Genomic DNA, 57,671 nt, shown 5'->3' with positions numbered 1-57,671 from the left:
ATCGTCACGTCGGTTCCGGCCTCGGCCATCACCTTGGCCAACGCTGTTCCCCACGAACCTGCGCCCAATACAGCTGCCTTACTCACACGCTCACCCCGTCTACCCGGCGAAGCGGGTCGCCGCCAGAAAAATCGTCTGCACAGAGTATCGCCTGTGGTGCACTGCGGTGGGCAGCCGCGGACACCGAGCGTGATGACTGGCAAGATCGAGGGATGGACAGCGCGGAACCCCCGTACCCACACGTCGTGGAGACACCGCATGCGCGCACGGAGATCGAACGCCCCATGCATGCGATAGTGGCCGTCAAGTCCTTGAGATCGGCCAAGTCCCGGCTCGCGGGCGAACTCGACGCGGACGCGCGTGCAGACCTCGTGTTGGCCATGCTTCACGACACCCTCGCGACCGTTGCCGCCGTCTCTGCCATCGACACCGTCACGGTGGTCACCCCAGACCCGACCGTTGCCGCTCTTGCGTATTCCGTCGGCGTGACGGTCTACGCCGATCCAGCTCCCGACATCTCGCTGACCAACGGCGCCTCACCGCGCGCGGAGGAAACCCTCAACGCAGCGTTGAGTGCAGCGGCCGCCGATATCCGAGCCAAACGCGGAGTGGTCGACCTCGTTGTGCTGCAAGCCGACTTGCCCGCGATGCAACCGAGCGAACTGACGGAGGCCGTGGCCGCCGCCCGAAGCGGTGGACGTTCAGTCGTCGTCGATCACCACGGCACCGGCACTTCCGCATTGTTTGCGTGTGGCGAGAGTGTGCTCGACCCCCGATTCGGTCCGGAATCCGCATGGGGACATGCTAATTCAGGTGCTCGTCCACTCAACGGCCAATGGCCGGGACTGCGCACCGACGTCGATACCCACGCCGATCTCGACACCGTGCGCGCACTGGGAGTAGGCCCCGCGACATTGGCTTCGTTGACCAGACTCAAGGCCACGCCGTCGAACAGTCGATGAATTTTCTTTCATCGATTGTCGGACCGCGCGATTGTGGGGGATGATCGACGAGTGAGCAATGGCGAAGCACTCGAAAACCGTATTTCCGAAGACCAGTCGGACGGAGACCACAGCTCCGGCCGACACGAGAACGGCGCGGCCACCTCGCCGCGATCTCAGGCCGTCGCGGTCGCCACCAACATCCCGGGCGCTCCCCCTGCAGCTACCAAGGCAGAGCTACCCGAATTGCTCGTCGGACTTCCCGAGGATCGTTACCTAAACCGCGAACTCAGCTGGCTCGATTTCAATGCCCGTGTTCTCGCATTGGCTGCCGACGAGTCACTGCCGTTGCTCGAACGCGCAAAGTTCCTCGCCATCTTCGCTTCCAATCTCGACGAATTTTTCATGGTCCGGGTCGCCGGACTCAAGCGCCGCGACGAGACGGGACTGTCGGTCAGGTCCGCCGACGGCCTCTCCCCACGCGAACAATTGGCGCTCATTGCGCGTCGCACCCAGGAACTCGCCGACAAGCACGCACACGTGTTTCTCGACTCGGTCCGCCCTGCCCTGGCGGCAGAAGGCATTTCAATTGTTAGATGGGCCGACCTCAGCGCCGACGATCACGGCCGGCTATCGGCGCATTTCCACGAGCAGGTCTTCCCGGTACTGACGCCGTTGGCAGTCGATCACGCCCACCCGTTCCCCTACATCAGCGGACTGAGCCTCAACCTCGCCGTGACAGTGAAGGACTCCGTCACCCGCGGCGAACACTTCGCTCGCGTCAAGGTCCCCGACAACGTCGGCCGGTTCGTGCGAGTCAAGAGCACGACGTCTTCGTCCACCATCGATTCGTTCCTCCCGATGGAAGAACTGATTTCGGCTCATCTGGACGTGCTGTTTCCCGGAATGGAAATCGTCGAACATCACGCCTTCCGAATCACACGCAACGCCGATTTCGAGGTCGAAGAGGATCGGGACGAGGATCTGCTGCAGGCACTCGAACGTGAATTGGCGCGTCGTCGTTTCGGTTCGCCCGTTCGCCTCGAAGTTGCCGACGACATGACCGAGCACATGCTCGAACTGCTTCTGCGTGAACTCGACGTCGATCCGGCTGACGTGATCGAGGTTTCCGGGCTCCTCGACTTGTCCTGCCTCTGGCAGGTTTACGCCGTCGATCGCCCGGCGCTCAAGGACGCTCCGTTCGTCCCGGCGACGCATCCGGCGTTCGGCGAGCGTGAGACACCGAAGAGCGTGTTCTCGACCCTGCGCGAGGGCGACGTGCTCGTCCACCACCCTTACGACTCGTTTTCCACCAGCGTTCAACGCTTCATCGAACAGGCTGCTGCCGACCCGCAGGTACTCGCGATCAAGCAGACCCTGTACCGAACTTCGGGCGACTCCCCCATCGTCAACGCACTGATCGACGCCGCCGAGGCCGGCAAGCAAGTTGTTGCCCTCGTGGAGATCAAGGCGCGCTTCGACGAGCAAGCCAACATCAAGTGGGCACGCAAACTCGAGCAGGCCGGCGTTCACGTCGTCTACGGTCTCGTCGGTCTCAAGACTCACTGCAAGACGTGCCTCGTCGTCAGGCGCGAAGGTTCCACAATTCGTCGCTACTGCCACATCGGCACCGGCAACTACAACCCGAAGACCGCGCGCATGTACGAGGACGTCGGATTGCTCACCGCAGCACCGGAGATCGGTGCCGACCTCACCGACCTCTTCAACTCGCTGACCGGATACTCCCGAAAGACGAGCTACCGCAACCTTCTCGTTGCGCCGTACGGGGTTCGCCGCGGGATCATCGAGCGGATCGACAACGAGATCGCTCACAAGCTTGCAGGCCGCGATGCCGGTATCCGCTTGAAAGCCAACGCATTGGTCGACGAGCAGGTCATCGACGCGTTGTACCGCGCGTCCAAGGCCGGTATCCCCGTCGAGATCGTGGTCCGCGGAATCTGCGCGCTCAAGCCGGGTGTTCCGGGCCTCAGCGAAAACATCGAAGTACGTTCCATTCTCGGGCGGTTCCTCGAACACTCGCGAATGTTCCATTTCCGCTCGGCCGACGAATTCTGGATCGGCAGCGCAGACATGATGCACCGCAACCTCGATCGCCGCGTCGAGGTCATGGTGCAGGTCAAGGATCCGAAACTGTCGAAGCAACTCGGTGACATCTTCGATTCCGCTCTCGATCCGCGAACTCGCTGCTGGGTACTGCATCCGGACGGCAGTTGGGTCGCTGCTCCCGAACGCGGTGAGGACGTACGTGAGCATCAACAGTCGTTGATGCGCAGCCGCACCGCCAGCGGGTCTTGACGGGCTCGGATCACACCATGAGCGACAAGCCGGTCAAAGCCAACATCTTTGCCGCAGGCGCGGTTCTGTGGCGGAAGGCTCCCCAGGATCCTTCCGCCATCGAGATCGCCGTCGTACATCGACCGAAGTACGACGACTGGTCATTCCCCAAAGGAAAGCTCGATCCAGGCGAGACCTTCTTGACCGCAGCAGTTCGCGAGGTCCGCGAAGAGACCTCGATCACCGGACGTTTCGGAAGGCACCTCGGTGGCGTGACGTACCCGATCCCGGGACATCGCAAACTCAAACGAGTCGAATACTGGTCGGCCGAAGCAGTCGACGGAGATTTCGGGCCGAATAACGAAGTAGATGTTCTCTATTGGCTTCCGGTCGCCGAGGTCGCCGATCATCTTTCCTACCCGATGGATCGAATGATTCTTCGCCGCTTCGTTTCCATTCGGCCTGATACGAAAACGGTATTACTCGTCCGCCACGCAAAGGCTGGAAGCCGTAAGCGGTACAAGGGCGACGACAATTTGCGTCCACTCGACGCCAAGGGCAAAGAGCAATCCGCCGCCTTGGTCGAACAGCTGAAAATCTTCGGAGCCGATTCGGTTTTCGCGGCTGACCGTACGCGCTGCATCGACACCGTAATGCCGTTGGCGGAGGCATTGGGTGTCGAGATTTCGACGGAACCTCTTCTGACCGAAGAAGGTTACGAGGCCGATCCCGACGCCGCTCGGGCACGTGCGCTGCAGATCGCCGCACTGGAGGGCACTCCAGTGATCTGCAGCCAAGGAGGCGTCATCCCCGATTTGATGCGCTGGTGGGCTGATACGGCCGGTGTAACACTGCCCTCTGCACGCAACCGTAAGGCGAGCACTTGGGTGCTCTCGTTCCTCGACGGCCGCCTCGTCGCCGCCGATCACCTCGACAGCCCGCTCCCCAAAGTCGCCAACTCCTGAGGGATTTGGACCAACCGGCCCCAGTTCGATTCGGTAGTTTTGCAAAGCACTGAAACACAGGAGAATTCACACTTCTCCCAGACAGCAAAAAGAGGTGCAGCCGCGGATCAGATCCGCGGCTGCACCTCTTTGTCTTACGGCATCGGGTTTTTCACCCGAACGCGACTACTTTCCGCGCTTGGCCGGAGCCTTCTTGGCCGGAGCCTTCTTGGCTGCGGTCTTGGCCGGAGCCTTCTTGGCCGGAGCCTTCTTGGCCGGAGCCTTGGCTGCGGTCTTGGCCGGAGCCTTCTTGGCGGGAGCCTTGGTGGCAACCGTCTTCTTGGCTGCGGTCTTGGCCGGAGCCTTCTTGGCGGGAGCCTTGGTGGCAACCGTCTTCTTGGCTGCGGTCTTGGCCGGAGCCTTCTTGGCGGGAGCCTTCGCGGCAACCGTCTTCTTGGCTGCGGTCTTGGCCGGAGCCTTCTTTGCCGGAGCCTTCTTGGCTGCGGTCTTCTTGGCAGCAGCCTTCTTGGCTGCAGCCTTGGTGGCCGGTGCTGCTACGCCACGCTTGACTGCCGGGCCGGTGGCCGGAAGCTTCTGTCCACCAGCGATAACAGCCTTGAACTGCGCACCCGGACGGAAAGCCGGAACCGACGTCGGCTTGACCTTGACGGTCTCGCCCGTACGCGGGTTGCGTGCAACACGTGCTGCACGACGACGCTGCTCGAAGACTCCGAAGCCGGTGATGGTCACGCTCTCGCCACGGTGGACGGCGCGGACGATGGTGTCCACGACGTGCTCCACTGCGTCGGTCGCTGTGCGCCTGTCCGAACCCAGCTTTTCAGTCAGAACATCGATGAGCTCTGCCTTGTTCATTGAAATTCCTCCGCTAATTGTGGTCCACCGTCGGACCGACTGAGAACCACGGTAAACCTGATAACGGCAAGAGTCTATGTGCCACGCCAATTCTCATTCAACGTGACTGCGAAATGGTGACCTATTTCTCTTCCCGCGCGGAGTTGCGGATTTCGGTTCAGCCCTGCGAAATTCGGGCTGGAAGGGTAGTCGGTTTCCATGAAGGCCTTGACTTTTCGAACTCGGAAATCGCTTCTACCTGCCGCAATGTCAGTCCGATGTCGTCGAGACCCTCCAGCAGACGCCACCGTGTGTAGTCGTCAATATTGAACGGCACCACCGTAGTTCCGGCGCTCACGGTCCGATTCTCGAGATCTACTGTCAATTCCAGTCCGGGCTGCTCTTCGAGCAACTTCCAGAGCAATTCGACGTCGCTCTGCTCGACCTGTGCCGCTACGAGACCGGCTTTTCCGGCGTTTCCGCGGAAAATGTCGGCGAACCGGGAAGCGATGACGACCCGAAATCCGAAGTCGGAGAGAGCCCACACGGCATGCTCACGCGAAGAGCCCGTGCCGAAATCGGGACCGGCTACGAGGACACTTCCCTTGTCGTACGGAGCCAGATTGAGAATGAAGTTGGGGTCGGTGCGCCAGCCTGCAAACAGCCCGTCCTCGAATCCCGTGCGCGTCACCCGTTTCAGGTACACGGCAGGGATGATCTGATCGGTATCGACATTCGAGCGTCGCAGCGGGACGCCGATACCCTTGTGCGTGGTAAAGGATTCCATCGAAATTCTCCTCGAGATGGTAAGTGGGTCAGACCAGATCGGCCGGTGCCGAGAGCGTTCCGCGGACCGCAGTGGCAGCCGCGACGAGCGGGGAAACCAGATGGGTCCGACCGCCTTTACCCTGTCGGCCTTCGAAATTCCGGTTGGACGTCGATGCCGAACGCTCGCCGGGAGCAAGCTGGTCAGGGTTCATTCCCAAGCACATCGAGCAACCGGCCTGGCGCCATTCGGCCCCTGCCGCCGTGAAGATTTCACCGAGACCTTCACTTTCGGCTTGAGCACGCACCCGCATCGAGCCGGGAACGATGAGCATCCGAACGCCCTCTGCCACATGGCGACCCTCGAGCACCTCGGCCACCGCGCGCAGATCTTCGATGCGTCCGTTGGTGCACGAACCGACGAAGACGGTGTCGACAGCAACATCCCGAAGCGCCATGCCGGCGTCGAGACCCATGTAGGTGAGCGCCTTCTCGGCAGCCTGACGCTCGCTCTCGTCGACGATCAGTTCCGGATCGGGCACTCGGTCACCGAGCGGTGCACCCTGTCCCGGATTGGTTCCCCACGTGACAAAAGGCGTCAATGCGCTTGCGTCGATGTGGACCTCGTTGTCGAATTCGGCGCCCTCGTCGGTCTTGAGCAACTCCCACGCGGCGACGGCTTCGTCCCACTCTGCGCCCGACGGTGCATGCGGACGGCCCTTTATGAACTCGTAAGTGGTCTCGTCCGGTGCGATCATGCCCGCACGGGCTCCGGCCTCGATCGACATGTTGCAGATGGTCATACGAGCTTCCATCGACAGTTTGCGAATGGCCTCGCCGCGGTACTCCAGGACGTAGCCCTGGCCGCCGCCGGTGCCGATCTTGGCGATGACTGCCAGGATCAAGTCCTTGCTCGTGACGCCAGGAGGCAGCTCGCCGTCGACCGTGATCGCCATGGTCTTGAAGGGGCGCAACGACAATGTCTGCGTCGCCATCACGTGCTCGACCTCGCTGGTGCCGATTCCCATTGCGAGCGCACCGAATGCGCCGTGCGTCGACGTATGACTGTCGCCGCACACCACGGTGGTTCCCGGCTGAGTCAGGCCGAGCTGCGGTCCGACCACATGCACGATGCCCTGATCGAGATCGCCCATGCGGTGCAAGCGAACTCCGAATTCTTCGCAATTTCGGCGCAAGGTGTCGACCTGAGTCTTGGACACGGGATCGGCGATCGGCTTGTCGATGTCGATCGTCGGAACATTGTGGTCCTCGGTGGCGATCGTCAGGTCGGGACGGCGCAACGGGCGTCCTGCCAAGCGAAGTCCGTCGAAGGCCTGCGGGCTCGTCACTTCGTGAACGAGGTGGAGATCGATGTAGATGAGGTCGGGATCCTGCCCCTCCCCTTTCACGACAACGTGGTCGTCCCACACCTTCTCGGCGAGAGTGCGTGCTTTCTGTGCCATGTCTTCCACCTCTGTACGTAGCCTCGCGTCGGCGGACTACGGGCTGGCCCGCCGCGCGTGAAGTAGGTCCCCAGCCCTCGCAGCAGATGCAGGCTGCCCCTAGGAAATGCACTAGCCCCTCAGTAAATGCGCTAGTCCACCAGGAAATGCGCTATCATCCCACTATGCGAGAAACTGGTATCGACCTATGAGACAGCATAGCGGCATCGGCGTCCTGGACAAAGCAATGGGCGTTCTTCATGCAGTAGCTGAGGAACCGTGCAGCCTCACCGAACTCTGTGCACGAACCGGTTTGCCGCGCGCGACCGCCCATAGACTCGCCGTCGGTCTCGAAGTCCATCGACTCCTCACACGCGACTCGGATGGTCAGTGGTGCCCAGGGCCCGGACTCGCCGAACTCGCTGCCACCGCTAATGATCCACTCATTGCTGCGGCCGGACTCATCCTCCCCCGCCTTCGCGAAATCACCGGCGAAAGCGTCCAGCTGTACCGCCGGGAAGGCACCCAACGCATCTGCGTCGCGTCGATGGAACCGCCCACGGGCCTTCGCGACACAGTTCTCGTCGGGGCCAGGCTGCCGATGAATGCCGGTTCCGGCGCCAAGGTCCTTCTCGCATGGGCAGATCCACAAACCCAACGGACCGTTCTCGCCGATGCGTCGTTCGGCGAACGAGTGCTCCTCGAGGTTCGCCGGCGCGGCTGGGCACAGAGTGCAGCCGAACGTGAGCCGGGTGTCGCCAGCGTCGCGGCTCCCGTCCGAGACTCGGCAGGCGCTGTCATTGCCGCGATTTCGGTCTCCGGCCCCATCGATCGGATGGGTAGACGACCGGGAGCCCGCTGGGCGGCGGACCTTCTCGCAGCTGCCGAAGCGCTCCACAAGCGTCTGTAATTCGTGACACAGTAAGGCCTTCAGATCCTCGAGCACGTAGGAGTACGACGCGACCATGGCAGGAAAGCAGCGTAGTCAGATCACGATGACCGAGGCCGAAATTTCGAGCTTCGTCGAAAAGAGCCGTACGGCAACGATGGCGACGTTGAGCGCCGACGGAATGCCTCACCTGATCGCGATGTGGTTTGCGATAGTCGACGGCGAAATCTGGTTCGAAACCAAAGCCAAGTCGCAGAAGGCGGTCAATCTTCGCCGGGACACCCGTATGTCCGTCCTGATCGAAGACGGTCTGACGTACGACACGCTGCGAGGAGTCTCGATGGAGGGCACCGGAGTGATCGTCGAGGATCCGGAAGCTCTCTTTGCCGTGGGAATCAGTGTCTGGGAGCGATACACGGGCCCGTACACAGAGGATCTCCGCCCGGCCGTCGACGCGATGCTCCACAAGCGCGTCGCGGTACGGTTCGTTCCCGATCGAACTCGTTCGTGGGATCACCGCAAGCTCGCGATGCCTGCGATGCCTCTTTCCGGTTCTACTGCACCATCGCCGTAGACCCCGAGATTCGTGAAGCGAAATTCACGAGCTTTCGAATTCGGGCCGGCGTAGTTTCACCAACAGGCCCAACAACAAGGAGTGAGCATATGAGCGATCTCGACAGCAACACCCCGTCAGAACCCGAATCCCAATCGGAGGAAACCAAACGAAAGTTCCGTGAAGCCCTCGAACGGAAGAATCATCAGAACGCCAAATCGACCGACCATCGCGACGGACAGTCCAAGGTCCACAACACGCATGGCCCGGCCGATCACAAGCGAGAGTTCCGCCGTAAGAGCGGATAGCCGATCGCGGACAACAGAGTGAGATGACGATCACCCCCAGTCGAATTCGACTGGGGGTGATCGTTTTTCGCATCGCCGGAAACATTTCCCATACATACGAAAAGACCCTCCGATCAATGATCGGAGGGTCTTTCCTTTGTAGCCCCGACGGGATTCGAACCCGCGCTACCGCCTTGAGAGGGCGGCGTCCTAGGCCGCTAGACGACGGGGCCAGGACACGCTTTTAAACGTGGTATTCAGTCTTGCTCTTGGATGCTCAGCAAGCTTAGCTTGTCTGAGTCCGGCCACAAAATCGACCGGATTTCCGCTGGGGTACCAGGACTCGAACCTAGAATGGCGGTACCAGAAACCGCTGTGTTGCCAATTACACCATACCCCAAGGTCTTGCTCACCAGCCTTGCCCGATCCGCTTCGCTGTTGTGCTCGGCGGCTCGTCTCCGGCCGAAAAGAAGATTACCAGTACCCCTGCCCCAAATACCAAATCGTATGGTCACGGGAGGTTTTTGCTTCATTTTCGGCCGGAAGACAGTCCGATCTAGGCAGTTACCGCTGCCCTACCGGCGCGCAACCGAGCAATCGAGACCTCACGACCGAGCAATTCCATCGACTCGTACAGCGGAGGGCTGATGTGAGAGCCGGTGATCGCGACCCGAACCGGAGCGAAGGCCTTACGCGGTTTGAGCTCCAGATCCTCGATGAGGGCCTTCTTGAGTGCTTCCTCGATACTGGCCGCAGTCCACTCCGAGGTGGCCTCGAGTGCCGCAAGAGACGCGTCCAGAACCGGACCAGCGTCTTCCTTCAGGTTCTTTGCCGCCGCGGCCGGATCGAGAGCAAACGACGCCTCGTCGACGAACAGGAACTTCAGCAGATCCCACGCGTCGGACAGGACGACGATGCGCGTCTGCACGAGGTCCGCCGCAACAGTGAACGTGGCTTCATCGACGTCGGCGCTGATGTGGCCGTGCTCCACCAGGAACGACTTCAGGCGGGCCGCGAAGTCGGCCGGCTGGAGCAAGCGAATGTGCTCGGCATTGATCGCGTCGGCCTTTTTCTGGTCGAAGCGGGCAGGGTTGGAGTTGACCTTCGAAACGTCGAAGGCCGCAACCATCTCGTCGAGTGAGAAGACATCGTGATCGTCGGCAATGCTCCACCCGAGCAGAGCCAAGTAGTTCAGCAGTCCCTCGGGAATGAAGCCCCGATCGCGGTGAATGAAGAGGTTGGACTCGGGATCGCGCTTGGAAAGCTTCTTGTTGCCCTGACCCATCACGAACGGCAGGTGCCCGAACGACGGTGTGAAATCGGCGACACCGATGCGGATCAAAGCCTCGTACAACGCGAGCTGACGCGGGGTCGAGGACAGCAGGTCCTCTCCGCGCAGTACGTGGGTGATCTTCATCAACGCGTCGTCGACGGGGTTGACCAGCGTGTACAGCGGAATACCGTTCCCGCGAGTCAACGCGAAGTCCGGAACGGTGCCTGCCTTGAACGTGGTCTCGCCGCGAACCAGGTCGTTCCACGTCAGGTCGTGATCGGGCATCCGGAGGCGGACGACCGGCTTACGACCCTCGGCGACGTAGGCAGCGCGCTGCTCGTCGCTGAGGTCGCGATCGAAGTTGTCGTATCCGAGCTTCGGGTCGCGTCCGGCCGCCTTGTGTCGCGCTTCCACTTCTTCGTTGGTCGAGTAGGACTCGTAGGCCTCGCCCGCGGCCAGCAACTTGGCAACGACGTCGAGATGCAGGTCGCGACGCTCGGACTGGCGATACGGTGCGTGCGGCCCACCGACCTCCGGGCCCTCGTCCCAATTGAGCCCCAACCAGCGGAGGGCGTCGAGGATGGCCTGGTAGGACTCTTCACTGTCGCGCTGCGCATCGGTGTCTTCGATACGGAACACGAACGTGCCGCCGTGGTGTCGTGCGAATGCCCAGTTGAACAAGGCGGTGCGCACCAAACCTACGTGCGGGGTTCCGGTGGGTGACGGACAGAAACGGACGCGTACTTCGCTGTTGGTCATGGCTCACTTGGCTCGGCGATGATGGATGGTCGTACTACAGGTTAGTCCCGCAGCGCTTCCTCCATCCCGCCGATCACTTACCCGGCAAGACGTTGATACGTGTCATGTCACCGTCGTAGTAGGCGAGTAGTCGCTTGTCCATGACCTTTCGCCACAGCGGCGGCACCCACGCGCACACGATCATGACCGCGTAACCCGCTGGAAGTTGCGGCGCTTCGGCCGCACTGCGCAGGCTCTGGTACCGCAGACGCGGATTCGCGTGATGGTCACTGTGACGCTGAAGTTGATAGAGGAACAGATTGCTGACGACGTGGTCGCTGTTCCAGCTGTCCTCGGGCGAGCAGCGAACGTACGAGCCGTCAGGCCGCTTCGCACGTAGCAAGCCGTAGTGCTCGAGATAGTTGGCGGTCTCGAGGAACGTGAATCCGGCAATCGCCTGAACGGCCAGCCACGGTGCGATTTCCCACCCGAACACCGCGATCAGGCTGCCGAACAGGACAACACTCATCGCCCACGCGTTCAGGATGTTGTTCCGATAGCTCCACGTCCGTCTGCCTTGACGCTGCAGGCGAGCGCTTTCGATCCGCCATCCCGAGCGCAGGCCGCCGATGACACTGCGCGGCAAGAAGAACCAGAAGTTTTCCTTGTATCGCGAACTGGCCGGATCCTCCGGCGTCGCGACACGGACGTGGTGACCATGGTTGTGCTCGACGTAGAAATGGCCGTAAAAGGACTGTGCCAGCGCTACTTTCGCGAGCCACTTCTCGAGCTTTTCGCTCTTGTGCCCCAATTCATGCGCCGCGTTGATCCCCACACCGGCAACCACGCCGGCAGTCATCGCGAGCGCGAACTTCTCCCCCGCCGCCATCGGCGCGTTCACCCAGCACCAGGCGACGAATACGAGACCGACGTACTGGAGGGGCAGGAACAGATACGTGCACCAGCGGTAGAAACGATCCTCTTGCAATTCAGGGATCGCTTCGTCCGGTGGGCTGTTACCGTCCTCGCCCGCCAGTAGATCGATCAGGGGAATGACGATCACGATGAGCCAGGCCCCGATGGCCCAGAAGAGCCCGAGACTGAATTTGTCGACCAGGAACCACGCAGCGAACGGACTGAGAGGAACCAGCAAACCCAGTGGCCACAGGTAGCGCTTCTTGTCTCGCCACACCGGCCGCTGCCCGTTCCGCGCATGCTCTGCCGCTGTCCGGGATGCTTCCGCGAAGGTCGTCATGTATCACCACGTTTCTGCGCAATCCACTCGATTGCCCCATCGGCTTCTATCCAGTTATCGGCCACCCTACTGCTCAGCGTTACATTTCAGGGAATTTGGTCTGTTACGAGCCGCGGCAGCAAACCGCGGGGCGAACCCTCCCAACCTCACCAAATCAGACATAACGCCAGGAGGATCATGGGTGAAGCTTCGCCTGGCTCATGAAACCCGCAGGTCAGTCCCAGGGCCTGATTACCTCGAACCGGAAGGCAATCCCAATCGGCCATCCGGCGTTAGTTACCATCTTGCAACTTTTCTTTGACAGACACCTCTCGACTCACACCACGACGGAGGCCCCATCCGGTGGGGATGGGGCCTCCGTAGTCACATGACGGAACGAACCGGGTCAGATCAATTCTTGGCGGTCACCGGGTTCGTGAGCGTGCCGATCCCCGAGACCGTGACAGACACGGAATCGCCGTCGACGATCGGGCCGACTCCGGCGGGGGTGCCGGTGAGGATGACGTCGCCGGGCAGGAGGGTCATCACCGCCGAGATCCACTCGATGATCTTCGGAATGTCGTGAAGTAGGAAGGCGGTGCTGCTGTCCTGCTTGACCTGACCGTTCACCTCGGTCTTGATGTCGACGTCGGACGCATCGAGGCTGGTTTCGATCCACGGACCGAGCGGGCAGAAGGTGTCGTGGCCCTTCGCGCGCGTCCATTGCCCGTCGTGACGCTGATGATCTCGCGCCGATACGTCGTTGGCGATCGTGTAGCCAAGGACCACGCTCAACGCCTTCGCCGCGGGTACGTCTTTGCAAGGCTGACCGATGACCACCGCCAGTTCACCCTCGAAATGCACCTCGTTGGACGTCGGAGGCAAGACGATCGGGGCGCCCGGGCCGACGATGGACGTATTGGGCTTGAGGAAGATCACCGGATCAGCCGGCGCCTCGCCGCCCATCTCCGCGATGTGATCTGCATAATTCTTGCCGATACAGATCACCTTGCTGGCGAGAATCGGAGCCAGCAGACGAACATCGGCGAGCGGCCAACTACGGCCGGTAAAGGTGGGGTTCCCGAACGGGTGCTCCGCAATTTCCTTGGCGACGAGGGCATCCTCTTCACCTTCGATACTGACGAACGCAACACCATCGGGACTGGCAATTCGACCAAGACGCATACTGGCCAGTCTATCGGGGTGTCGGAAACGACTGACGCGCGCAAGCCGAAAGGCTTACGCGCGTCAGTCTCGTGAAAGAAATCCTTACAGCGCTGCGGTGATCCGGTCGCCGATCTCGGTCGTGGAGATGGGGCCTTCGCCGCGCGTTGCCAGGTCGGCAGCGACCACAGCCTCGACGCGAGCGGCGTCGTCCTCGCGTCCGAGATGGCGAAGAAGCAGTGCGGCCGAGAGGATCGCGGCGGTGGGATCTGCGATTCCCTTGCCGGCGATGTCCGGAGCACTGCCGTGCACGGGCTCGAACATCGACGGGTTGGTACCGGACGCGTCGATGTTTCCGCTTGCGGCCAAACCGATTCCACCGGTCACGGCACCGGCCAGGTCGGTGATGATGTCACCGAAGAGGTTGTCCGTCACGATGACGTCGAACCGCGACGGGTCGGTCACCATGTAGATGGTGGCAGCGTCGATGTGGCAGTACGCGGTCTCGACGTCCGGGTACTCGGCCCCGACGGTCTCGATCGCACGCGTCCAGATTGCGCCCGCATTGGAGAGCACGTTGGTCTTGTGGATCAGTGTGAGGTGCTTGGAACGTGTCTGCGCCAACGCGAATGCATAACGAACAACACGCTCGGCGCCGAACCAGGTGTTGATCGACACCTCGGTCGCGATCTCGTGATCGGTGCCGACGCGGATTGCTCCACCGTTACCGGTGTACGGGCCTTCGGTGCCTTCACGAACCACGACGAAGTCGATCTCCGGCTGGGCCGCCAACGGCGACAGCGCACCCGGGTACAGCTGTGCGGGGCGAAGATTCACGTGATGATCGAGCTGGAAACGCATGTTCAGCAGCAGGCCACGCTCGAGGATGCCGGGTGCGACGATCCGCGGATCACCGATGGCGCCCAACAGGATTGCGTCGTGCTGACGGATCTGGTCCAGCTCTTCCGCCGGGAGCAACTCGCCGGTGGCGTTGTAGCGACGGGCACCGAGATCGTATTCGGTGGTTTCCAGATCCGGAACCAACTTGCCGAGCACCTTGAGTGCTTCGGCTGTGACCTCGACACCGATTCCGTCGCCCGGAATGACCGCAAGCTTCATGGAGTCCTCATCTCAGTAGAACTGTGCGCCTTTATTAACCGCGGGCGGTTAATAAAGGCGCACAGCAAAAACAATCAGGAAAGGTCGACCTGGGCGACGCGAGCGTCGAGCTGCGAGACGATTGCCTCGACCTCGGCGTCTCCGACGACGCGATCGACGCGCAAGATGACCGTTGCGCCTTCGCCTTCGGCATCCTGGCTCAGTGCTGCGGCGAGGATGTCCACGCCCGCGTTACCGAGAACGGTGCCGAGGACACCGAGAACGCCCGGGCGATCGCTGTAGTGAACGACGATGTTGTGACCCTCGGCGCGCAGGTCGAAGCTGCGTCCGTTGATGTTGACGATCTTCTCGACCTGCTGCAGACCGGTGAGTGCACCCGTGACCGACGTGACCGTGCCGTCCGCGGCAACTGCGCGAACCTCGACCGCGCTGCGGTGAGCAAGAGCCTCGGAGTGCTTCTCGACCGATACGGTCACGCCGCGCTGCTCGGCCAGTGCCGGAGCGTTGACGAACGTGACGGCCTCGTCGCTGCTGGCGGAGAACACGCCGCGCAGTGCGGCCAGGCCGAGGATGTCGACGGTTTCGGCAGACAGCTCGCCGGTGGCGACAACCTGCACGGTCTGCACAGCTTCGGGCGACAACGTCGCAGCGAGGAGACCGAGCTTGCGGACCAGCTCGAGCCACGGAGCAACTTCTTCTCCGACGGGGCCGCCGGAGACGTTGACAGCCTCGGGAACGAATTCGCCCGCCAGAGCGAGGAGAACACTCTTCGCCACGTCGATGCCTGCGCGGTCCTGAGCCTCGGACGTCGATGCTCCGAGGTGCGGGGTGACGACGACGTTGTCGAGCTCGAAGAGCTTGGAATCGGTGCACGGCTCGGTGCTGAACACGTCGAGACCTGCGCCGCGGACCTTGCCGGAGACCAGTGCGTCGTAGAGCGCGTCTTCGTCGATCAGACCACCGCGGGCGGCGTTGACGATGATGACGCCGTCCTTGGCCTTGGCGAGACGCTCGGCGTTGATCAGGCCGGCCGTTTCCTTGGTCTTGGGCAGGTGCACGGAGATGAAGTCGGCGCGCTCGACGAGCTCGTCGATGGTGACCAGTTCGATGCCGAGCTGCGCGGCGCGAGCTGCGGGCAAGTAGGGGTCGTACGCGATGATGGTGGTTTCGAACGCGGCGAGACGCTGCGCGAACAGCTGGCCGATGCGGCCGAGTCCGACAACGCCGACGGTCTTGCCGAGGATCTCGACGCCGTTGAACTTGCTTCGCTTCCAGGTGTTCTCACGCAGGGTCTTGTCTGCTGCGGGAATCTGGCGAGCGGTCGACATGAGCAGAGCAACTGCGTGCTCGGCTGCCGAGTGGATGTTGGAGGTCGGTGCATTGACGACCATCACGCCGCGCTCGGTGGCTGCGGGGATCTCGACGTTGTCCAGGCCGACGCCGGCGCGGCCGATGATCTTCAGCTTGGTGCCTGCGGCCAGAACCTCGGCGTCGACGGTGGTGGCGGAACGGACGAGAATCGCGTCGGCCTCGGGTACCGCGGCGAGCAGCGCCGGGCGGTCGGGTCCGTCGACCCAACGCACCTCCACACCGTCACCGAGCGCCTCGACTGTGGACGGCGCGAGCTTGTCGGCGATCAGAACAACGGGACGGCCAGGCTGGCTCACGTGCAAACTCCCTGATTAGGTGGGTGTGAAGGTGGTTTAACCACCGATAGTTTAGTGCGCGCTCACTTCGAATCCACAACGCGGTAGGCGATACCACATAGTGGACACTTTCGCGGGCGAATTCTCGATGGAATATGAATCCGGACTCAGCCGGCCCGGAAAACGACTCCGGCCCAATGCCGCGCTGGTTCAACGTAATTGAACCGGCGCGACATCAGGCCAGTGGAGACGTGGAGCGTGAAACTACGAATTACGCGGTTTCGGTGATCGGACGATCGACCCAGCTCATCAGGTCGCGCAGCTTCTTGCCGGTGACCTCGATGGGGTGCTCGGCGTTGGCCTTGCGCAGGCCTTCGAGCTCGGTGTTGCCGTTCTCGACGTTGGCAACCAGACGACGGGTGAACTCGCCGGACTGGATGTCGGCCAGGATCGCCTTCATGCGCTCCTTGGTGTCGGCGTCGATGACGCGCGGGCCGGAGAGGTATCCACCGAACTCAGCGGTGTCGGACACCGAGTAGTTCATGCGGGCGATGCCACCCTCGTACATGAGGTCGACGATGAGCTTGAGCTCGTGCAGAACCTCGAAGTACGCCATCTCGGGTGCGTAGCCGGCCTCGACCATGACCTCGAAACCGGTCTTGACCAGTTCCTCGGTGCCGCCGCAGAGCACAGCCTGCTCGCCGAAGAGGTCCGTCTCGGTCTCTTCCTTGAACGTGGTCTTGATGACGCCTGCGCGGGTTCCGCCGATGCCCTTGGCGTAGGACAGAGCGAGAGCCTGGCCTTCACCCTTGGGATCCTGGTCGATGGCGATGAGCGCGGGAACGCCCTTGCCGTCGACGAACTGACGACGCACCAGGTGGCCCGGCCCCTTGGGGGCAACCATGCCGACGGTGACGAACTCCGGAGCCTTGATCAGGTCGAAGTGAATGTTCAGGCCGTGACCGAAGAACAGCGCGTCGCCGTCCTTGAGGTTCGGCTCGATGTCGCCCTTGAAAATGCTGGCCTGAGCGGTGTCAGGTGCGAGCACCATGATGACGTCGGCCCACTCGGAAACCTCGGCCGGCGTACCGACTGTCAGGCCCTGCTCCTGCGCCTTTTCGCGGGACTTGGAGCCCTCCTTGAGGCCGATGCGCACATCGACGCCCGAGTCACGCAGGCTCAGCGAATGGGCGTGGCCCTGGCTTCCGTAGCCGATCACAGCAACCTTGCGGCCCTGAATGATCGACAGATCGGCATCGTCGTCGTAGAACATCTCGACTGCCACAGTTCTCAACCTCTCCTTGGATTTTTACGTGTCTAAAAGTACTAGCGGGTGGCCGTGATCGACTTCGGCCCTCGACCGACTGCCACGACCCCGGACTGAACGATCTCCCGGATACCGTACGGATCAAGCATCCGCAGCAGTGCATCCAGCTTGGACCGAGTACCGGTCGCCTCGATGGTGACGGACTCCGGGGAGACGTCGATCACCTTGGCGCGGAACAGGTTCACCGTTTCGATGACCTGCGTGCGCACGCTTGCATCTGCGCGCACCTTGATGAGCACGAGCTCGCGAGCGACGGATGCTTCACCGTCCTGCTCGACGATCTTGATGACGTTGATCAGCTTGTTGAGCTGCTTCGTCACCTGCTCGAGAGGGAACTCGTCGACCGTGACGACGATGGTCATACGTGAGATCTCGGGGATCTCGGTTCCGCCCACCGCAAGGGATTCGATGTTGAATCCGCGGCGGGAGAAAAGTGCGGAGACGCGGGCCAGCACGCCTGGCTTGTCCTCGACGAGAACACTGAGGGTGTGACTGGTGCTCACTTCTGATCCTCCCCTGTGCCCGCGGCGGGTCCGGCTTGCTCGCGTGACATGGCTTCGTGGATGACGGCGGGCTCGGCAACTGCCTCGTCGTCGTCGAAAAGCGGCCGGATGCCCCGGGCCGCCATGATTTCGTCGTTGCTCGTTCCGGCAGCGACCATCGGCCACACCTGTGCGTCGGCGGTGACGATGAAGTCGATCACGACAGGCTTGTCGTTGATGGACTGCGCCTCACGGATCGCAGCTTCGACATCTTCTTCGCGCTCGACACGAATTCCGTGGCAGCCCAATGCTTCTGCGAGCTTGACGAAGTCCGGGATGCGGATGGCGCCGTGCGTTCCGAGGTTGGTGTTGGAGTAGCGCTCTTCGTAGAAGAGTGTCTGCCACTGACGCACCATGCCGAGGTTGCCGTTGTTGATGAGGGCAACCTTGATCGGGATACCTTCGAGTGCGCAGGTTGCGAGTTCCTGATTGGTCATCTGGAAGCAGCCGTCGCCGTCGATCGCCCACACCTCGGTGTCGGGCATGCCCATCTTGGCACCCATGGCTGCGGGAACCGCGTACCCCATGGTGCCGAGCCCGCCCGAGTTGAGCCACGTGCGCGGCTTCTCGTAACCGACGAACTGCGCGGCCCACATCTGGTGCTGGCCGACGCCGGCGCAGTAGATGGCATCCGGTCCGGCGAGCTTGCCGACGGTCTGGATGACGTACTCCGGGCTCAGCTGACCGTCGGTGGGACGGTCGTAGCTCAGCGGGTAGGTACGACGGATGTCGTTCAGGTACGCCCACCATTCCGAGAGTTCGAACGTGGTGCCCGTGGCCATGTCGGCACGGATAGCCTCGATGAGTTCGGTGATGACCTCTTTGCAGTCGCCCACGATCGGGACGTCGGCGTAGCGGTTCTTGCCGATCTCGGCCGGATCGATGTCGGCGTGGATGACCTTGGCGTCGGGCGCGAAGGAATTCAGCTGACCGGTGACGCGGTCGTCGAAACGCGCGCCGAGGGTGATCAGGAGATCGCTGCGCTGCAGAGCGGCGACTGCGGCAACGGTGCCGTGCATTCCCGGCATACCGCAGTTGAGGTCGTGGCTGTCCGGGAACGCGCCGCGGGCCATCAGCGTGGTGACGACGGGGATACCGGTCAGCTCTGCCAATTCGAGCAGCTCCGGCGAGGAGTCCGACTTGATGACGCCGCCACCGACGTACAGAACCGGCGACTTGGCGTCGGCGATCAGACGTGCAGCTTCACGAACCTGCTTGCCGTGCGGCTTGGTGACCGGGCGGTAGCCCGGCAGACGCATCTCCGGCGGCCACGAGAACGTGGTCTGCGACTGCAGGATGTCCTTGGGGATATCGACCAGGACGGCGCCGGGGCGACCGCTGGCCGCGAGGTAGAAGGCCTCGGCCATGATGCGCGGGATGTCGATCGCATCGGTGATCAGGAAGTTGTGCTTGGTGACCGGCATCGTGATGCCTGAGATGTCGGCTTCCTGGAAGCCGTCGGTACCGATCAGCGAGCGCGCCACCTGTCCGGTGATCGCGACGATCGGAACGGAGTCCATCTGCGCGTCGGCCAGTGGCGTGACCAGGTTGGTCGCACCGGGACCCGAGGTAGCCATGCAGACGCCGACCTTGCCGGTCGCCTGGGCGTAACCGGTGGCAGCGTGGCCTGCACCCTGCTCGTGGCGCACGAGCACGTGGCGGACCTTGACCGAATCGAAGAGTGGATCGTAAACCGGGAGCACGGCACCGCCGGGAATGCCGAATACCGTGTCGACCTCGAGCTCCTCGAGGGCTCGAACCACAGACTGCGCGCCGGTTACCCGCTCAGGCGGGAGCTGGCGACGGTTGGCCGTCTGGGTTGCGGCAGCCGCGGTTGTCGGGCTCGGTGTCCCTGACTTGCGCGGCGTGGGTTGAGGCCGTGCTGTTGGTGCGCTCACTGGGAAATCCTCTGATTCTGGCTCCGGGCAACAAAAAACCCCCGTCAGCATCTGCTGAGCGAGGGTGGCGCGTCGTTATCTGGTGAGTTGAAAAATCGACTCAGGCGACGACGCGCCGGCCGATTACGAGCAACTCATTCTGTTTCACGCACTCGACAGTAGAGGCGCTAGTCGCGAACGGCAAACTTGGTGAGTCGACCGTCCCAGAATCTGAGATACATCGGCTGCAATGCGAAGATGTAGAGGTGTCAACTTCGCAGCAGCCCGTGCCACCGGCTCAATCATCCCACACGCCGAAACCACTTCGGCACGTCATCCGCATTTCGCAGCTCGCTTACATGGCGTGCGCGTTCCTCCTGTTCGCGGTCAGCTTCCCGATCTTCGGGTGGCCCGTCGCCTTCAGCTGGTTGCTGATCCTTCCGATCATCGCCGTCTATCTCGTCGCGCGACTGCGCACCACCGTCAGCCCTGACGGCCTCGAGGTCCGCTCGACGTTCTCCAAGCGCACCCTCGCCTGGGACGACGTCAAGGGTTTCCGCTTCCCGAAGCGCAGCTGGGCGCGCGCGGAACTCACCGACGGAACCGAGGTGACCCTGCCTGCGGTCAGCTTCGTCAGGCTTCCCGAGATCGCGATCGCCAGCGGCGGCCGCATCACTGATCCCTATGCATCGGCGGCAGAAGCCTTCGCCGCCAAGGAAGCCGAAGAGGAAGAAGCAGCTGCAGAAGCAGAAGCAGAATCCGAGGTCGCCGAGAACTCACAGGACCAGCCCGAAGAGAAGCGCCCGTAACACGCGAGTAGCGTTGGAAGGCCCTCGCTTCTATTTGAGTGGACCAGCAACGATCACATAAGGAACACGCCCATGCCCCCGTTGAGGTCACGCACCACCACCATCGGACGTAATGCTGCCGGAGCCCGATCCCTGTGGCGCGCCACAGGAATGACGGATTCCGACTTCGGAAAGCCGATCGTCGCCGTAGCGAACTCGTACACCCAGTTCGTACCCGGACACGTGCATCTCAAGAACGTAGGCGAGATCGTTGCCGAGGCCATCAGTGCGGCCGGCGGCGTCGCTCGTGAGTTCCACACCATCGCAGTCGACGACGGCATCGCAATGGGCCACGGCGGCATGCTCTACTCGCTCCCGAGCCGCGAGATCATCGCCGATTCGGTCGAGTACATGGCAAACGCCCACACGGCCGACGCACTGGTGTGTATCTCCAACTGCGACAAGATCACTCCCGGCATGCTCAACGCCGCGATGCGTCTGAACATCCCGACCGTGTTCGTCTCCGGCGGTCCGATGGAGGCCGGTAAGGCAGTGGTCGTCGGCGGCGTGGCCCAAGCCCCCACCGACCTCATCACCGCGATCTCCGCCTCTGCCAACGATGCCGTGTCCGACGAAGGCCTCGACGAGGTCGAGCGCAGCGCGTGCCCGACGTGCGGGTCGTGCTCGGGCATGTTCACCGCCAACTCCATGAACTGCCTGACCGAAGCCCTCGGCCTCGCGTTGCCGGGCAACGGCTCCACGCTGGCAACTCACAAGGCTCGTCACGCACTCTTCTCTCGTGCGGGCACCACCGTGGTCGAGGCTGCCCTCAAGTACTACCGCGACGGCGACGAGTCGGTGCTGCCGCGCAACATCGCGACCCCGGCAGCGTTCCGCAACGCAATGGCTCTCGACGTCGCCATGGGCGGTTCCACCAACACCGTCCTGCACACTCTGGCTGCGGCGCAGGAAGGCGAGGTCGACTTCGACCTCGACACCATCGACGCGATCAGCCGCAAGGTGCCGTGCCTGTCCAAGGTCTCCCCCAACTCGGACTACCACATGGAGGACGTCCACCGCGCCGGCGGAATCCCCGCGCTGCTCGGTGAGCTTCGCCGCGGCGGACTCCTCGAAACCGACGTGTCCACCGTGCACACCAAGAGCTTCGACCAGTGGCTCGACGACTGGGACATCCGCTCCGGCAAGGCAACCGACGAGGCAATCGAGCTTTTCCACGCGGCTCCCGGCGGCGTGCGCACCATCGAACCGTTCTCCACGGACAACCGTTGGTCTGCTCTCGACACTGATGCGGCCGGCGGCTGCATCCGCGACGTCGAGAACGCCTACACCGTCGAAGGCGGCTTGGTTGTCCTGCGCGGCAACATCGCACTCGACGGCGCAATCCTCAAGACTGCCGGCATCGACGAGGAACTGTTCTCCTTCCAGGGCCCGGCGCTGGTCGTCGAATCTCAGGAAGAAGCCGTCTCGGTCATCTTGCAGAAGAAGATCAAGGCCGGCGACGTTCTCGTCGTGCGTTACGAAGGCCCCAAGGGTGGCCCCGGCATGCAGGAAATGCTGCACCCCACCGCCTTCCTCAAGGGCGCAGGCCTCGGCAAGGAATGCGCACTGATCACTGACGGTCGTTTCTCGGGCGGAACCTCCGGACTGTCCATCGGTCACATCTCCCCCGAGGCTGCCGCAGGCGGAGTCATCGGACTCGTCCAGAACGGCGATCAGGTCCGCATCGACGTCGCCTCGCGCACGCTCGAGATCCTGGTCGACGAGGACGTCCTCGCCGAGCGACGCGCGAAGATGGAGGCCTCCGAGCGCCCGTGGCAGCCGGTCGATCGTCAGCGCACCGTGACGACAGCCCTACGCGCCTACGCCGCTCTGGCAACGTCCGCCGACAAGGGCGCGGTTCGCTACGTTCCGTAAGTTCTGCCACGAACGGACAAAAGATCCCCGGCCGCTTTTCGGCCGGGGATCTTTTCTGTCAGCGTGCGAGATGAATCGGGATCAGATTCGCGCCAGTTCCTCCGGAAAATCTTCCTCCGGTGTTGTACGAGCATGCACCACAAACCAATCCGATCATCCCGTCGGTTTGGTACGCATCGTCGGCAGCACCTTCGACAACCACGCCGACACGTAGGAACTTGCGCATGGCGACCTGAGCCGGCGCAGCGTCCAGGGACTTCTTTCACACGAGAACGGATGAAAGGTCAGCGCCCATACGGAATTCCGCGACATCGCACATCCGGTCGAGTCCGGAGGCGTCGAGAGACGTCGGAGTACCACCACCGAACGCCACTGCGCCGTAGTGGGTTCAGTGGCCCGTAAGCCGTCTTGCGCGGATACACATATACATAATTCTGGTACGGACGTACCGCAACTATGAGACTCATTGACCGCAAGACCGACCGACAGGTACCGAATAGTCGGCCGACACGCGGAACACGAACGGAACGATATGAGCTATCAGACATTTCAGACTGAATCGCGCGTCCGGCTCGTGAGCGAATTCACTTGGACGTAGGGTTCCAGACACCAGCTGATCAATTCAGATACATGAGGGGGGATGACTTTCAGTCAGGTGATCATTTCGGTCAGTTCGAGCGAGCTGACTTGCACACGGCGCTCACCAGTGGTTCCCTCATCAGGTCGCTGAGACGCACATCACAACGACGACAGTCAGCCACCGCCCGCCACCCACAAGGTCGACGGGAAACAACCAAGGAGCAATACATGCCCGGAGTCGGCATATGGCGCACCAAATCCGTCGAGCAATCGATCGCGGACACCGACGAGCCTGAGACAAAGCTCAAGAAGGAACTGACCGCGAAGGACCTCACGGTATTCGGAGTCGCCGTCGTCATCGGCGCAGGCATCTTCACGCTGACTGCTCGAACCGCAGGCAATGTCGCAGGACCCTCGATTTCACTGGCATTCGTTCTCGCTGCGATCGCCTGTGGCCTTGCCGCGCTGTGTTACGCGGAGTTCGCCTCCACCGTTCCAGTCGCAGGCAGCGCATACACGTTCTCCTACGCGACGTTCGGTGAGTTCGCAGCCTGGATCATCGGCTGGGACCTCATCCTCGAGTTTGCTCTCGCCTCCGCCGTCGTCGGCAAGGGTTGGTCGCTGTACCTCGGCAACGTCATCGGGGCGAGCGGCAGCACCACCGCCCACATCGGGTCGATCAGCTTCGACTGGGGCGCACTGCTCATCATCGGCGCGATCACCCTGATTCTCGCGATCGGCACCAAGGTTTCCTCGCGAGTCTCCGCGATCATTACCGCGATCAAGATCGCAGTAGTCCTGCTCGTCATCGTCGTGGGCGCGTTCTACATCAAGAAGGAGAACTACTCTCCCTTCATCCCGCCGTCCGAAGGATCCGAGAGCTCTGCCAGCGGAATCCATCAGACCTTGTTCTCCTGGCTGACCGGTGCAGGCGGAAGTAGCTACGGCGCCTACGGATTGCTCGCCGCGGCCAGCCTCGTGTTCTTTGCCTTCATCGGCTTCGATGTCGTCGCCACCACGGCCGAGGAAACCAAGAACCCGCAGAAGTCGTTGCCACGCGGAATCTTCGGCTCGCTCGCCATCGTCACCGTTCTCTACGTTGCCGTCACACTCGTCCTGACCGGCATGGTCAAGTACACCGAACTCAAGGACGGCAGTCCTCTGGTCGGCGATTCCAGCGCCACCCTCGCAACCGCATTCGAGGCCAACGGAATCGGTTGGGCACAAACCGCCATCAACTTCGGTGGCCTGGCCGGCCTCACGACAGTTGTCATGGTCATGATGCTCGGCCAGACCCGCGTCCTCTTCGCAATGTCCCGTGACGGCCTCATGCCGCGCAGCCTGGCCAAGACCAACGCCAAGGGCATCCCGATGCGCATCACGTTGATCGTCGGTGGCATCGTCGCCGTCCTGGCAGCCTTCTTCCCGATGGGCACGCTCGAAGAGATGGTCAACATCGGAACGCTGTTCGCATTCGTCCTGGTTTGTGTCGGTGTCATCGTCCTACGCCGCACCCGCCCCGACCTGCCGCGCGGATTCCGCGTCCCACTGGTGCCCTTCGTGCCGATCGTCGCCGTGCTCGCCTGCGGTTGGCTGATGCTCAACCTCTCGGTCGAGACCTGGATCCGGTTCCTCGTCTGGATGGCCATCGGTGTGCTCGTGTACTTCGCCTACGGTCACCGCAAGTCGGTCCTCGGTCGCAAGCTCAAGGACGGAACAGCCATCCCGTCCGCGAACGCCGACCCGGTACTCGTCAAGGACTGATCCTTCACAGACGAACCGCCGCTCTCCGATTCGGAGAGCGGCGGTTCGTCTGTTCGACGGCGCGAGTTTCAGATGAGCGGATTGGCACCGTTCAGGAAGATCCAAGTGCAGACGCCCGCAGCGATGCCGAGGATCAAGACCACGAGCGATCCGACGAACGGGCGGGTTGCCCAGCCACGACGACCGTCGAGCGAAATACGGCCGGGACCCGTCAAAATGATGACGCCCGCACAGATTCCGAGCAGCATCTCGTACTCGGTACCGGCCGGGGCGAAGTACTCCAGTCCAGGTGCGCTCGCCTGACGCAGCGCCCACGCATTGATCATCACGGCCAGAACCGATGCTGCCGCAACGGGAGTCAGCAACCCCAGGATCAGGAGGGCGCCACCTGCGACCTCACCGACGGCGCCGAGGATCGCCATCCACTTCGCCTGCTGGAACCCGGCGTCCGCCAGCATCGTCTCGAACCCGCCCAGACCCGGCCCGTTCCAGATACCGGTCAACTTCTGCAGACCGTGCACCAGTGCCGTTCCGCCGACGGCCAATCGCAGTGCAAGCAAACCGAGGTCGAGAGTGCCTCGGCCCCGCGGAGTCTCGGTGGTCCCTGCCACGGCTTCGGCGGTGGGGACGGCGGCGATCGGAGCGTCGTACGCCGTCTCTCGCTCGAGAGCCACTGTCGGCTGATCCGCGCCCGGCGCTCGGTATGTCGGTATCTGTTCGGTCAGCGAGTTGGCGTTCGTGGAACCGAAATCGAGATCGTCGTCGGTCCGCGGCAACGGATTCTTGGCGCTCACCGTCGGAAATTGTTCGGTGGGCGAGTCATACGGACTGGACACGTTGCCCGTCGGCTTGTCCGCATCCGACAACTCGCTGGGATCTTTTCGCTCGTCAGTCACGTAGGTGAGCCTATGACCGATTCACGAACTCGACGGGGAACCTTGGTCCGGCGTGGCGGCATCTGCCGTGGGTTACGTAACGTCTTGGGCATGACTACGGGTAGGCATGCAGCGCTGGGCGCACTGGCTCTGGTGCTCGGGACATCGTTGCTCGCAGGTTGCGCGGACTTCGACGAATCGACTGCCTCGCCGTTCACACCCGAACCGACCAACCAGGCAAGCGCCGAAGTGCAGCCGGAGAACCCGCCGCCGTCGACCACGCCGCCGGCGCCGCGGACCGGCCCCCTCGGGCCGTGTCAGGACGCCGACACCGCCGTGATCGCAACCTGTCTCGACACCACCGGCGGCCTCGTCACACTCCCGGACGGGAACTCCGGGCTGGTGGCCGAACGGCGAACCGGCCGAATCATGCAGGTAGCCCCCAACACGACACCGGTCGAGGTTGCCAAGATCGACGTCGACGGCAGCGGCGACGGCGGACTGCTCGACATCGCCCTCTCCCCCACATTTGTCGAAGACAACCTGATCTATGCCTACGTCACCACCGGAACCGACAACCGGGTGGTCCGCATTGCTCCCGGTGACACCGCCAAGGAGGTCCTCGGCGGAATCCCGCGCGGTACAAGCGGCAACGGCGGATCACTCGAGTTCGCGGCCCCGGACCAGCTCATGGTCCTGACAGGCGATACCGGCAACCCTGCGGTTGCTCAGGATCCCGGCTCGTTGGCAGGGAAACTGTTGCGAGTCCGATCGTTGACGCCAAACGCTTCGCCGCCTCGCCCGGAAGTTGTTCTGTCCGGAATCGGGAACGGCGGCGGCGTATGTGTCGATCCCGGCATCGCGACATGGGTCACCGACCGAACCACTCTCGAAGATCGGCTCCAACGCGTCGGCTCCGACGGCACAGTGACGTCGCCCGCTTGGACCTGGCCCGACCGGCCCGGCGTCGGGGGGTGCATTGCGGCGCAGGGAGTGGTAGCTGTCGCGTTGGGGGCCGGCAAAGCGATCTCCGCATTGGCCGCTGACCCCGGAACGGGAGCGATCACCACCGCGCCGTCGGCAGTGGCGAAAGACACGTACGGCCAACTGGGCGGTTTGGCGCTCGGATCCGACGGTTTGATGTGGGCGAGCACGATCAACAAGACCGCGGGCGAGCCGGGGCCGAACGACGACAAGGTGGTCAAGATCCCGATGCCGAGTGGCAGCGGCGGGATCGACTGAACCGCGATCGCCGAAGCGCCATGTCTGTTCGGTCACGGATCCCGTGACCGAACATGCACAGATGCGTACTCTTTTGTTAGCGGGGCTAAACACCCCGCATGTGCCAGGAGCGGTTGGCCAACCACGACAAAGGAGTCGGAATGAAGGCAATCCAGTACACGAGAATCGGCGCGGAACCCGAACTCACGGAAATTCCCAAACCCGAGCCCGGTCCAGGTGAAGTGCTCCTGGAAGTCACCGCTGCCGGCGTCTGCCACTCGGACGACTTCATCATGAGCCTGCCCGAAGAGCAGTACACCTACGGCCTTCCGCTCACGCTCGGCCACGAAGGCGCAGGCAAGGTCGCCGCCGTCGGCGAAGGTGTCGAAGGTCTCGACATCGGAACCAATGTCGTCGTCTACGGACCTTGGGGTTGCGGCAACTGTTGGCACTGCTCACAAGGACTCGAGAACTATTGCTCTCGCGCCCAAGAACTCGGAATCAATCCTCCCGGTCTCGGTGCACCCGGCGCGTTGGCCGAGTACATGATCGTCGATTCTCCTCGCCACCTTGTCCCGATCGGCGACCTCGACCCGGTCAAGACGGTGCCGCTGACCGACGCCGGTCTGACGCCGTATCACGCGATCAAGCGTTCTCTGCCGAAACTTCGCGGAGGCTCGTACGCGGTTGTCATTGGTACCGGTGGTCTCGGCCACGTCGCCATTCAGCTCCTCCGCCACCTCTCGGCGGCAACGGTCATCGCTTTGGACGTGAGCGCGGACAAGCTCGAACTGGCAACCAAGGTAGGCGCTCACGAAGTGGTTCTGTCCGACAAGGACGCGGCCGAGAACGTCCGCAAGATCACTGGAAGTCAAGGCGCCGCACTGGTTCTCGACTTCGTCGGCTACCAGCCCACCATCGACACCGCGATGGCTGTCGCCGGCGTCGGATCAGACGTCACGATCGTCGGGATCGGGGACGGCCAGGCCCACGCCAAAGTCGGGTTCTTCCAAAGTCCTTACGAGGCTTCGGTGACAGTTCCGTATTGGGGTGCCCGCAACGAGTTGATCGAATTGATCGACCTCGCCCACGCCGGCATCTTCGACATCGCGGTGGAGACATTCAGTCTCGACAACGGTGCCGAAGCGTATCGACGACTGGCTGCCGGAACGCTCAGCGGCCGTGCGGTTGTGGTCCCTGGTCTGTAGACCGACAGCGGTAGAACGACAGCGGAAAAACACTGATGCCCGGCCGAATTCGATTCGGCCGGGCATCAGTGTCAGAAATTCGGTGTGCGCTAGCTGCACGCCTCGATGACAAGTTCCTTCACACGAGCCGCGTCTGCCTGTCCTCGGGTGGCCTTCATGACGTCGCCGACGATCTTTCCGGCGGCCTGGACCTTGCCACTGCGGATCTTGTCCGCGATGTCAGGGTTGGCCGCGAGTGCTTCGTCGACGGCTGCCTTGAGCTTGGTTTCGTCACGTTCGACGACCAGCTCCGGGTGGGCCGCGACAACCTGCTCCGGGTCACCCTCGCCGTCGAGGACGTGATCGACGACCTGGCGAGCGACCTTGTTGTTGAGCTTGCCGCTGTCGATGAGAGCTACGACCTGCGCAACCTGCGCCGGGGTGATCGGCAGAGCGCCGAGTTCGACGCCGCGGGTGTTGGCCTGCTGCGACAGGTAGGACAGCCACCAGGAGCGCGCTGCCTCGGGCGAAGCACCGGCCTCGGTGGTCGCGATCACCAGATCGATGGCGCCGGCGTTGACGAGGTCACGCATGACCTCGTCGGAGATTCCCCAGTCCTTCTGGATCCGCGCGCGGCGAATCCAGGGAAGCTCCGGCAAGGTGCCGCGCAGTTCTTCGACCCACTCGGCGCTCGGAGCAACAGGCTCGAGATCCGGTTCCGGGAAGTAGCGGTAGTCCTCGGCCGTTTCCTTGCGGCGTCCGGCGGCCGTGGTGCCGTCGGCTTCCTGGAAGTGGCGGGTCTCCTGGATGACCTCGCCGCCGGCGTCGAGAACTGCTGCCTGACGGCGCATTTCGTAGCGAACTGCGACCTCGACGCTCTTGAGGGAGTTGACGTTCTTGGTCTCGGTACGCGTTCCGAGTTCCTTGGCGCCGATCGGCATCAGCGAGATGTTGGCGTCGCAGCGCATCGATCCCTGATCCATCCGCACGTCCGAGACGTCGAGAGACTTGAGCAGATCACGAAGCGCCGTCACGTAGGCGCGGGCAACCTCGGGAGCGCGCTCACCGGCACCGTGGATGGTCTTGGTGACGATCTCCACCAGCGGCACACCCGCACGGTTGTAGTCGAGCAGTGAGTGGCTCGCACCGTGGATACGGCCCGTAGCGCCACCGACGTGGAGGGACTTACCGGTGTCCTCCTCCATGTGTGCGCGCTCGATGTCGACACGCCACGTCGTCCCGTCGTCGAGGATCACGTCGAGGTATCCCTCGGTTGCGATCGGCTCGTCGTACTGGGAAATCTGGTAGTTCTTCGGCTGATCCGGGTAGAAGTAGTTCTTGCGTGCGAATCGGCCCCAAGGCGTGATGGAGCAGTTGAGCGCAAGGCCGATCCGGATCGCGGACTCGACAGCGGCTGCGTTCACCACTGGCAACGAACCGGGCATGCCCAGACAGACCGGGCACACCTGGGTATTGGGTTCGGCACCGAACTCGGTGGGGCACGGGCAGAACATCTTGGTCGCGGTGCCGAGTTCTACGTGCACCTCCATACCCATCACAGGCTCGTACTTGGTCAGTACTTCGTCGTAATCGAGGATGTCGGGCGCATCGACAGCAGTCATGGTGATCAGTTTATGCGTCTGCGGCTCAGCCGAAGAATGCGGCTGCCTCCTCGTAGCGCTCCTTGGGCACCGTCTTGAGTTTGCGGGTCGCCTCGGCGAGCGGAACAAGGTCGATGGACGTTCCGTGCAATGCGACCATCTGACCGAAATCTCCGCGGTGAGCTGCGTCGGTGGCATGAACGCCGAAGCGAGTGGCGAGGATGCGGTCGTGCGGCGTCGGGGTGCCGCCGCGCTGAATGTGTCCGAGGACGGTGGTGCGAACTTCCTTGCCGATGCGGCGCTCGATCTCGTTTCCGAGCTGCTGCGCGACGCCGGTGAAGATCTTGTGGCCGAACTCGTCTATGCCACCTTCGCGCAAGGTCATCGACGCGGGGTCGGGCATCGCGCCTTCAGCGACGACGCAGATGAAGTGGGAGTCGCCGCGCTGGAAGCGCTTCTTGACCATCGCGCACACCTCGTCGACGTCGAACGGCTGTTCCGGAACCAGAGTCAGGTGTGCCCCCGACGCCAGTCCGGCTTGCAGCGCGATCCAGCCCGCGTGCCGGCCCATCACCTCGACGAGCATGACGCGCTGATGCGATTCAGCCGTGGTGTGGAGTCTGTCGATGGCGTCGGTGGCGACAGCCAAGGCGGTGTCGAAACCGAAAGTCACGTCGGTGCAATCGATGTCGTTGTCGATCGTCTTGGGCACACCGATCACGGGTACGCCGCTCTCGGAAAGCCAACTGGCCGCGGTGAGTGTGCCTTCGCCGCCGATCGGGATCAGGACGTCGATCCCGTTGTCGTCGAGGGTCTGCTTGATCTGATCGAGGCCCGCACGGAGTTTGTCGGGGTTCACGCGAGCGGTGCCGAGGATCGTGCCGCCGCGGGTGAGGATGCGGTTGATGCGGTCATCGGAGTCGAGCGGGACCTTGCGGTCCTCGAGCAATCCTCGCCAGCCGTCCCGGAATCCGACCACGGTACTGCCGTAACGACCGGCCGACGTACGTACGACGGCGCGGATGACCGCGTTCAAGCCCGGGCAGTCGCCGCCGCCCGTGAGGATTCCGATTCGCATAGTGCAGCACCTCTCGTGACCGGATTGTGGATCTTGGTGTCCATCTTCCCCCAGTCACCGTATTGCCGCAGGATAGCGGCGTTGCCGAGCCGCAACGCCGCGCCGCACGGGACCCCTAACCCGGCGTGACGAGCCCGCTTTCGTACGCCAACACGACTGCCTGGGCGCGATCGCGCAGATCGAGCTTGGACAGCACCTTCCCGACATGGGTCTTGACGGTCTGCTCGGCGACGAACAGCCGCTCGGCGATCTCGACGTTGGACAATCCGCGGGCGATCAGTTCGAGGACCTCGCGCTCACGCGGGGTCAGCGCATCGAGCGCTGCGGGCCGTGCGCGCGGTGCGGCCCGCCGGCTGGTCACATCGGCAATCAGGCGACGCGTCACCGTCGGCGCCAGCAAGGCCTGCCCTTCGGCGACGACGCGCACCGCCCGAATCAGTTCCTCAGCCGGTGCGTCCTTGAGCATGAACCCGCTCGCTCCGACGCTCAGGGCCTCGTAGACGTAATCGTCGATGTCGAAAGTGGTGAGCATGAGGACTCGCACCGGCGGTTCCCATCCGGCGGACAGAATCTGGCGGGCAGCGTCGAGTCCGTTCATCTCGGGCATACGAACATCCATCAACACCACATCCGGACGCAATCGCGCGACCTCGGCGACGGCGATCTTGCCGTCCGGCGCATCGCCGATCACGCTGATGTCTGGCTGGGCGGAGAGTAGGGCTCCGAACCCTTGTCGAACCATCGCCTGGTCGTCTGCGATGAATACTGTGATGGGCACTCGGACAGCCTAGGCGGGCATCGACGGCAACTCGGCCCGGACCTCGAACCCTCCGTCCTCGCGCCGGTTTGCCAACAGCATGCCGCCCACGGCCGAAGCCCGCTCACGCATTCCGCGTATTCCGTTGCCACCAGTGGTTTCCGACGCCGAGTGCTGATTGCCACCCAATGGCGAAGGCCCGTTGTTCACGAGCGCGCTCACCGATTGCGGGCCGAACGCCACGGCGACGTCGATGGGTCCGCCTGGTGAATGCCTGGCCGCATTGGTAATCGACTCCTGAATGATCCGGTAGAGCGCAAGGCCCGTGGATTCCGAGACCGACGCTCGATCTCCGTCGACTCGCCACGACACCGGAAGTCCGGCACGGGTACTGCCGAGCAGCAGGTCGTCTAACTGATCGACGCCCGGTTGCGGGGCCGTCACCACGGAGTCACCGTCGCTGCGCAGCACTCCGAGGAGACCACGAATCTCGTTGAGCGCTGCTCGCCCTGTCTCACTTATCGATTCGAATTCGGTCCGGATCTCGGGAGTGACCGCATCGAGTCGGTACGGCGCACTCTGCGCTTGCACGACCACCATCGACATGTGGTGGGCCACGATGTCGTGCAAGTCGCGGGCGATCCGCGCCTTCTCCTCGAGGATCGTTCGCCGAGTGCGCTCGAGTTCACTGACTTCCTCCTGCTTGGCCAATTGACGACGAGAGAGAACCAACCAGCGGATCAGCAGGCAGAAGACCACCAGCGCGCTCAATCCGACAGCCCAACCGGCTCCGTCGCTTCCCGGAGCGTTGCCGAGGAAAAGCAGCACCGTGGCGATCCAGGCGACGCCGACAACCTGAATGGGCGCCCGCAGACTCACCGCGGCGAGCAACGACATCAGCACGATGATGTGGACGACCTGCCACGGGTAGTCGTAACCAGTTGTGTTGTCGAACACCAACGGGATGATCAGTGCCGACACCGCCGACACCGCCCACCCCAATGGAGCGTTGATCCGGATCAGGACAAACGGAAAGGCGGCCAACGCGGCGACGAACGGCATGATCGGTGGCGAAACATGATGCGTCAGTTGCAGTGTCGGCCAGGCAATCGAATAGAGGATCAGAGTGATCACTACGATGACGATGTTCCAGAACTGACCGCGGGCCACGAAACTGGTTGCCCGGCGCACCTTCTCCGAATGTACGACCGCCCCGTCGAGGCCGGACAGCATCGACCCGGCAGTGGTGTATGTCGGCGCGGGCACACCCGGTGCGCCTCTGTTCTTCCTTCGGACCTTGATCACCCGTCAAGCCTATGAAGGCGAACCCCGAAAGTCCTCATACTGCAGAGTGAGATCCCCCTACCTCCGAGGTATCACAGGGGAGGGAATTCTCACCCGATCGCACGTCGGAGAACCCCTCTCCAGAGCGATGACCGCCAGGATTGTCCGTTCATAGCGTGAACGGCATGCGGATCACACGAGTGAAAGACCTCTCTCGAAGCGCCGGCACCTGGGCTGCCCTGGCGCTGGCGGCAACGGCAGCGATCACCGTCACTGCCGGAGCGAGCGGAGCCGAGCCGCCGCGCACCGAGAATTCGAACGCATCCAGGGCGATCGCCACTGTGACTACCGCGGATGCCTCTGATGCTGCGACCACCATCCCGTCGGATTTCGCCGCATTTGCCGGCTACACGCCTACCGTCGTCGACGGATACCTCGCCAATCCCCACGGCGACTGCTCGTCACCGATTCCGCTTCCCGACGAATTCGACTCGGCCTGCAAAGCACACGATCTCGGGTACGACCTGCTCCGCTACGCGCATTCGCACGGAACGGAACTGGGGCCGTGGGCCCGTCAGGTCCTCGACGGTCAGCTCGACGAGCGAATGCATGCGGCCTGTGAAGACCGTACGTCCTTTCTCTCACGTGGGTATTGCTTCGCGATGGCCGATGTAGCAGTCACTGCTGTGAACGGAAACTCTTGGCGCCAAAGCTATCTGACACCAGTCGCAGAATCGGGGTTCGGTTACGGCACGGCCGGAGTTCTGGCAGTTTCCGCCCTCGGCTTCACCCTGATGCGATCGCGGCACCTCGATCCGTCGAACGAGTTCTCCTTCTCCCCGAAAGCGATTGCAGCATGAGCGTTCTGAATGCGTCACGGACCCCCGTCCTCGCCCGAGTCGGGGCGCTCGCACTCCCCCGGGTGTCCACGAGCGTCGCCGTGGCAGCGATGTCCGCCATCTCGCTAGCTCCCGGACTCCTGCCTAGATCAGCCGTACTCCAAGGGGTATTCAGCGGTCTGCTCGTCGCGGTCGGGCTACTGGCGATGTGGGCGTTCTCCGCGGTAGCCCGTCGGCTCGCCCCCGACCGGGTCAAGGCCCGATTCGACGAACGTCATTGGCGCATCACCGCGTTCGGGTTGTCGACTGCCGGCACCGCAGTTGCGATGTTCGCCGCCGCCGGTTGGCAGAACTCGCTGCGAGCAGCGATGGGCGTACCGCCTGCCGGGCTGATCCACTGGGTGGAGGCGGGGTGCATTGCCTCGCTGACCGCCCTTGCACTCTGGGGCCTCGGGGTCGGACTTTCGAAGGCGCTGCGGTGGATGGGTTTCGCGCGGAGCGTGGGCGCACTGGTCATGGGAGTCCTCGGCGTGCAGTTGGTCGTCGGTCCCGCCGTCTGGAACGGCCTCGCCGATTCGTTCGACAAGTCCAACGCGTACATCGACACCGCTCTGACACAGCCACTTTCGGCCTCTGCGACAGGCAGCTCCGAATCGCTCATCTCGTGGACCTCGATGGGCGCGGAGGGACGCAAATTCATCGCTGCAGGTGAAGACTCGGTGCGCGTCTACGCCGGTGTGGATTCCGCACCCGATACCGCATCGCGTGCCGCTCTCGCCGTGAGTGAACTCGATCGCGTCGGCGGCTTCGCCCGCAACAGCGTCGTGGTGGCCGTTCCGACCGGCTCGGGCTGGATCGACACCCACGCAGTCGACGGTATCGAGCAACGGTTCGGCGGAGACGTCGCGATAGTCGGGCAGCAATACTCCGACGCACCCAGTTGGGCGACATTCCTGTTCAGCCGCGACGACGCCGAAGAATCAGCCACCGCCCTGTTCACAGCTGTCGGCAGCCACATTGCCGCGATGCCTGCCGAAGAGCGACCGGACCTGTTCCTCTACGGACAGAGCCTCGGCGCCGTCGGCGGCAGCGCCGCACTGACAGAGGCTCTGACCGAGAGCAGTGCCACCGTCCCGTGCGACGTGTTGTGGGCCGGTCCCCCGGCCGGCGCGACACGGACGGACGGCGCAACCGTCCTAGCGAACACGTCCGACCCAGTGGTGTGGTGGTCCCCCGCCCTCGCGACGCAGAAGCCGGATCTGAGCCGTGCCGTGCAAGACGGCCCGATCCCGCAGTGGATCCCGGGCGTCACGTTCTTGCAGACCACCGTCGACATGCTCGGTTCGCTCGGTGTACCCGCCGGTCACGGCCACCGCTACGGAACCGATCAGGGAACAGCTTTGGGGACTTGCTCCTGAAACTGCTGTGCGCCTTTATTAACCGCGGGGGGTTAATAAAGGCGCACAGCAAACAGGTCAGACTGCAGTTGCAATCGGGCCGCGAGCAGCTTCGTAGGCGGCACCGACACGGTAGAGGCGCTCGTCAGCCATGGCGGGCGCCATGATCTGCAAGCCCACCGGCAGGTTGTCGTCCGCGGACAGACCCGATGGCACCGACATCGCGCAGTGTCCGGCCAGGTTGGTCGGCAGCGTGCACAGGTCGGAGAGGTACATGGCCAACGGATCGCCGACCTTCTCCCCCAACTTCCACGGCGTGAACGGGCTGGTCGGCGAGACCAGTACGTCCACCTTCTCGTAGGCCCTGTCGAAATCGCGTGCGATGAGGGTACGAACCTTGAGCGCCGAACCGTAGTAGGCGTCGTAGTAGCCCGAGGACAGTGCGTAGGTACCGATCATGATGCGGCGCTTGACCTCCGGGCCGAAACCGGCGGCGCGGGTTGCCGCCATGACCTGGTCGGCACTCATGTTGCCTTCGTCGACACGCAGTCCGTAGCGCATGGCGTCGAAGCGGGCCAGGTTGGACGAGACCTCACTGGGCAGCACCAGGTAGTACGACGCGAGCGCATGCTCGAAGCTCGGGCACGAAACCTCGACAACTTCGGCGCCCAAAGCCTTGAGTTGCTCGACAGCAGCGTCGAAGGAAGCGATGACGCCGGGCTGGTAGCTGTCGGAGTGAAGTTCCTTGACCACACCGACTTTGACGCCGCGCAGGTCGCCGACTGCACCTTCACGTGCCGCAGCGACCACCGGACGCACGGGGGCGTCGATGGACGTGGAGTCACGCGGATCGTGCCCGGCGATGACCTCGTGCAGCAGAGCGGTGTCGAGCACGGTGCGACCACAGGGGCCACCCTGATCGAGCGAGGAGGCGCACGCGACGAGCCCGAAGCGCGAGACAGTTCCGTACGTCGGCTTCGTTCCGACCGTCGCGGTGACCGCAGCGGGCTGACGGATCGACCCGCCGGTGTCGGTGCCGATGGCCAACGGGGCCTGACGCGACGCGAGCGCTGCAGCGCTACCACCACCGGATCCGCCGGGGATGCGGGTGACATCCCACGGGTTACGCGTCGGACCGAATGCGGAGTTCTCCGTGGAGGAGCCCATCGCAAATTCGTCGAGGTTCGTCTTGCCGAGGATCGGGATGCCCGCAGCGCGAAGCTTGCTCGTCAGGGTCGCGTCGTACGGCGCAACCCAGCCTTCGAGAATCTTCGACGCACAGGTGGTCGGCATGTCCGTCGTGGTGAAGATGTCCTTCAACGCAATCGGAACTCCGGCGAGTGCGGAAGCGGGTTCGTTTCCGCCTGCGAGCGAGTTGTCCACTGCTGCGGCGGCTTCGAGAGCCTGTTCGCCGGCAACGTGCAGGAAGGCGTGGTACTCGGTGTCGACGGCAGCGATGCGGTCGAGATGCGCCTGCGTGACCTCAACCGAGGACACCTCACGCGAGTGGATCTTGCCGGCCAGCTCAGCGGCGTCCAGCGTGGTCAGATCGGTCATTCGCCCTCTCCAAGGATCTGCGGAACCGCAAAGCGATCCTGTTCGACTGCGGGTGCTCCGGACAATGCCTGCTCGGGGGTCAACCCGGGCACGATCACGTCGGGGCGCGTCACGTTGGTGACGGCATTGGGGTTCGCCATGGGCGGGACGTCGTCGGCCGCAACCTCGGTGACCACCTTGACGTGGTTGAGAATCGAATCCAACTGACCGGCGAACTCGTCGAGTTCGGCATCGGACAGGGCGAGTCTGGACAGCCGCGCGAGGTGCGCGACCTCGTCACGGGAGATGGCAGGCACCGCGGGGCCCCTTTCGGAAGAGGACGTGAACATTGCCGGTCCAGCCTAGTTCCTCGCCGCGACAGACCTGTAAGCACGCCTGCTGTGTCCCTGTAAGCACGCCTGCTGTGTCGACCGGTACGCACGCCTACTGTGTCCACCGCCACGTCGAATCCACCTCGTGTTTCGCTCGTGTGACAAGCATGTGCACCCGGTGTGACCCCGCCGCGGCGCCCACCAACGCGTGCTGAGCAAGTGCAAAGATGGGTGTGGCCCGGGTCGACGTGACCCGGGCGAGAACCGATCAGCGAAAGGCACGCACGTGTCGTACCTGCTTCGCGTCCAACTGCCCGACCGACCCGGCAGCCTCGGCGCGCTCGCCGTAGCTCTCGGATCCGTGGGCGCAGACATCCTCTCCCTCGACGTCGTGGAGCGAGGCGACGGTTTTGCCATCGACGACCTCGTGGTCGACGTCGAACCCGGAGCACTGCCCGACACCTTGATCACCGCTGCCGAGCATCTGCCCGACGTGCTGGTCGATTCGATCCGCCCCTACGCCGGGATTCTCGACACCCATCGTGAGCTCGAACTCATCGATTCCGTTGCGACAGCCCGAAACGATCGACTACAGGTCCTCGTCGACGGCGCGCCGCGTGTACTGCGAGTCGGCTGGTGCGTCGTCGCGGACATCGGCAAGCACGGTGCGTACCGCGTCGTCGGTAGCGCCGGCGCGCCGGAAACCCATGCCACCGACATTCCGTGGATGCCACTGGACAAGCCCACCGCCCTCGACGGCGAGGCCGACTGGGTTCCGGACGTCTGGCGAGAGATGAACACCAGCCTCGCTGCCGCACCGCTCGGCTCCGGCAATCGTGTCCTCATGCTCGGTCGTCCCGGAGGACCCGAATTTCGCCCTTCGGAGATAGCCCGCCTCGGCTATCTCGCCGGAATCGTCGCGACAGTGCTGGGCTGACCAGGCCGGGTAATCAGGCCAGACCGCGAACCATGACCGTCAGCTCCATACCGCGAATCGGCTCCCACGCGCGCTCGGGATCGGGGACGAACCCGTTGCGGTCGTAGATGCGACGAGCATCGACCATCTCGGGCTGCGTCGAGATGACCACCGAGTGATCGCCTCGGTCGTAGGCTTCGGCGATCACTGCGCGAACCAATGCGGTTCCGGCGCCCGATCCCCGAGCCTGCGGCGAGACCGCGAGCATGCGGAACTCGAGTTCGCCGTTCTGCGCAACATCCGCGAAGGGCGTGCCGGGTTCGGCGATCGTCAAAGAACCCACGACCTCTTCGCCGAGAACGGCAACCAGCACCCGCCCCTGCTCCACCCGAGTTGCGGTGTCTCGCAGGCGCTCCGCGTACGGCGATCCGCCGGCGACAAATCCGCCACCCACGTACGACTGCACAGTCAGTTCCCCGACGGTCTCGAACTCAGCCGGTAGAACTTCACGAATCTCGATCATGGCGTCACTATCGCACCCAGCACACCAATCTCAGAAATCGGACAAAGTCACTCTGATTCGTCCAAATCGGTGGGAGCAACCGCATCCGGGCCATCTTCGAGCAACCGCCGGAAGCCGTCTTCGTCGAGCACCGGCACACCCAATTCGACTGCCTTGTCATGCTTGGAACCGGGCGCTTCACCGACGACGACAAACGCAGTCTTCTTCGAGACCGACCCAGCCGCCTTACCGCCGCGCACCAAAATCGCTTCCTTCGCCTGATCTCGCGAGTACGTCTCGAGCGAACCGGTGACGACGATCGAGAGACCCTCGAGATTGCGCGGAATCGAGTCGTCTCGCTCGTCCTCCATACGCACTCCGGCCGAAGCCCACTTGTCGACGATCTGCTGGTGCCAGTCGACGGAGAACCACTCCACGACAGCGGCGGCGATTGTGGATCCGACACCGTCGACTGCAGCCAACTCGTCGACCGACGCTTCCCGAATACGTTGCAGCGAACCGAATTCGCCAGCCAACGCCCTCGCGGCAGTGGGGCCGACGTGCCGAATCGACAGTGCCACAAGCACTCTCCACAGCGGCTTGTCCTTGGCCGAATCCAGGTTGGCCAGCAAGCGTTTTCCGTTGGCAGACAGCGCTCCCGCATTGGTGCGGAAGATCGGAACCTCGATCAGTTTCTCGGCGTCGAGCGAGAAGAGATCGCCCTCGTCACCGATGACCTTCGCCTCCAGCAGTCCGGTCGCGGCCTCGTAACCGAGCACCTCGATGTCGAATGCTCCGCGCCCCGAGACGTGGAACACACGCTCGCGCAACTGCGCCGGGCAGTACTGCTGATTAGGGCATCGCACGTCGACGTCGCCCTCTTTCGCGGGTGCCAACAACGTGCCGCACTCGGGGCAATGCGTCGGCATCACGAACTCGCGCTCCGTACCGTCGCGCACGTCTGCCACGGGTCCGAGGACCTCGGGAATCACATCTCCGGCCTTACGCAACACCACGGTGTCGCCGATCAGCACACCCTTGCGTTTGACCTCGGATCCGTTGTGCAGCGTGGCCAAGGACACAGTGGAACCCGCCACCGTGACGGGTTCCATGTACGCAAACGGCGTCACGCGACCCGTACGGCCGACACTGACCCGGATGTCGAGGAGCTTGGTCGTGACCTCTTCCGGCGGGTACTTGTACGCGATCGCCCACCTCGGTGCGCGAGACGTGGTGCCCAGACGTCGATGCAACGACATCTCGTCGACCTTGACCACCAACCCGTCGATCTCGTGCTCGACGTCGTGGCGATGTTCTCCCCAGTACTTCATCTTCTCGACCACGGCGTCGGCGCCGACCACCCGCGAGGTGTGCGTGGACACCGGCAGCCCCCAGGCGGCGAGGGCCACGTAGGCGTCGTACTGGGAAGCCGGCTCGAAACCTTCCATGCGCCCGAACCCGTGGCAGATCATGCCGAGGCGACGACGCGCGGTGACGGCAGGATTCTTCTGACGCAGGGAGCCCGCCGCAGAGTTGCGCGGATTGGCGAACGGCGCCTTACCCTCCTCCACGAGGGAGGCATTGAGTGCCGCGAAGTCCTCGAGGCGGAAGAACACCTCTCCTCGCACCTCGAGCAAGGTTGGAATCGGGTATTCGTCCGTAGCGGTGAGCCGCTCCGGGATGTCGTTGATCGTCAGGGCATTGAGAGTGACCAACTCGCCCGTACGACCGTCGCCGCGGGTTGCGGCACGCACGAGTTTGCCGTTCTCGTAGACGAGATTGAGCGCGACACCGTCGATTTTCACTTCGCACAGATAGTGCAGTTCCGGCCCGGTTTCCTGCTCTACCTTGGCGATCCATCCGCGGAGTTCGGACTCGTCGAAGACGTTGTCGAGGCTGAGCATCCGCTCGAGGTGATCGACGGACGTGAAGTCCGTCGCGAATCCGCCGCCGACGAGTTGCGTCGGAGAGTCGGGAGTTCGCAGATCCGGGTACTGCTCTTCGAGAGCATTGAGCTGCCCGAGCAATGTGTCGAATGCACCGTCCGAAATGACGGGCGCGTCACGAACGTAGTAGCGGAACTGATGCTGGCGTACCTCTTCGGCCAGCTCCGTCCACTGCTCGCGCGCCTCGTTGGGCGCTGGCTGCATTGCATCCGCGGTTTCAGTCACAGCTAGAAGATTATCGGTTCACACCGACACACCACACGACTCCACGTCAGAACGCAACACATCAGAACGCCGACGGATCGTCCACCAATGCCTTGCCGACGTCTGTGCACAGCCGAAGGGCGGCTCGACTCCACTCGAGGCTCGCACCCGCAAGACCACAGCTTGGGGTTACCGCGACCTGGTTCTGCAGGAGTTCACGCGAGAAGCCGAGACGATCGATCAGGGTGACGGCCGGCATCGCGCACTCTTTCCACGTCACCGGCTTTTCCGGCGGGTCGGAAGGAACCAGACCGAGCGCCAATTCCTTGCCGGCGTCGAACAACTGGCCGATGCCGTCCAGATCACGTGAGCCGATGAGCGACATGTCGAAGCTCACGCCGAACGCCTGGCTTCGCCTCAGCAGATCCCACGGCATGTCGGCGCCGCAACTGTGGACGATTGTGGGCAGTCCGCAACCGCTGATCGTCGAGTCGAGAACGGCGAGCGCCTCGGGTTCCGGGAGAGCCGGAACGCTCTCCATCTTGGTGCGCCCGGGTAGTGAACCGGCCAGCACTGCCGCGATCTGCGGCTCGTCCAATTGGATCACCACTCGGGCACCGGTACGACGAGTGACCTCGGCGGCGTGGCGCGCGAGCCCCTCACCAAGTGATTCGGCGATGTCCCGGAGTGCCCCACGGTCGACGAGAACTCGCGAACCGTTTGCAACCTCGATCTCGGCGCCGAGTGTCAGCGGGCCGGCAGCTTGGAGCTTGATCACGTGGTCTCCGCCGACCAGACGGGCCGATTCCCAGGCTTCCTCGAGTGCGTCGAGATCCTGATTCAGGAAGTCCTCGGCTCGCTTCGCGACGTTGCCCCGCCGAGGCACGACACGATAGGCGCGGGTCGAGGCGTCGAGGTTGATGTCGACCAGAATGGCGCCTGCTCGGCCGACCATGTCAGCGCCGAGACCGCGGCTCGGCAACTCCACCAGGTGTGGGAAACCGCCCAGTTCGCCAAGGATGGTTGCGGCGCTTTCGCGGGCGTCCGTGCCCGGCCAGGATCCGATTCCGGTGACGAGGCCACCGATGGAAACCTGCTGTGTCACAGTGTGTTCGGCTCGGATTCGGTGCCGGAGATGGTGCCACTGCCGAGAACCTGGTCGCCCAGTTCGCTGTCGGGGCGATACAGCACGACGGCCTGGCCCTTCGCGACGCCGGTCAGTGGTTCGCGCAACGAAATGGAGATGCCGCCGCCCGAAGTACCGTCGTCGACGGCCTCCGCGACGGCCTGCGCCAGTCCGCCGTGCGCACGAACCTGCACCATGCACTCGACGGGGCCTTCCGGCGCCTGGCCCGAGGTCCAGATCGCGCGCTGGGCCGAGATGGCCCAGACGTCGAGATTCTTGGCCGAACCGACTCGCACCGTTCCGGTTTCGGGCTCGATCGCGGTCACGTACCGCGGACGGCCGTCACCTGCGGGACCTTCGACGCCGAGGCCCTTGCGCTGTCCGATCGTGAAGCCGTGTACGCCGTCGTGTGCAGCGAGGACCTCACCCGAATCGGCGTCGACGACGCTTCCCGGACGAACGCCGATGCGCGCACCCAGGAATGCTCGGGTATCGCCGGTCGGGATGAAGCAGATGTCATGGCTGTCAGGCTTGTTCGCCACAGCCAGACCGCGCTCGGCGGCTTCCTCGCGGATCTGTTCTTTCGGTGTGTCACCGATCGGGAACATCGCGCGCGAAAGCTGATCGGCCGTCAGCACACCGAGGACATACGACTGGTCCTTGTCCGCGTCGACCGCCCGGCGTAGGACGCCGTCTTCGATGCGCGCGTAGTGACCGGTCGCCACGGCATCGAAGCCGAGAGCGACCGCACGGTCGGCCAGTGCGGTGAACTTGATCTTCTCGTTGCACCGCAGGCACGGATTGGGGGTCTCACCCGCTGCGTACGACGCCACGAAGTCGTCGATCACGTCTTCCTTGAAGCGATCGGCGAAATCCCAGACGTAGAAGGGTATTCCGAGGACGTCGGCAGCGCGCCTGGCGTCGCCGGCATCTTCCTTCGAGCAGCATCCACGCGAACCCGTCCGCAATGCACCCGGCGCCGTGGACAGCGCAAGATGAACGCCGACGACGTCATGTCCGGCGGCAACAGCGCGGGCGGCGGCGACAGCGGAGTCGACACCTCCGCTCATGGCTGCGAGTACTCGCATCAGCGATCCCCTCCACGCGAACCGGCACCGGCAAGACCGGCGGCCCGAGCGCGCTCTACTACTTGTGGAAGCGCAGCGATCAGCGCGTCCACATCGGTGACACTCGACGTATGTCCGAGCGAAAATCTCAGTGAGCCACGCGCGACGGGCGATTCGACGCCCATCGCGATCAAGACATGGCTGGCTCTGGCCACACCGGCGGTGCACGCCGAACCAGTGGAACATTCGATACCGGCGGCGTCGAGCAGCATCAGCAACGAATCGCCCTCGCAGCCGGGGAAGGTGAAGTGCGCGTTACCGGGAAGCCGATCGGATCCGGTCGGGCCGTTGAGCACCGACTCGGGAAGAATCTCCAGGACTCCGTCGATCAAACGGTCACGCAACTGCGCCAATTCCCTTGTGCTGGAATCGAAGTTCTCGACGTTTGCGCGCAGCGCCGCAGCCATCCCGACAACGCCCGCAGTATCCGGAGTGCCCGAACGCAGATCACGTTCGTGTCCGCCGCCGTGAAGGAGCGGCACACACGGAACCTGGCGTCCGAGCAGCAGTGCGCCGACGCCGTGCGGACCACCGAACTTGTGCGCCGCGATGCTCAGCGCGGACAACTTGCTCGCCGCGAAATCGACAGGCAATTGCGCAACGGCCTGGACCGCGTCGCTGTGCATCGGAATCTCGAACTCAGCCGAAATCTCCGCCAACTCCACGATCGGCATGATGGAGCCGACCTCGTTGTTGGCCCACATCACCGTAACGAGTGCTACCTCGTCGGCGTGGACGGAAAGCTCGTCGCGCAGGGTCCGCGGGTCGACGACACCGTTCTCGTCGACCGGCAACCACGTCACGCGCGCACCCTCGTGCTGCTCGAGCCACTCGACGGCGTCGAGCACCGCATGATGCTCGACGGAGCTCGCCAGGATGCGAGTGCGTCGCGGATCAGCGTCACGGCGAGCCCAGTAGATGCCCTTGACCGCGAGATTGTCGCTCTCGGTTCCGCCGGAGGTGAAGATGACCTCCGACGGCCGCGCACCCAGGCTGGCGGCGATCGATTCGCGCGATTCCTCGACGCGGCGCCGGGCCGCACGGCCGGAACCGTGCAGCGAGGACGCGTTGCCCACGGTTTTGAAGGTATCGGTCATCGCCTCGATAGCGGCTGCCGACATCGGAGTCGTGGCGGCATGATCGAGGTACACCGGAAATCCGGCGTGGGCACTGGGTGCAGGCAGAGTCATGGCTTGACAAGGATAGCCCAGCACGAGAGTTCGCCCAGCCTCGCTCAGCAGGCTAAGCGGTCATTGCCGGGGAGGTATCGATTTGTCCCACGGCTTGTGTCACGAGTTCCGGTGCGGGGTCGAAGATGTCGTGAGCTGCCAAATCGATGGTTTCGACGCCACGTACGGCTCTCTCGCATCGCTGCGCGAGGTCGACTCGACACTCCCCTGCCTCCTCGAGCGGAGCCAGCCTGACCTTCACCTCGACGTTCTTCTGACGCAGGATCCGACGGATGGACTGACCGATAGTTTCGGTGCCGACAAAGCACGGTCCGGTGCACAGGGAGCCGTCGGCGTTCTCGTAGCGGATCGCCATCGGCTGAACCGGGCATTCGGCGTCGACGGCAGCTTGGAACATCGCCGGGCGAAAACCTCCGTACGCCCGCCCGCACCAGGTCGTTCCCTCGGGAAACACCATTACGCGGACACCACGCTGAAGTCGTTCGCGAACGACGTCGACGGTTCCGGGAAGTTCACGCAGTCGGGCGCGATCGATGGGCACTACGCGCATCCGGCGCGCGAGACCACCGAGCACTGCCCAGTCGAGCAGGTCGGCACGGGCGACGAAGTTGGCCGGGGCAACGGCACTCGCGACGAGGACGTCGGTCCACGACACGTGACCGGCGACAACCATCACGCCCGCCGGTTCGGCGCGCCCCAACCGCTGATCGTCGACCGTGAGCTTCATTCCCAGACAACGCAGCAACGCGCGCGAGTATCCGCGTTGCATCTCCGTACGCCAGGTGCGCGGGAGCAGCCAGCCGGCCGAGAGCACCGGCGCAGTCACCAGTGCGGCGCCGACCATGACCCCGCGGGCCATCACGGTGATACTCGACACACCGGGTGCGTCCGTAGGTAGGCACCCGTCGCCGCAGGGGCTCGTCGGCACCCAGTACGGCACCGTCGCGGTCATCAGCCGATCCCCGATTCGTGTGCGGCGGCCGCCGATCGCAGCCGTTCCAGATAGCGCTTGTTGGCGGAGTGAAGGCCTTGCAGCGCAACAAAATCGGCCACACCGAACTCGGGATCGTGAGCAGGTTCCCCGCAGATCATCGCGCCCATCCGCAAGTAGCCACGGAGCAACGGCGGCATCGTCACGCGTTCCGGTGCGGCAATCTCGTCGAGCGTCAGACCGCCGAGGACCACCGGGTTTCGTGGCGTCACCCGCCGCGACCCCGGACTGGCGTGTTTGTTCATCACGAAGTCACGGACGCCGCGGACATCGGCGCCGGCAATTGAATCGGGGCTCGGCAAGATGGGCACGGAGACGCAGCCCATCACCCACTCGTATCCGGTCAGTTCGAGATAATGCAGGATGCCCGACCACATCAGGCTCAGGACGGATCCGGTGCGGTGCGCGGGATCGACGCAAGCGCGACCCATTTCGACGATCCTGTTCGCCACCGGATCGAGCGCGGAGATGTCGAATTCGGTTGCGGTGTAATACCCACCCGCCGCCGCCGCGGAATCCGGCGGCAGCATTCGGTAGCAGCCGACGTACTCCTCGGTGATGTTGTCGCGAACGAGTAGATGATCACAGAATTCGTCGAAGCCGTCGGCGTCGAGTTCGAAGACCCCGGCCGAGGCCGGGAGGGAGAAGCCTGGCTCGGAGGCGAACACTCGGTATCGAAGGCGCTGCGCTGCGACACGATGCTCGCGGTCGGAGGAGACGATCAGGGAATATCTCGGCTGGGCGACCTCACGGCCGAGATTGTCACTCGCGGAGCGAAGGACTGACGTAATTGTCATGCGCAAGGTTTATCGAGCGCGAACGGCGTCTCGGTATCGGCGAAGTGACATGCCGATGCAGGCCGGGTGAATAAAGCACTGTGCGCCTTTATCAACCGCGGGGGGTTGATAAAGGCGCACAGCAGTTTGTGCTTTTTAGCCCTTGTGGGACTTCACAGCTTCGGTGAGCTGCGGTGCGACGTTGAACAGGTCGCCCACGATGCCGAAGTCGGCGATCTCGAAGATGGGTGCCTCTTCGTCCTTGTTGACCGCGACGATGGTCTTGGACGTCTGCATGCCGGCGCGGTGCTGGATGGCACCGGAAATGCCGAGCGCGATGTACAGCTGCGGGGAGACCGTCTTACCGGTCTGACCGACCTGGAACTGTCCGGGGTAGTAACCCGAGTCCACAGCGGCACGCGAAGCACCGACTGCAGCACCGAGGGAATCGGCCAGCTCTTCGACGACGGAGAACTTGTCCGCGCTGCCGACGCCACGTCCACCGGAGACGACAACCGACGCCTCGGTGAGCTCGGGGCGGTCGCCGCCGACAATGGGCTCACGCGAGGTGACCTTGACGGCACTCTCGTCCTGAGCCGGAACCTCGACGGTGATCTGCTCGCCTGCGCCGGCCTGCGGAGCAGCCTCGACTGCACCCGGACGAACCGAGTAGACGGGAACGTCGCCGTTGGCCTTGGCTTCGACGGTGAACGCGCCACCGAAGATGGAGTGGACGCCGGTGCCGTCAGCCTTGATCTCGATGACGTCGGTCAGCAGTCCGGAGCCCAGACGTGCGGCCAGACGACCGGCAACCTCTTTGCCCTCGGTGCCGGCTGCGGTGATGACTGCTGCCGGGCTGGTGGACTCGACCAGAGCGGCGAGAACGTCGACCTTGGGGGTGACGAGGTAGCCGTCGATGTCGTCGGACTCGGCGACGTAGATCTTCTCGGCTCCGGCTGCTGCCAGAGCGTCGGCGAGCTTTGCTGCGGTGCCCGCGGGGCCGGCGACAACTGCCGACGGCTCACCGAGTGCGCGTGCAGCGGTGATGAGTTCGGTGCTGACCTTCTTCAGCGCACCCTCTGCGTGCTCTACGAGCACAAGTACTTCTGCCATGACTTAACTCTCCCTGAGTTCTTCTGCTGGATGTCTAGAAGGGCGCGATCAGATGACCTTGTTGCTGACGAGGTAAGCGGCAATCTTGGTGCCACCGTCTCCCTCGTCGGCGATGCGCTCACCAGCGGTACGGGGGGGCTTCGGGGTGGAGGACGTCACGGTGGTGCCGGCGTTGGCAACTCCGACGGTCTCCGGGTCGACTCCGAGGTCGGCCAGCGTGTAAACGAGAACTTCCTTCTTCTTCGCGGCCATGATGCCCTTGAAGGACGGGAAGCGCGGCTCGTTGATCTTCTCGGTGACCGAGACGATCGCGGGCAGCGAAGCCTCGAGGCCGAAGACGCCCTCGTCGGTCTCGCGCTCACCGGTGATCTTGCCGTCGGCGACGACGACCTTGCGCAGCTGCGTGAGCTGCGGGATCCCCAGGTACTCGGCGATGATGGCCGGAACAGCGCCGACGCGGCCGTCGGTGGCCTCGTTGCCGGCGATGATCAGGTCGGCAGGCTCGTCGTTCTCGAAGGTGATCTGTCCGAGAGCAGCAGCGAGCGTCCATGCGGTCTGGATCGCGTCGGAGCCGTGCAGTGCCGGGTCGTTGATGTGGACGGCCTTGTCGGCGCCCATCGACAGAGCCTTGCGGATAGCGTCGGTGGCGCGGTCGGGACCTGCGGACAGCACCGTTACCTCACCGCCCTGAGCTTCCTTGATGAGGAGTGCTTCTTCGACGGAGCGCTCGTTGATCTCGTCGAGGACTGCGTCGGCGGCTTCACGGTCAAGCGTGTAGTCGCCGTCGGTCAGCTTGCGCTCGGACCATGTGTCGGGGACCTGCTTGATCAAAACAACGATATTCGTCATGGGTCTTCGTCGACCTCCTGTGTGTAATTCACCTGATAAATCGTCTGTGGTGCTCGCGCAGTCCGAGCGTCCGAAAAGAGAGTCCGACAGGTCTCCCCACGGGCGAATTTCTCGGTTCACGTCGGCTGTGCGTTAGATTACCCCACGTTAAGTTACCGGTGGGTAACTTAACGTGGAACCTCGTCCACGATAACGGCACGAACAGGAATTGACAGCAGTGATCTGGACCACGGCGAACACGTTCTACTCGGATGGCACTAATCTCGCACGGGTGAGTGAAACGAGTGTCAGCAACCACGAGGACGCACCCCTGCCCTTGACGGGCGAACGAACCGTGCCAGGAATCCCCGAGGAGAACTACTGGTTCCGACGCCACGAAGTGGTGTACCGCGCACTTCTGGAGCGCTGCACGGACCGCCGAGTCCTCGAGGCCGGATCCGGAGAAGGCTACGGCGCCAACATGATTGCGGACGTCGCAACGAAGGTTACCGGCCTCGACTACGACGTCTCCGCGGTCGAACACGTTCGTGCGCGCTACCCCCGCGTCGAGATGCTCCACGGCAACCTCGCCGAGCTTCCACTGGCCGACAACTCGGTTGACGTCGTCGTCAATTTCCAGGTGATCGAGCACCTGTGGGATCAGGGTCAGTTCCTGCGCGAGTGCTTCCGAGTTCTCGCCCCCGGCGGTGAACTTCTGATCAGTACCCCCAACCGGATCACGTTCTCCCCCGGCCGCGACACGCCGCTGAACCCCTTCCACACTCGTGAGCTCAACGCCGCCGAAATGACCGAATTGCTCGAAGACGCCGGATTCCGCGTTCAGTTGATGACCGGCGTCCACCACGGTTCACGCCTGAAGGAACTCGACGCCAAGCACGGCGGATCGTTCATCAACGCGCAGATCGACCGCGCGTTGGCCGGTGAGCCCTGGCCCGAAGATCTCACCCGCGACGTCGAGGGCATCACCGTCGACGACTTCAGCATCAGCGAACCCGACATCGACGACAGCCTCGACCTCGTCGCTATCGCCGTGAAAGACAGCGCTGCGAAGGAAATTGCCGTGAAGGAATCCGGCGAGTGAGTAACGCAACACCCGTCACCGAACCGGGGATGTTCGCCCTGGTTCTGCACTCCCATCTGCCGTGGCTCGCCAACCACGGCAGATGGCCCGTCGGCGAGGAATGGATCTACCAGTCCTGGGCTGCGTCGTACATTCCGCTCGCCGCCGCGCTACGACGACTGGCCGACGAGGGCCGATCGCACCTGCTGACGCTGGGAATCACGCCGGTGCTCGCGGCCCAGTTGGACGATCCCCACTGCCTCGCCGGTATGCATCACTGGCTCGGCAACTGGCAGATCCGTGCACACGAGGCCGCCGGCATGCCGGACGCAGCGCACCGCGAACTCGGAGCGCGCGAACACCGAGCGTCCGCAGCGGCTCTCGAAGATTTCGAGACTCATTGGCAGCACGGCGCCTCACCCGTGTTCCGCGACCTCATCGACCGCGAGGCCTTCGAGCTTCTCGGCGGGCCGCTGGCCCACCCGTTCCAGCCGCTGCTCGACCCTCGCTTGCGTGCGTTCTCCCTCCGCGAAGGTCTCGCCGACGCGCATGCCCGGTGGAACCACACTCCGACCGGGATCTGGGGGCCCGAGTGCGGGTACACCCCGGGCATGGAGCGCGGGTACGCCGAAGCGGGCGTCACCCACTTCATGGTCGACGGTCCCGCCTTGCGCGGCGACACGTCCCTCGGTCGCCCGGTTCGAGAATCCGACGTGGTTGCCTTCGGCCGCGACCTGCAGGTCAGCTACCGCGTCTGGTCCCCGAAATCCGGATATCCGGGTCACGCTGCTTACCGCGATTTCCACACCTACGACCACGAGACGGGCCTCAAGCCGTCGCGGGTCACCGGACGGACCGTCGACTCCGCCGACAAGTTGCCGTACGACCCCGAACTCGCCGCCGCCGCCGTCGACAAGCACGTCGCCGACTTCGTCGAAACCGTTCGGGCGCGTCTGCGCAGTGAATCCACCCGCATCGGCCGCGACGCCCTCGTGGTCGCAGCATTCGACACCGAACTGTTCGGGCACTGGTGGCACGAAGGCCCGCAGTGGCTCGAGAAGCTCCTGCGCGCGCTTCCGGAAGCCGGAATTCGCGTCGGCACCCTCGCCGACGCCAAGGAATCGGGATACGTGGGCGAACCCGTTCAGCTCGAGGATTCGTCCTGGGGATCGGGCAAGGACTGGCGCGTATGGGCCGGCGATCAGGTGTCCGACCTCGTGCAACTGAACTCCGAGGTGGTCGATACCGCCCTCACCACCGTGGACAAGTCTCGCGGCCGCGACAACGCACCCGGCCGACCGGAACTGCGAAACCGGGTCAACGATCAGGTCCTTCGCGAGACACTGATGACAGTTTCGAGCGATTGGGCATTCATGGTGAGCAAGGATTCGGCCGCGGGGTACGCCCGCGAACGCGCACACAAGCACGCCCACGCGACCAGGGAAATCTCCGAAGCGCTCGTTTCCGGCCGCGATGCCGTCGCCGAGCGACTGGCCGAAGGCTGGAATCGCGCCGACGGATTGTTCCCGGGGCTGGATGCTCGCCGTCTGCCTGACACAGAACTGGTGAACGGGAGCGCGTCGTGAAGATTCTCATCGTCTCGTGGGAGTACCCACCGGTCGTTGTCGGCGGCCTCGGCCGACACGTCCACCATCTCGCCACCGAGCTTGCGGCTGTAGGCCACGAAGTCGTGGTTCTCTCGCGCCGCCCCTCCGGCACCGATGCGTCGACGCACCCGACGGTCACGCACATCTCCGAAGGCGTACTGGTCGTCGCAGTGGCCGAGGACCCGGCACACTTCGTCTTCGGCGAGGACATGCTCGCGTGGACCCTCGCGATGGGTCACGCGATGGTCCGTGCCGGGATGGCGCTGCACAAGCCAGGAGTGGGTGAGGGCTGGCAACCGGACGTCGTGCACGCACACGACTGGCTGGTCGCACATCCGGCGATCGCCTTGGCCGAATTCTATGACGTCCCATTGGTTTCCACGCTTCACGCCACCGAGGCGGGTCGCCACAGCGGATGGATCTCCGGACGCATCAACCGCCAGGTCCACTCGGTCGAGTGGTGGCTGGCAAACGAATCCGACTCTCTCATAACCTGTTCGGCGTCCATGCAGGAAGAAGTGACCGAACTCTACGGTCCGACGCTGCCGCCGATCACTGTCATCCGCAACGGAATCGACGTGACCACGTGGAGCTTTCGCGAACGTGGACCGCGGTCAGGGCCGCCGAAACTCCTCTTCGTCGGCCGCCTGGAATACGAGAAGGGTGTGCAGGACGCTATCGCGGCACTCCCCCGAATCCGTCGTAGCCACCCCGGCACGACCCTCGCGATCGCGGGCGAAGGCACCCAGTTCACCTGGCTCTACCAACAGGCGCGCACACATCGCGTCGCGCGGGCAGTGGACTTTCTCGGCAACCTCGATCACACGGAACTGCTCAGCTGGCTGCACGGAGCGGACGCCATCGTCCTGCCGTCGCGCTACGAGCCGTTCGGGATCATCGCTCTCGAAGCGGCGGCAGCCGGCACTCCGCTGATCACGTCCACCGCAGGCGGACTGGGCGAAGCGGTAGTCGACGGGGTGACCGGGATGTCGTTCCAACCGGGTGACATCGCCGGGCTCACCTCGGCGGTCCGCGAAGTTCTCGACGATCCCGCCGGGGCGCAGGAACGGGCAGTGGCCGCCCGGGCACGCCTGACGTCGGACTTCGACTGGCATCAGGTCGCCGAGGAGACTGCTCACGTCTACGCGGGCGCAAAGCGTCGGGTGCGGCAGCCGTTGGCGCGGCCGCAGATTCCCGAGCGGCCGCTCCCTGGTCGCTGAAGCGCTGACCTCAGCGGGTCGGGAGGGGCGCGGTGAAGCGAGAACTCGCATCCCCGAGCAGATGGCCTGGTGGCAACATCCGGCCACACAACACCAGCAACAAGTCCTGCGCCGCTCCGTGAACCTCGGCGCCGGCACCGTACGTCCAGTCTCGGTCGTCGGCGCGCAACCGAGCGCCGTCGAGGTCAGTTCCGAAATACTTCACGGTTTTGGGTGAGAGTCCGCTGAGCACACGAGTGAGCCGGTCTTCGGGCACCACGTAGTCGTCGCCGAGTGCCACGCGAATGTCCTGACCGTGAATCACGTCGTGTGAGAGTGCGCCCTCGAAGCCACCGCCCGGCGGCTTCCACGGGTGTGCGACGTTGTCGCGAAGCGAGGCAAGCAGTTGTTGCTCACCGACTTCCGACGCGTCGGCGAGCGCTCGCCGATTCGACATCTTGTTGAAGTTTCCGCGTGACTTGACCATTTCCACGACGAATCGCGGCGCCGAGTATCGGTAGGGCATGGTGATGTGCGCGATCACTTCGCGGACCCGCCACCCGTCGCACAGGGTCGGCGCGTTCCACTGCTCCGCGCTCAGGCCTTCGAGAAATCCCACCAGTTCGCGGCGCTGCGCCACGACCCATTCGGGTGTCTGTTCGCTCATGTCGGCACTCCTTTCACCGGCGCAGACTTTCGGCGCCGATACCGATACAGACCGGTGGCGGCGCCGAAAGTAATCGCTGGTTCTGCCAAAAAGTGAGCTACGACGTCGACGACGCGTCGGCAGCGTCCGCAGCAGCCTTCTTGCGTGCGATGTCCTCGAGTGCCGCGATGTACTTCGCACGATCGGCAGCGCCGGCTTCCCAATCGGACTTGCGGTTCTTGACCGCCTTCGCAGGCGAGCCGACCGCGATGCTGAAATCCGGGATGTCTCCCTTGACGACGGCGTGCGCACCGAGCACACAACCCCGTCCGACGCGGGTATTTCGCAGCACGGTGACCTTCGCTGCCACCCAGGTGTCCGGGCCGATACGGACGGGGCCCTTGACGATGCCCTGGTCCTTGATCGGTGTGTTGATGTCGTCCATGCGGTGGTCGAAGTCGCAGATGTAGCACCAGTCGGCTACGAGCGTCGACGCACCGATTTCGATGTCGAGGTAGGTGTTGACGACGTTGTCCTTGCCGAAGACGACCTTGTCGCCGATGCGCAGCGAACCTTCGTGGCAACGGATCGCGTTGCCGTCGCCGATGTGTACCCAGCGCCCGATCTCGAGGCGGGACAGGTCCGGGGTCGAATGGATTTCGACGTTCTTGCCGAGGAACACCATGCCACGCAGGATCACGTGCGGGTTGGCCATCTTGAACTTGGCGAGACGGTAGTACCGCACCAGATACCAGGGTGTGTACGCCTTGTTCGCCAGAACCCATTTGAGGGAATCGACCGTCAAGAACTTGGCCTGATCGCTGTCGCCTCGGCGTGATCCCCGCCATCGAGTGCGCAACGGTGCGCCCCACATGCTCGTCATGAGTGTTCAGCCTACGTGGGGCCGACTCACCGACCCTCGGGGTGTGCCCCGTCACGTTGCCCCGGTCGGGATAGTCTCTGGTCCGGGCTTGTGCAGTTACCGAGGGCTCTTGATCAAGTGAAGGCAGGGAGATTGTGATGCGGCGGGTCCTACGGTCGTCCGTGATGGTGTCGACGGCGATCGCTGCGGCCCTGATCGCCGGTTGCGGCAGCGACGACGGACGGGTGGACCGGTACGCGTCGGCGGGTTGGCCGGCCATGCATGCCGACGCCCGCAACAGCGACACGAGCCCGGTCACCGGATCACGCGATGTCGAGTTCGCATGGTCACGCCCTCTCGGCGGTCCGGTTGCCGCGTACGCCTCGGTGGCCGCGAACGGCCAGAGCTTCGTCACCGCCCGCACCGAGAACGGCTGCAATCTCTTCTCGTTCCAGATGGATACGGGTCGCAAGAAGTGGTGCGCTCGACTCAACGACGGAGTAGTCGCGTCCACACCCATCGTCGACACGGCCACCAATGTCTACGTCGGCGAGAGCGGCGCGATGATGTCCTTCACCGAGACTGGTCAATTGCGTTGGCGCACGCTCGTTGTGGGCACTCCTCTCTCGTCACAGTTCACCGGCGACGGAAACCTGTTGTTCATCACCCAATTGGGTCAGATCAACGTGCTCGACCCGCAGACCGGCGCAAAAGTGGTTCCGTCGTTCGACCTGATCCCGCCGCCGTCGATCGACCAGGGCGCGAATGCAGAACTCATTCCCGACAACAAGGGTTTGAACAAGTGCTTCCTCGGCACGTCCGGCTGCCCGGTGGCCAATACCCCGGCAGTGGACCTGGGCACCGGCAAGTTCTACTTCACCTTCTACGGACCCAGTTCTCAGGCAGCCGATCTGGTCGCCATGAAGTACACGGGCGGCGACAATCCGTCCATCACCCGCGAGTGGTCCACCGACGCGCTTCCCGGTGGAACGGCGTCGAGCCCGGACCTGTCGAAGGACGGCAAGACCGTCTACGCCACCGACAACAACGGATCTCTCTGGGCAGTGAACGCCGAAACCGGTGACACCAGGTGGAGTTACGACATCGGCTTCAACTCGGCCGGTAGTGCCTCGACGTCCGACGACGGTTTGATCATTCCCGCCGGCGGCGACAAGGGCCACCTCCTTGCCGTGCGCGACGAGGGAGATCACGCCGAACTGGCCTGGGAACGTAAAGACCTTCTGCAACTGGGCGTTCCGGCGCAGACCGCCGGCAACACCGGATACACCGTCGTCCGCGAGGGTGAGAACGGACTGAGCCTGATCACCTTCGACACCGAAACCGGTGAGACGGTGGATCAGGACACGTTGCCGGGAGCAGTCGGCTTCACCGTCGGCACCTCGATCGGCCCCAAGGGCGAAGTGTTGACGCCCAGCGCAATCGGTGAGCTGTTCGTCTTCAAGTGAGCTAGCGGGAAGCCTCACAGATGAAGGCCGACGCCGATCGTCCGATCCGCACGATCACGACGCTCAGTGCACGCGAGCCCTTGAGCTTGAGCCGTGGACGCAGCACTGCCGGGTCCACGTCGACTCCTCGCACCAAAATTTCGGCCACACCGCAGTCCCGCTTGGACAGTGTCTGTTTGAGCAGTTTCTCCGAGTACTTGATCTGCTCGAGGATCCGGAATCCGCGAACTCCCTCAGGGACGCTGTCACCGGTCAGATAAGCGATGCGTGGATCGAGCTGCCAGAGGCCGTGTCTGGCCGCGTAGTGGCGCACGAGGCCTGCTCGCACTACCGCTCCGTCCGGGTCGATGATCCACTCCCCCGGAGCTTGCTCCGGAATCACGTCGTCCTCGGCGTCGGTGATCGCCCACCCGCTCCCGTCGGAGCGAAGCACCGAAGCTCGACGCGTGACGCCGGACTCGGCCAGTCCCGTCGACCACAGGCAGGCTTCCTTGACGCCGCCGTCGAGCGAGACGACCTCGACTTCCCCGTCCCAGCCCAGATTGTCGAAATCGAGTCCGGGAGCACACTTCACCGCGAGATCACGGCCGGAGTACGCCTCGATGAGGTCCGGTAGCGGCGGCATCAACGCTGCCGGATCGTGAGTGCGGCGACCGCCCGATCGCCGGGCGGGGTCCGCCAGTACGACGGTGTCGCGTGTCGTCGGGCGGAGCGCGTCGGCCCGCAACAACGCTGCGCTCGGCACATTGCGCTGTGCCATCGCCAGGCGAACGGAATCGATGTCGCTGCCGATCACGCGATGCGCAACTCCGGTCAAGGCATGCAGTTCGGCGCCGATTGAGCACGTCACGTCGTGGACGTCGCGCCCGATCAGACGCTGCGCGCGGTGCGCCGCCACAACACCGGGAGTGGCCTGCTGCATCGCGTCGTCCGTGAACAACCACTGATCACTGCCGGGCAGTTTCGAAGCGGCCTTGCGTCGAAGCAGGACGGTGTCCACGAGCGCAGGCATGTGATCACCGAAACGCGTACGCGCCCGGCCGATGTCGGCCAGACGCGTACGCGTGGACAGTTCGAGCTGATCCACCTCGGCCAAGGCAGCTACGCCGGAATCACTTCCGAGATAGTCGACGTCGCCGAAGGTGAAGTCATAACCCAATTCAGTTGCCGGGCTTCACGCCGGTGATCATGACGTTGTAGAAGAATCCGCGAGGAACGACGTGGCGGAGCACCTTCTCGTCGACCCAGCTGAGCGTCTTCCAACCACCGAAAGCGAAACGTCCCCAGCCCCAACCGAGCTTCTCCGGCGGAACAGCTGCTTCGAAGGTACGGACCGGCCATCCGAGAAGCGCCGCGGCGAATTCCTCGGTGGCAGCGTGGACCTGATCGGCTCCCGCGGACTTCGCCATGTTCTCGAGGTCGGTGGGGTCGAACGTGTGGATGTCGACGACTGCTTCGAGCGCTGCTGCGCGAGAGGACTCGTCGAGCTCTTCCTGCGGGCGACGCCAATCTGCCAGGAACGGCAGCTTGGTCACGCGCGTGGTTGCTTCCCACGTCGCGCGGCCGAGCCAGCGGGCGTAGAAGTTACCGACAGTCGTGGGCTCACCGGCGAAGACGAAACGGCCGCCGGGCTTGAGGACACGAAGGACCTCGCGCAGCGACTTCTCGACGTCGGGAATGTGGTGCAGCACGGCGTGGCCGACGACCAGGTCGAAGGTGTTGTCCTCGTACGGAATGGTCTCGGCATCGGCAACACGGCCGTCGACCGGAAGGCCGAGGCTTTCTGCATTGCGCAGTGCGACCTTGACCATGCCGGGCGAGAGGTCGGTGACCGAACCGGTCTTGGCGACTCCACCCTGCATCAGGTTCAGGAGGAAGAATCCGGTGCCGCAACCCAGTTCGAGGGCGCGCTCGTACGGGAGCGGCTGATCGCCCGCGACGGCGTCGAAACGACCACGTGCGTAGTCGATGCAGCGCTCGTCGTACGAGATGGACCACTTGTCGTCGTAGGTTTCGGCTTCCCAGTCGTGGTAGAGCACCTGGGCGAGCTTGGTGTCCTTACGAGCGGCCTCGACCTCTTCGGCCGTGGCGTGCGGCCGCGGCGCGGGGTCGACTACCGAGGTGTCGGTAGCGGCGGGCGGCGTGACGGTTGCGTCGTCATTCGGGCTGGCTGTCATGGCGGCTATCCTACTCGCTGGTAAGAGATGAACAAGTTCTAGTTTAGGGGAGCCTACTCGCCCGTGAACTCGGCCTTGCCCGGACCGTTGGCGATGAACGACTCCATGCCGATCGCCTGATCCTTGGTCGCGAACAATCCGGCGAACAGATGCTGCTCGATCTTGAGCCCGGATTCCAGGTCGGTGTTCAGACCCTCGTCGATGGCTGCCTTGGCAGCAGCCAACGCACGTGACGCTCCCCCGACGAACTGCGAGGCCCACGTGCGAGCGGCGGTGTACACGTCGTCGGGAGCGACGACCTCGTCGACCAAACCGATGGCCAACGCCTCGTCAGCCCCGACGAAACGGCCGGTGAAGACCAGATCCTTGGCCTTGGCCGGTCCGATCAGACGAGCCATGCGCTGCGTTCCGCCACCACCGGGAATGATTCCGAGCAGAATCTCCGGAACTCCGAGCTTGGCGTTGTCTCCGACGATCCGGCGATCGGCCGAGAGTGCAACTTCGAGTCCGCCACCGAGTGCGTATCCGGTGATCGCGGCAACGGTCGGCTTCGGGATGGACGCCACGGCGCCGAGCCCGGCCTGCATGCCACCGATGGCGTCACGGATCTGGCCGTAATCCATCTCGGCCATTTCCTTGACGTCGGCACCTGCTGCGAAGACTTTCTCGCCGCCGTAGACGATGACGGCCTTGACTGCCTTGTCGACGGTCGCAGCATGTGCGGCAGCAGCCAACTCGTCCTGGACCTGACGGTTCAGAGCGTTCATGGGCGGGCGCGCCAGACGGATGGTGCCGATGCCTTCGGAAACCTCGAGAGTCACAAATTCAGCCATGATCGAGAGGTTACTTTGCC

Annotated in this window: 51 protein-coding genes, 2 tRNA genes and 1 CRISPR repeat array (2 of these 54 only partly in view); of the genes, 18 read left to right on the top strand and 35 right to left on the bottom strand. The window is 63.7% G+C overall.

Annotated features, from left to right (window positions below; translation table 11 throughout):
- Positions 1–86, bottom strand: the start of a protein-coding gene (locus tag RA302_RS11730; protein ID WP_019747941.1) for an NAD(P)H-dependent glycerol-3-phosphate dehydrogenase. Its footprint begins 913 nt before the window's first position; only the first 86 of its 999 coding nucleotides appear in the window; the start codon lies at positions 84–86; its stop codon lies beyond the left edge, outside the window.
- Between the two features lie 126 nt (positions 87–212).
- Between RA302_RS11730 and cofC the strand changes: the two genes are divergently transcribed.
- The 3 genes from cofC to RA302_RS11715 are packed head-to-tail and all read left to right on the top strand — an operon-like array spanning position 213 to position 4,201.
- Positions 213–962 carry a 2-phospho-L-lactate guanylyltransferase gene (cofC, locus tag RA302_RS11725; RefSeq protein WP_338480757.1) on the top strand — a complete coding sequence of 250 codons (750 nt, stop codon included), beginning with the start codon at positions 213–215 and terminating at the stop codon, positions 960–962.
- A 51-nt stretch (positions 963–1,013) separates the two neighbouring features.
- Positions 1,014–3,257, top strand: coding sequence for an RNA degradosome polyphosphate kinase (locus RA302_RS11720; RefSeq protein WP_003942685.1), 2,244 nt, complete (start codon positions 1,014–1,016; stop codon positions 3,255–3,257).
- Positions 3,258–3,274: 17 nt separating this feature from the next.
- Complete coding sequence (locus RA302_RS11715) at positions 3,275–4,201, top strand: NUDIX hydrolase (RefSeq protein ID WP_019747939.1); 927 nt, start codon at positions 3,275–3,277, stop codon at positions 4,199–4,201.
- Between the two features lie 207 nt (positions 4,202–4,408).
- A CRISPR array of direct repeats spans positions 4,409–4,666; the repeat unit is 33 nt; unit sequence CTTGGCTGCGGTCTTGGCCGGAGCCTTCTTGGC.
- Between the two features lie 544 nt (positions 4,667–5,210).
- On the opposite strand, the gene leuD is transcribed toward RA302_RS11715, so the two are convergent.
- Together leuD and leuC are read right to left on the bottom strand one after the other, a co-directional pair.
- Positions 5,211–5,819 (bottom strand): 3-isopropylmalate dehydratase small subunit, encoded by a 609-nt coding sequence (gene leuD, locus RA302_RS11710; protein ID WP_019747937.1) that lies wholly within the window; start codon positions 5,817–5,819, stop codon positions 5,211–5,213.
- Positions 5,820–5,847: 28 nt separating this feature from the next.
- Positions 5,848–7,269 carry a 3-isopropylmalate dehydratase large subunit gene (leuC, locus tag RA302_RS11705; RefSeq protein ID WP_019747936.1) on the bottom strand — a complete coding sequence of 474 codons (1,422 nt, stop codon included), beginning with the start codon at positions 7,267–7,269 and terminating at the stop codon, positions 5,848–5,850.
- A gap of 178 nt (positions 7,270–7,447) precedes the next feature.
- On the opposite strand from leuC, the gene RA302_RS11700 reads away from it, so the two are divergent.
- From RA302_RS11700 to RA302_RS11690, 3 genes are all read left to right on the top strand, one after another.
- Entirely contained in the window at positions 7,448–8,149 is a 702-nt protein-coding gene (locus RA302_RS11700) for an IclR family transcriptional regulator (protein ID WP_007729342.1), read from the top strand.
- 55 nt (positions 8,150–8,204) lie between these two features.
- Positions 8,205–8,702, top strand: coding sequence for a PPOX class F420-dependent oxidoreductase (locus tag RA302_RS11695; RefSeq protein WP_338480752.1), 498 nt, complete (start codon positions 8,205–8,207; stop codon positions 8,700–8,702).
- 89 nt (positions 8,703–8,791) lie between these two features.
- On the top strand, positions 8,792–8,989 hold the full coding sequence (locus tag RA302_RS11690) for a DUF5302 domain-containing protein (protein WP_007729345.1): 198 nt from the start codon (positions 8,792–8,794) through the stop codon (positions 8,987–8,989).
- 139 nt (positions 8,990–9,128) lie between these two features.
- Here the strand turns inward: RA302_RS11690 and RA302_RS11685 are convergent.
- The 10 genes from RA302_RS11685 to RA302_RS11640 all read right to left on the bottom strand — a co-directional run bounded on the left by RA302_RS11685 (position 9,129) and on the right by RA302_RS11640 (position 19,909).
- A tRNA-Glu gene (locus RA302_RS11685) sits at positions 9,129–9,201 on the bottom strand.
- 95 nt (positions 9,202–9,296) lie between these two features.
- Positions 9,297–9,368: transfer RNA gene (locus tag RA302_RS11680), tRNA-Gln, on the bottom strand.
- Positions 9,369–9,524: 156 nt separating this feature from the next.
- Positions 9,525–11,000: a glutamate--tRNA ligase gene (gene gltX / locus RA302_RS11675; RefSeq protein ID WP_019747934.1), complete on the bottom strand. Its 1,476-nt coding sequence runs from the start codon at positions 10,998–11,000 to the stop codon at positions 9,525–9,527.
- 73 nt (positions 11,001–11,073) lie between these two features.
- Positions 11,074–12,234 (bottom strand): alkane 1-monooxygenase, encoded by a 1,161-nt coding sequence (locus RA302_RS11670; protein WP_029255108.1) that lies wholly within the window; start codon positions 12,232–12,234, stop codon positions 11,074–11,076.
- Positions 12,235–12,624: 390 nt separating this feature from the next.
- Positions 12,625–13,398 carry a fumarylacetoacetate hydrolase family protein gene (locus tag RA302_RS11665; RefSeq protein WP_020969311.1) on the bottom strand — a complete coding sequence of 258 codons (774 nt, stop codon included), beginning with the start codon at positions 13,396–13,398 and terminating at the stop codon, positions 12,625–12,627.
- Between the two features lie 84 nt (positions 13,399–13,482).
- On the bottom strand, positions 13,483–14,496 hold the full coding sequence (locus RA302_RS11660) for a 3-isopropylmalate dehydrogenase (protein ID WP_019747931.1): 1,014 nt from the start codon (positions 14,494–14,496) through the stop codon (positions 13,483–13,485).
- 74 nt (positions 14,497–14,570) lie between these two features.
- Complete coding sequence (gene serA / locus RA302_RS11655) at positions 14,571–16,163, bottom strand: phosphoglycerate dehydrogenase (protein ID WP_003944758.1); 1,593 nt, start codon at positions 16,161–16,163, stop codon at positions 14,571–14,573.
- 250 nt (positions 16,164–16,413) lie between these two features.
- Positions 16,414–17,415 carry a ketol-acid reductoisomerase gene (gene ilvC / locus RA302_RS11650; protein WP_029255107.1) on the bottom strand — a complete coding sequence of 334 codons (1,002 nt, stop codon included), beginning with the start codon at positions 17,413–17,415 and terminating at the stop codon, positions 16,414–16,416.
- Between the two features lie 53 nt (positions 17,416–17,468).
- Positions 17,469–17,972 (bottom strand): acetolactate synthase small subunit, encoded by a 504-nt coding sequence (ilvN, locus tag RA302_RS11645; protein WP_003944718.1) that lies wholly within the window; start codon positions 17,970–17,972, stop codon positions 17,469–17,471.
- Entirely contained in the window at positions 17,969–19,909 is a 1,941-nt protein-coding gene (locus RA302_RS11640) for an acetolactate synthase large subunit (RefSeq protein ID WP_019747929.1), read from the bottom strand. The genes ilvN and RA302_RS11640 overlap by 4 nt, the downstream gene beginning before the upstream one ends.
- Before the next feature lie 266 nt (positions 19,910–20,175).
- Here RA302_RS11640 and RA302_RS11635 point away from each other — a divergent pair, with 266 nt between their 5' ends.
- The 3 genes from RA302_RS11635 to RA302_RS11625 all read left to right on the top strand — a co-directional run bounded on the left by RA302_RS11635 (position 20,176) and on the right by RA302_RS11625 (position 24,954).
- Positions 20,176–20,697, top strand: a complete 522-nt coding sequence (locus RA302_RS11635; RefSeq protein ID WP_021333074.1) for a PH domain-containing protein — start codon at positions 20,176–20,178, stop codon at positions 20,695–20,697.
- A 72-nt stretch (positions 20,698–20,769) separates the two neighbouring features.
- Complete coding sequence (gene ilvD, locus RA302_RS11630; RefSeq protein WP_029255106.1) at positions 20,770–22,611, top strand: dihydroxy-acid dehydratase; 1,842 nt, start codon at positions 20,770–20,772, stop codon at positions 22,609–22,611.
- Positions 22,612–23,418: 807 nt separating this feature from the next.
- A complete protein-coding gene (locus RA302_RS11625) occupies positions 23,419–24,954 on the top strand; it encodes an amino acid permease (protein WP_019747924.1) in 1,536 nt (511 codons plus the stop codon).
- Positions 24,955–25,022: 68 nt separating this feature from the next.
- Here RA302_RS11625 and RA302_RS11620 read toward each other — a convergent pair whose 3' ends face one another.
- Entirely contained in the window at positions 25,023–25,850 is an 828-nt protein-coding gene (locus RA302_RS11620) for a DoxX family protein (RefSeq protein WP_020907255.1), read from the bottom strand.
- A 90-nt stretch (positions 25,851–25,940) separates the two neighbouring features.
- Here RA302_RS11620 and RA302_RS11615 point away from each other — a divergent pair, with 90 nt between their 5' ends.
- Both RA302_RS11615 and RA302_RS11610 read left to right on the top strand, forming a co-directional pair.
- A complete protein-coding gene (locus tag RA302_RS11615) occupies positions 25,941–27,071 on the top strand; it encodes a PQQ-dependent sugar dehydrogenase (protein ID WP_338480744.1) in 1,131 nt (376 codons plus the stop codon).
- Positions 27,072–27,211: 140 nt separating this feature from the next.
- The gene (locus tag RA302_RS11610) at positions 27,212–28,258 is read left to right on the top strand and encodes an NAD(P)-dependent alcohol dehydrogenase (RefSeq protein ID WP_338480742.1); all 1,047 of its coding nucleotides are present in this window, start codon (positions 27,212–27,214) and stop codon (positions 28,256–28,258) included.
- A gap of 89 nt (positions 28,259–28,347) precedes the next feature.
- Here the strand turns inward: RA302_RS11610 and gatB are convergent, their stop codons facing one another.
- The 4 genes from gatB to RA302_RS11590 form a co-directional block, all read right to left on the bottom strand.
- The gene (gene gatB / locus RA302_RS11605) at positions 28,348–29,859 is read right to left on the bottom strand and encodes an Asp-tRNA(Asn)/Glu-tRNA(Gln) amidotransferase subunit GatB (RefSeq protein ID WP_019747920.1); all 1,512 of its coding nucleotides are present in this window, start codon (positions 29,857–29,859) and stop codon (positions 28,348–28,350) included.
- Between the two features lie 25 nt (positions 29,860–29,884).
- Entirely contained in the window at positions 29,885–30,916 is a 1,032-nt protein-coding gene (locus RA302_RS11600) for an ATP-dependent 6-phosphofructokinase (protein WP_019747919.1), read from the bottom strand.
- A gap of 115 nt (positions 30,917–31,031) precedes the next feature.
- Entirely contained in the window at positions 31,032–31,694 is a 663-nt protein-coding gene (locus tag RA302_RS11595) for a response regulator transcription factor (RefSeq protein WP_007729374.1), read from the bottom strand.
- Positions 31,695–31,703: 9 nt separating this feature from the next.
- On the bottom strand, positions 31,704–32,978 hold the full coding sequence (locus RA302_RS11590; protein ID WP_322742213.1) for a histidine kinase: 1,275 nt from the start codon (positions 32,976–32,978) through the stop codon (positions 31,704–31,706).
- Positions 32,979–33,142: 164 nt separating this feature from the next.
- Between RA302_RS11590 and RA302_RS11585 the strand changes: the two genes are divergently transcribed.
- A complete protein-coding gene (locus RA302_RS11585) occupies positions 33,143–33,817 on the top strand; it encodes a hypothetical protein (protein ID WP_338480736.1) in 675 nt (224 codons plus the stop codon).
- A complete protein-coding gene (locus tag RA302_RS11580; protein ID WP_338480734.1) occupies positions 33,814–35,214 on the top strand; it encodes an alpha/beta-hydrolase family protein in 1,401 nt (466 codons plus the stop codon). Before RA302_RS11585 ends, RA302_RS11580 begins: the two co-directional genes overlap by 4 nt.
- Positions 35,215–35,271: 57 nt before the next feature.
- On the opposite strand, the gene gatA is transcribed toward RA302_RS11580, so the two are convergent.
- Together gatA and gatC are read right to left on the bottom strand one after the other, a co-directional pair.
- A complete protein-coding gene (gene gatA, locus RA302_RS11575) occupies positions 35,272–36,750 on the bottom strand; it encodes an Asp-tRNA(Asn)/Glu-tRNA(Gln) amidotransferase subunit GatA (RefSeq protein WP_097387506.1) in 1,479 nt (492 codons plus the stop codon).
- Positions 36,747–37,046: an Asp-tRNA(Asn)/Glu-tRNA(Gln) amidotransferase subunit GatC gene (gene gatC, locus RA302_RS11570; RefSeq protein WP_003944747.1), complete on the bottom strand. Its 300-nt coding sequence runs from the start codon at positions 37,044–37,046 to the stop codon at positions 36,747–36,749. Before gatC ends, gatA begins: the two co-directional genes overlap by 4 nt.
- A 301-nt stretch (positions 37,047–37,347) precedes the next feature.
- Between gatC and RA302_RS11565 the strand changes: the two genes are divergently transcribed.
- The gene (locus RA302_RS11565) at positions 37,348–37,998 is read left to right on the top strand and encodes a hypothetical protein (protein WP_020969299.1); all 651 of its coding nucleotides are present in this window, start codon (positions 37,348–37,350) and stop codon (positions 37,996–37,998) included.
- A 13-nt stretch (positions 37,999–38,011) separates the two neighbouring features.
- Here RA302_RS11565 and RA302_RS11560 read toward each other — a convergent pair whose 3' ends face one another.
- From RA302_RS11560 to RA302_RS11520, 9 genes are all read right to left on the bottom strand, one after another.
- Positions 38,012–38,500 (bottom strand): GNAT family N-acetyltransferase, encoded by a 489-nt coding sequence (locus RA302_RS11560; RefSeq protein WP_080910881.1) that lies wholly within the window; start codon positions 38,498–38,500, stop codon positions 38,012–38,014.
- Positions 38,501–38,547: 47 nt separating this feature from the next.
- Positions 38,548–40,650, bottom strand: coding sequence for an NAD-dependent DNA ligase LigA (gene ligA, locus RA302_RS11555; RefSeq protein ID WP_099698034.1), 2,103 nt, complete (start codon positions 40,648–40,650; stop codon positions 38,548–38,550).
- A 61-nt stretch (positions 40,651–40,711) separates the two neighbouring features.
- Positions 40,712–41,734 (bottom strand): methionine synthase, encoded by a 1,023-nt coding sequence (locus RA302_RS11550; RefSeq protein WP_338480729.1) that lies wholly within the window; start codon positions 41,732–41,734, stop codon positions 40,712–40,714.
- On the bottom strand, positions 41,731–42,843 hold the full coding sequence (mnmA, locus tag RA302_RS11545) for a tRNA 2-thiouridine(34) synthase MnmA (RefSeq protein ID WP_338480727.1): 1,113 nt from the start codon (positions 42,841–42,843) through the stop codon (positions 41,731–41,733). Before mnmA ends, RA302_RS11550 begins: the two co-directional genes overlap by 4 nt.
- Positions 42,843–44,072 carry a cysteine desulfurase family protein gene (locus RA302_RS11540; RefSeq protein WP_020969296.1) on the bottom strand — a complete coding sequence of 410 codons (1,230 nt, stop codon included), beginning with the start codon at positions 44,070–44,072 and terminating at the stop codon, positions 42,843–42,845. Before RA302_RS11540 ends, mnmA begins: the two co-directional genes overlap by 1 nt.
- Before the next feature lie 52 nt (positions 44,073–44,124).
- Positions 44,125–45,024: a lysophospholipid acyltransferase family protein gene (locus RA302_RS11535; protein WP_020907246.1), complete on the bottom strand. Its 900-nt coding sequence runs from the start codon at positions 45,022–45,024 to the stop codon at positions 44,125–44,127.
- Positions 45,024–45,860 carry a GNAT family N-acyltransferase gene (locus tag RA302_RS11530; protein WP_080910884.1) on the bottom strand — a complete coding sequence of 279 codons (837 nt, stop codon included), beginning with the start codon at positions 45,858–45,860 and terminating at the stop codon, positions 45,024–45,026. Before RA302_RS11530 ends, RA302_RS11535 begins: the two co-directional genes overlap by 1 nt.
- A gap of 135 nt (positions 45,861–45,995) precedes the next feature.
- Entirely contained in the window at positions 45,996–46,952 is a 957-nt protein-coding gene (locus RA302_RS11525) for an electron transfer flavoprotein subunit alpha/FixB family protein (protein ID WP_003944698.1), read from the bottom strand.
- A 48-nt stretch (positions 46,953–47,000) separates the two neighbouring features.
- Positions 47,001–47,801 carry an electron transfer flavoprotein subunit beta/FixA family protein gene (locus RA302_RS11520; protein WP_019747906.1) on the bottom strand — a complete coding sequence of 267 codons (801 nt, stop codon included), beginning with the start codon at positions 47,799–47,801 and terminating at the stop codon, positions 47,001–47,003.
- A gap of 271 nt (positions 47,802–48,072) precedes the next feature.
- Between RA302_RS11520 and RA302_RS11515 the strand changes: the two genes are divergently transcribed.
- From RA302_RS11515 to RA302_RS11505, 3 genes are read left to right on the top strand one after another with little or no spacing between them, the layout of a single operon-like run.
- A complete protein-coding gene (locus RA302_RS11515) occupies positions 48,073–48,882 on the top strand; it encodes a class I SAM-dependent methyltransferase (protein ID WP_338480723.1) in 810 nt (269 codons plus the stop codon).
- Between the two features lie 29 nt (positions 48,883–48,911).
- Positions 48,912–50,447: a glycoside hydrolase family 57 protein gene (locus tag RA302_RS11510; RefSeq protein WP_021343881.1), complete on the top strand. Its 1,536-nt coding sequence runs from the start codon at positions 48,912–48,914 to the stop codon at positions 50,445–50,447.
- Positions 50,444–51,688 (top strand): glycosyltransferase family 4 protein, encoded by a 1,245-nt coding sequence (locus tag RA302_RS11505; RefSeq protein WP_042951480.1) that lies wholly within the window; start codon positions 50,444–50,446, stop codon positions 51,686–51,688. The genes RA302_RS11510 and RA302_RS11505 overlap by 4 nt, the downstream gene beginning before the upstream one ends.
- Positions 51,689–51,698: 10 nt before the next feature.
- On the opposite strand, the gene RA302_RS11500 is transcribed toward RA302_RS11505, so the two are convergent.
- Together RA302_RS11500 and RA302_RS11495 are read right to left on the bottom strand one after the other, a co-directional pair.
- Entirely contained in the window at positions 51,699–52,334 is a 636-nt protein-coding gene (locus RA302_RS11500) for a maleylpyruvate isomerase family mycothiol-dependent enzyme (RefSeq protein WP_019747902.1), read from the bottom strand.
- A gap of 97 nt (positions 52,335–52,431) precedes the next feature.
- Positions 52,432–53,196 carry an acyltransferase gene (locus RA302_RS11495; protein ID WP_019747901.1) on the bottom strand — a complete coding sequence of 255 codons (765 nt, stop codon included), beginning with the start codon at positions 53,194–53,196 and terminating at the stop codon, positions 52,432–52,434.
- Between the two features lie 137 nt (positions 53,197–53,333).
- On the opposite strand from RA302_RS11495, the gene RA302_RS11490 reads away from it, so the two are divergent.
- A complete protein-coding gene (locus RA302_RS11490; protein ID WP_338480721.1) occupies positions 53,334–54,641 on the top strand; it encodes a PQQ-binding-like beta-propeller repeat protein in 1,308 nt (435 codons plus the stop codon).
- A gap of 1 nt (position 54,642) precedes the next feature.
- On the opposite strand, the gene RA302_RS11485 is transcribed toward RA302_RS11490, so the two are convergent.
- The 4 genes in view from RA302_RS11485 to RA302_RS11470 are tightly spaced (at most 53 nt apart) and all read right to left on the bottom strand, a layout consistent with a single transcriptional unit that may run on beyond the window.
- The gene (locus RA302_RS11485) at positions 54,643–55,800 is read right to left on the bottom strand and encodes a class I SAM-dependent methyltransferase (RefSeq protein WP_338480719.1); all 1,158 of its coding nucleotides are present in this window, start codon (positions 55,798–55,800) and stop codon (positions 54,643–54,645) included.
- Position 55,801: 1 nt separating this feature from the next.
- Positions 55,802–56,818 (bottom strand): class I SAM-dependent methyltransferase, encoded by a 1,017-nt coding sequence (locus RA302_RS11480; RefSeq protein WP_003944733.1) that lies wholly within the window; start codon positions 56,816–56,818, stop codon positions 55,802–55,804.
- 53 nt (positions 56,819–56,871) lie between these two features.
- A complete protein-coding gene (locus RA302_RS11475) occupies positions 56,872–57,651 on the bottom strand; it encodes an enoyl-CoA hydratase-related protein (RefSeq protein ID WP_338480716.1) in 780 nt (259 codons plus the stop codon).
- Between the two features lie 10 nt (positions 57,652–57,661).
- Positions 57,662–57,671, bottom strand: partial view of an NUDIX domain-containing protein gene (locus RA302_RS11470; RefSeq protein ID WP_153212476.1) — the end only. Its footprint extends 809 nt past the window's final position; the window shows 10 of its 819 coding nt (coding positions 810–819); the start codon falls outside the window, past its right edge; it ends in the stop codon at positions 57,662–57,664.

Origin of the sequence: Rhodococcus sp. DN22 (assembly GCF_036669995.1) — a bacterium.
Classification (GTDB): domain Bacteria; phylum Actinomycetota; class Actinomycetes; order Mycobacteriales; family Mycobacteriaceae; genus Rhodococcus_F; species Rhodococcus_F erythropolis.
Note: the sequence above shows the minus strand (reverse complement) of the source record. Positions and strands in the feature narration are given on the sequence as shown.

What these genes read in the sequence shown, in the direction of transcription:
- cofC (WP_338480757.1), top strand. Translation starts at nt 213, where the DNA reads ATGGACAGCGCGGAACCCCCGTACCCACACGTCGTGGAGACACCGCAT.
- RA302_RS11715 (WP_019747939.1), top strand. Translation starts at nt 3,275, where the DNA reads ATGAGCGACAAGCCGGTCAAAGCCAACATCTTTGCCGCAGGCGCGGTT.
- leuD (WP_019747937.1), bottom strand. Translation starts at nt 5,819, where the DNA reads ATGGAATCCTTTACCACGCACAAGGGTATCGGCGTCCCGCTGCGACGC.
- RA302_RS11700 (WP_007729342.1), top strand. Translation starts at nt 7,448, where the DNA reads ATGAGACAGCATAGCGGCATCGGCGTCCTGGACAAAGCAATGGGCGTT.
- RA302_RS11695 (WP_338480752.1), top strand. Translation starts at nt 8,205, where the DNA reads ATGGCAGGAAAGCAGCGTAGTCAGATCACGATGACCGAGGCCGAAATT.
- RA302_RS11690 (WP_007729345.1), top strand. Translation starts at nt 8,792, where the DNA reads ATGAGCGATCTCGACAGCAACACCCCGTCAGAACCCGAATCCCAATCG.
- gltX (WP_019747934.1), bottom strand. Translation starts at nt 11,000, where the DNA reads ATGACCAACAGCGAAGTACGCGTCCGTTTCTGTCCGTCACCCACCGGA.
- RA302_RS11670 (WP_029255108.1), bottom strand. Translation starts at nt 12,234, where the DNA reads ATGACGACCTTCGCGGAAGCATCCCGGACAGCGGCAGAGCATGCGCGG.
- RA302_RS11665 (WP_020969311.1), bottom strand. Translation starts at nt 13,398, where the DNA reads ATGCGTCTTGGTCGAATTGCCAGTCCCGATGGTGTTGCGTTCGTCAGT.
- RA302_RS11660 (WP_019747931.1), bottom strand. Translation starts at nt 14,496, where the DNA reads ATGAAGCTTGCGGTCATTCCGGGCGACGGAATCGGTGTCGAGGTCACA.
- ilvC (WP_029255107.1), bottom strand. Translation starts at nt 17,415, where the DNA reads ATGTTCTACGACGACGATGCCGATCTGTCGATCATTCAGGGCCGCAAG.
- ilvD (WP_029255106.1), top strand. Translation starts at nt 20,770, where the DNA reads ATGCCCCCGTTGAGGTCACGCACCACCACCATCGGACGTAATGCTGCC.
- RA302_RS11625 (WP_019747924.1), top strand. Translation starts at nt 23,419, where the DNA reads ATGCCCGGAGTCGGCATATGGCGCACCAAATCCGTCGAGCAATCGATC.
- RA302_RS11615 (WP_338480744.1), top strand. Translation starts at nt 25,941, where the DNA reads ATGACTACGGGTAGGCATGCAGCGCTGGGCGCACTGGCTCTGGTGCTC.
- RA302_RS11610 (WP_338480742.1), top strand. Translation starts at nt 27,212, where the DNA reads ATGAAGGCAATCCAGTACACGAGAATCGGCGCGGAACCCGAACTCACG.
- gatB (WP_019747920.1), bottom strand. Translation starts at nt 29,859, where the DNA reads ATGACTGCTGTCGATGCGCCCGACATCCTCGATTACGACGAAGTACTG.
- RA302_RS11600 (WP_019747919.1), bottom strand. Translation starts at nt 30,916, where the DNA reads ATGCGAATCGGAATCCTCACGGGCGGCGGCGACTGCCCGGGCTTGAAC.
- RA302_RS11585 (WP_338480736.1), top strand. Translation starts at nt 33,143, where the DNA reads ATGCGGATCACACGAGTGAAAGACCTCTCTCGAAGCGCCGGCACCTGG.
- RA302_RS11580 (WP_338480734.1), top strand. Translation starts at nt 33,814, where the DNA reads ATGAGCGTTCTGAATGCGTCACGGACCCCCGTCCTCGCCCGAGTCGGG.
- gatA (WP_097387506.1), bottom strand. Translation starts at nt 36,750, where the DNA reads ATGACCGATCTGACCACGCTGGACGCCGCTGAGCTGGCCGGCAAGATC.
- RA302_RS11560 (WP_080910881.1), bottom strand. Translation starts at nt 38,500, where the DNA reads ATGATCGAGATTCGTGAAGTTCTACCGGCTGAGTTCGAGACCGTCGGG.
- mnmA (WP_338480727.1), bottom strand. Translation starts at nt 42,843, where the DNA reads ATGCGAGTACTCGCAGCCATGAGCGGAGGTGTCGACTCCGCTGTCGCC.
- RA302_RS11540 (WP_020969296.1), bottom strand. Translation starts at nt 44,072, where the DNA reads ATGACTCTGCCTGCACCCAGTGCCCACGCCGGATTTCCGGTGTACCTC.
- RA302_RS11535 (WP_020907246.1), bottom strand. Translation starts at nt 45,024, where the DNA reads ATGACCGCGACGGTGCCGTACTGGGTGCCGACGAGCCCCTGCGGCGAC.
- RA302_RS11530 (WP_080910884.1), bottom strand. Translation starts at nt 45,860, where the DNA reads ATGACAATTACGTCAGTCCTTCGCTCCGCGAGTGACAATCTCGGCCGT.
- RA302_RS11525 (WP_003944698.1), bottom strand. Translation starts at nt 46,952, where the DNA reads ATGGCAGAAGTACTTGTGCTCGTAGAGCACGCAGAGGGTGCGCTGAAG.
- RA302_RS11520 (WP_019747906.1), bottom strand. Translation starts at nt 47,801, where the DNA reads ATGACGAATATCGTTGTTTTGATCAAGCAGGTCCCCGACACATGGTCC.
- RA302_RS11510 (WP_021343881.1), top strand. Translation starts at nt 48,912, where the DNA reads ATGTTCGCCCTGGTTCTGCACTCCCATCTGCCGTGGCTCGCCAACCAC.
- RA302_RS11500 (WP_019747902.1), bottom strand. Translation starts at nt 52,334, where the DNA reads ATGAGCGAACAGACACCCGAATGGGTCGTGGCGCAGCGCCGCGAACTG.
- RA302_RS11495 (WP_019747901.1), bottom strand. Translation starts at nt 53,196, where the DNA reads ATGACGAGCATGTGGGGCGCACCGTTGCGCACTCGATGGCGGGGATCA.
- RA302_RS11490 (WP_338480721.1), top strand. Translation starts at nt 53,334, where the DNA reads ATGCGGCGGGTCCTACGGTCGTCCGTGATGGTGTCGACGGCGATCGCT.
- RA302_RS11480 (WP_003944733.1), bottom strand. Translation starts at nt 56,818, where the DNA reads ATGACAGCCAGCCCGAATGACGACGCAACCGTCACGCCGCCCGCCGCT.
- RA302_RS11475 (WP_338480716.1), bottom strand. Translation starts at nt 57,651, where the DNA reads ATGGCTGAATTTGTGACTCTCGAGGTTTCCGAAGGCATCGGCACCATC.